At 34.2% G+C, this 57,671-nt stretch carries 43 protein-coding genes (2 of these 43 cut by a window edge); 18 read left to right on the forward strand and 25 right to left on the reverse strand.

The features are described from left to right. Positions 1-1,363 carry the 3' portion of a M14 family zinc carboxypeptidase gene (locus Q1W72_RS14615; RefSeq protein WP_099715008.1) on the forward strand. The gene continues 1,145 nt to the left of window position 1, outside the view, so only the last 1,363 of its 2,508 coding nucleotides appear in the window; its start codon lies beyond the left edge, outside the window; it ends in the stop codon at positions 1,361-1,363. Positions 1,364-1,435: 72 nt separating this feature from the next. Here Q1W72_RS14615 and Q1W72_RS14620 read toward each other — a convergent pair whose 3' ends face one another. The 5 genes from Q1W72_RS14620 to Q1W72_RS14640 form a co-directional block, all read right to left on the reverse strand. Further along, positions 1,436-3,730, reverse strand: a complete 2,295-nt coding sequence (locus Q1W72_RS14620; RefSeq protein ID WP_099715010.1) for a BamA/TamA family outer membrane protein — start codon at positions 3,728-3,730, stop codon at positions 1,436-1,438. 102 nt (positions 3,731-3,832) lie between these two features. Beyond that, a complete protein-coding gene (locus Q1W72_RS14625) occupies positions 3,833-8,809 on the reverse strand; it encodes a translocation/assembly module TamB (RefSeq protein ID WP_099715012.1) in 4,977 nt (1,658 codons plus the stop codon). A gap of 167 nt (positions 8,810-8,976) precedes the next feature. Continuing rightward, positions 8,977-10,659: a Na/Pi cotransporter family protein gene (locus tag Q1W72_RS14630; RefSeq protein WP_302136035.1), complete on the reverse strand. Its 1,683-nt coding sequence runs from the start codon at positions 10,657-10,659 to the stop codon at positions 8,977-8,979. Positions 10,660-10,829: 170 nt separating this feature from the next. Beyond that, positions 10,830-11,630: an NIPSNAP family protein gene (locus tag Q1W72_RS14635; protein ID WP_099715016.1), complete on the reverse strand. Its 801-nt coding sequence runs from the start codon at positions 11,628-11,630 to the stop codon at positions 10,830-10,832. 55 nt (positions 11,631-11,685) lie between these two features. After that, positions 11,686-12,375: an aspartate/glutamate racemase family protein gene (locus Q1W72_RS14640; RefSeq protein WP_302136036.1), complete on the reverse strand. Its 690-nt coding sequence runs from the start codon at positions 12,373-12,375 to the stop codon at positions 11,686-11,688. 213 nt (positions 12,376-12,588) lie between these two features. On the opposite strand from Q1W72_RS14640, the gene Q1W72_RS14645 reads away from it, so the two are divergent. Continuing rightward, positions 12,589-13,434: a transglutaminase family protein gene (locus Q1W72_RS14645; RefSeq protein WP_302136037.1), complete on the forward strand. Its 846-nt coding sequence runs from the start codon at positions 12,589-12,591 to the stop codon at positions 13,432-13,434. Positions 13,435-13,447: 13 nt separating this feature from the next. Here the strand turns inward: Q1W72_RS14645 and Q1W72_RS14650 are convergent, their stop codons facing one another. From Q1W72_RS14650 to Q1W72_RS14670, 5 genes are all read right to left on the reverse strand, one after another. Further along, entirely contained in the window at positions 13,448-14,005 is a 558-nt protein-coding gene (locus Q1W72_RS14650) for a hypothetical protein (RefSeq protein ID WP_099715022.1), read from the reverse strand. A gap of 88 nt (positions 14,006-14,093) precedes the next feature. Continuing rightward, positions 14,094-15,014, reverse strand: coding sequence for an AraC family transcriptional regulator (locus Q1W72_RS14655; protein WP_099715024.1), 921 nt, complete (start codon positions 15,012-15,014; stop codon positions 14,094-14,096). A gap of 69 nt (positions 15,015-15,083) precedes the next feature. Next, entirely contained in the window at positions 15,084-16,094 is a 1,011-nt protein-coding gene (locus Q1W72_RS14660; protein ID WP_099715026.1) for an aldo/keto reductase, read from the reverse strand. 187 nt (positions 16,095-16,281) lie between these two features. Next, positions 16,282-16,629 carry a nuclear transport factor 2 family protein gene (locus Q1W72_RS14665; protein ID WP_039110543.1) on the reverse strand — a complete coding sequence of 116 codons (348 nt, stop codon included), beginning with the start codon at positions 16,627-16,629 and terminating at the stop codon, positions 16,282-16,284. A 34-nt stretch (positions 16,630-16,663) separates the two neighbouring features. After that, positions 16,664-17,101: a thioesterase family protein gene (locus Q1W72_RS14670; RefSeq protein ID WP_099715028.1), complete on the reverse strand. Its 438-nt coding sequence runs from the start codon at positions 17,099-17,101 to the stop codon at positions 16,664-16,666. A gap of 255 nt (positions 17,102-17,356) precedes the next feature. Here Q1W72_RS14670 and Q1W72_RS14675 point away from each other — a divergent pair, with 255 nt between their 5' ends. Beyond that, positions 17,357-17,743 (forward strand): hypothetical protein, encoded by a 387-nt coding sequence (locus Q1W72_RS14675; RefSeq protein WP_143394888.1) that lies wholly within the window; start codon positions 17,357-17,359, stop codon positions 17,741-17,743. 49 nt (positions 17,744-17,792) lie between these two features. On the opposite strand, the gene Q1W72_RS14680 is transcribed toward Q1W72_RS14675, so the two are convergent. The 6 genes from Q1W72_RS14680 to Q1W72_RS14705 all read right to left on the reverse strand — a co-directional run bounded on the left by Q1W72_RS14680 (position 17,793) and on the right by Q1W72_RS14705 (position 24,319). Continuing rightward, positions 17,793-18,476 carry a 2'-5' RNA ligase family protein gene (locus tag Q1W72_RS14680; RefSeq protein WP_099715032.1) on the reverse strand — a complete coding sequence of 228 codons (684 nt, stop codon included), beginning with the start codon at positions 18,474-18,476 and terminating at the stop codon, positions 17,793-17,795. A gap of 14 nt (positions 18,477-18,490) precedes the next feature. Further along, entirely contained in the window at positions 18,491-19,051 is a 561-nt protein-coding gene (locus Q1W72_RS14685) for a TetR/AcrR family transcriptional regulator (protein ID WP_099715034.1), read from the reverse strand. A 57-nt stretch (positions 19,052-19,108) separates the two neighbouring features. Next, entirely contained in the window at positions 19,109-20,170 is a 1,062-nt protein-coding gene (locus tag Q1W72_RS14690; protein ID WP_302136038.1) for an MBL fold metallo-hydrolase, read from the reverse strand. A gap of 178 nt (positions 20,171-20,348) precedes the next feature. Next, entirely contained in the window at positions 20,349-21,821 is a 1,473-nt protein-coding gene (locus Q1W72_RS14695) for a serine hydrolase (protein WP_302136039.1), read from the reverse strand. 80 nt (positions 21,822-21,901) lie between these two features. After that, positions 21,902-22,972, reverse strand: coding sequence for a two-component regulator propeller domain-containing protein (locus Q1W72_RS14700; RefSeq protein WP_302136040.1), 1,071 nt, complete (start codon positions 22,970-22,972; stop codon positions 21,902-21,904). A gap of 207 nt (positions 22,973-23,179) precedes the next feature. After that, on the reverse strand, positions 23,180-24,319 hold the full coding sequence (locus tag Q1W72_RS14705) for a hypothetical protein (protein ID WP_302136041.1): 1,140 nt from the start codon (positions 24,317-24,319) through the stop codon (positions 23,180-23,182). A gap of 414 nt (positions 24,320-24,733) precedes the next feature. Here Q1W72_RS14705 and dnaK point away from each other — a divergent pair, with 414 nt between their 5' ends. Further along, on the forward strand, positions 24,734-26,620 hold the full coding sequence (gene dnaK / locus Q1W72_RS14710; RefSeq protein ID WP_099715044.1) for a molecular chaperone DnaK: 1,887 nt from the start codon (positions 24,734-24,736) through the stop codon (positions 26,618-26,620). A 365-nt stretch (positions 26,621-26,985) separates the two neighbouring features. Here the strand turns inward: dnaK and Q1W72_RS14715 are convergent, their stop codons facing one another. Next, a complete protein-coding gene (locus Q1W72_RS14715) occupies positions 26,986-29,559 on the reverse strand; it encodes a zinc-dependent metalloprotease (protein WP_099715045.1) in 2,574 nt (857 codons plus the stop codon). 344 nt (positions 29,560-29,903) lie between these two features. On the opposite strand from Q1W72_RS14715, the gene corA reads away from it, so the two are divergent. From corA to Q1W72_RS14770, 11 genes are all read left to right on the forward strand, one after another. Next, the gene (gene corA, locus Q1W72_RS14720) at positions 29,904-30,974 is read left to right on the forward strand and encodes a magnesium/cobalt transporter CorA (RefSeq protein ID WP_302136042.1); all 1,071 of its coding nucleotides are present in this window, start codon (positions 29,904-29,906) and stop codon (positions 30,972-30,974) included. A gap of 54 nt (positions 30,975-31,028) precedes the next feature. Continuing rightward, complete coding sequence (pta, locus tag Q1W72_RS14725; protein WP_302136043.1) at positions 31,029-33,122, forward strand: phosphate acetyltransferase; 2,094 nt, start codon at positions 31,029-31,031, stop codon at positions 33,120-33,122. Position 33,123: 1 nt separating this feature from the next. Continuing rightward, complete coding sequence (locus Q1W72_RS14730) at positions 33,124-34,323, forward strand: acetate/propionate family kinase (RefSeq protein ID WP_302136044.1); 1,200 nt, start codon at positions 33,124-33,126, stop codon at positions 34,321-34,323. 98 nt (positions 34,324-34,421) lie between these two features. After that, positions 34,422-37,172, forward strand: coding sequence for a histidine kinase (locus Q1W72_RS14735; protein WP_302136046.1), 2,751 nt, complete (start codon positions 34,422-34,424; stop codon positions 37,170-37,172). 242 nt (positions 37,173-37,414) lie between these two features. Beyond that, positions 37,415-40,423, forward strand: coding sequence for a SusC/RagA family TonB-linked outer membrane protein (locus tag Q1W72_RS14740; protein WP_302136047.1), 3,009 nt, complete (start codon positions 37,415-37,417; stop codon positions 40,421-40,423). Positions 40,424-40,427: 4 nt separating this feature from the next. Next, on the forward strand, positions 40,428-41,882 hold the full coding sequence (locus Q1W72_RS14745; protein ID WP_302136049.1) for a RagB/SusD family nutrient uptake outer membrane protein: 1,455 nt from the start codon (positions 40,428-40,430) through the stop codon (positions 41,880-41,882). A gap of 17 nt (positions 41,883-41,899) precedes the next feature. Next, positions 41,900-42,802, forward strand: coding sequence for a LamG-like jellyroll fold domain-containing protein (locus Q1W72_RS14750; protein ID WP_302136051.1), 903 nt, complete (start codon positions 41,900-41,902; stop codon positions 42,800-42,802). Positions 42,803-42,875: 73 nt separating this feature from the next. After that, positions 42,876-44,261: a glucoamylase family protein gene (locus Q1W72_RS14755; RefSeq protein WP_099715053.1), complete on the forward strand. Its 1,386-nt coding sequence runs from the start codon at positions 42,876-42,878 to the stop codon at positions 44,259-44,261. Between the two features lie 13 nt (positions 44,262-44,274). Next, positions 44,275-44,988 (forward strand): prolyl oligopeptidase family serine peptidase, encoded by a 714-nt coding sequence (locus tag Q1W72_RS14760; RefSeq protein ID WP_099715054.1) that lies wholly within the window; start codon positions 44,275-44,277, stop codon positions 44,986-44,988. Then, positions 44,978-47,278 (forward strand): beta-glucosidase BglX, encoded by a 2,301-nt coding sequence (bglX, locus tag Q1W72_RS14765; RefSeq protein ID WP_099716307.1) that lies wholly within the window; start codon positions 44,978-44,980, stop codon positions 47,276-47,278. Before Q1W72_RS14760 ends, bglX begins: the two co-directional genes overlap by 11 nt. Before the next feature lie 238 nt (positions 47,279-47,516). After that, positions 47,517-48,896, forward strand: coding sequence for a M28 family peptidase (locus tag Q1W72_RS14770; RefSeq protein ID WP_121342377.1), 1,380 nt, complete (start codon positions 47,517-47,519; stop codon positions 48,894-48,896). A gap of 38 nt (positions 48,897-48,934) precedes the next feature. On the opposite strand, the gene Q1W72_RS14775 is transcribed toward Q1W72_RS14770, so the two are convergent. From Q1W72_RS14775 to Q1W72_RS14790, 4 genes are all read right to left on the reverse strand, one after another. Beyond that, positions 48,935-50,026, reverse strand: a complete 1,092-nt coding sequence (locus Q1W72_RS14775; RefSeq protein ID WP_099715056.1) for a PAS domain-containing sensor histidine kinase — start codon at positions 50,024-50,026, stop codon at positions 48,935-48,937. Between the two features lie 248 nt (positions 50,027-50,274). Then, entirely contained in the window at positions 50,275-51,120 is an 846-nt protein-coding gene (locus Q1W72_RS14780; RefSeq protein WP_099715058.1) for a hypothetical protein, read from the reverse strand. 18 nt (positions 51,121-51,138) lie between these two features. Continuing rightward, a complete protein-coding gene (kdsA, locus tag Q1W72_RS14785) occupies positions 51,139-51,957 on the reverse strand; it encodes a 3-deoxy-8-phosphooctulonate synthase (protein WP_099715060.1) in 819 nt (272 codons plus the stop codon). Positions 51,958-52,168: 211 nt separating this feature from the next. Then, a complete protein-coding gene (locus Q1W72_RS14790; RefSeq protein WP_099715062.1) occupies positions 52,169-52,618 on the reverse strand; it encodes a 2-dehydro-3-deoxyphosphooctonate aldolase in 450 nt (149 codons plus the stop codon). A 194-nt stretch (positions 52,619-52,812) separates the two neighbouring features. Here Q1W72_RS14790 and Q1W72_RS14795 point away from each other — a divergent pair, with 194 nt between their 5' ends. Both Q1W72_RS14795 and Q1W72_RS14800 read left to right on the forward strand, forming a co-directional pair. Continuing rightward, on the forward strand, positions 52,813-53,373 hold the full coding sequence (locus tag Q1W72_RS14795; RefSeq protein ID WP_099715064.1) for a YeeE/YedE family protein: 561 nt from the start codon (positions 52,813-52,815) through the stop codon (positions 53,371-53,373). Between the two features lie 44 nt (positions 53,374-53,417). Then, on the forward strand, positions 53,418-53,834 hold the full coding sequence (locus Q1W72_RS14800) for a DUF6691 family protein (RefSeq protein ID WP_099715066.1): 417 nt from the start codon (positions 53,418-53,420) through the stop codon (positions 53,832-53,834). Between the two features lie 44 nt (positions 53,835-53,878). On the opposite strand, the gene Q1W72_RS14805 is transcribed toward Q1W72_RS14800, so the two are convergent. From Q1W72_RS14805 to prmA, 4 genes are all read right to left on the reverse strand, one after another. Beyond that, positions 53,879-54,550 (reverse strand): lysoplasmalogenase, encoded by a 672-nt coding sequence (locus Q1W72_RS14805; protein ID WP_099715068.1) that lies wholly within the window; start codon positions 54,548-54,550, stop codon positions 53,879-53,881. Positions 54,551-54,559: 9 nt separating this feature from the next. Then, on the reverse strand, positions 54,560-55,831 hold the full coding sequence (locus Q1W72_RS14810; protein ID WP_099715070.1) for a sterol desaturase family protein: 1,272 nt from the start codon (positions 55,829-55,831) through the stop codon (positions 54,560-54,562). A 93-nt stretch (positions 55,832-55,924) separates the two neighbouring features. After that, positions 55,925-56,200 carry an ATP-dependent Clp protease adaptor ClpS gene (locus tag Q1W72_RS14815; RefSeq protein WP_099715072.1) on the reverse strand — a complete coding sequence of 92 codons (276 nt, stop codon included), beginning with the start codon at positions 56,198-56,200 and terminating at the stop codon, positions 55,925-55,927. 46 nt (positions 56,201-56,246) lie between these two features. Then, on the reverse strand, positions 56,247-57,107 hold the full coding sequence (gene prmA, locus Q1W72_RS14820; RefSeq protein ID WP_099715074.1) for a 50S ribosomal protein L11 methyltransferase: 861 nt from the start codon (positions 57,105-57,107) through the stop codon (positions 56,247-56,249). A gap of 95 nt (positions 57,108-57,202) precedes the next feature. On the opposite strand from prmA, the gene Q1W72_RS14825 reads away from it, so the two are divergent. Further along, positions 57,203-57,671 carry the 5' end (the start) of a porin gene (locus Q1W72_RS14825; RefSeq protein WP_099715076.1) on the forward strand. The gene runs 755 nt beyond the window's last position, so the window shows 469 of its 1,224 coding nt (coding positions 1-469); the start codon lies at positions 57,203-57,205; its stop codon lies beyond the right edge, outside the window.

The raw sequence follows: 57,671 nt of genomic DNA on the forward strand, positions 1-57,671 counted from the left end.
TCCGAAATTAATTCAAATGGCGGATTTGTTGAAAAAAAATAATGTAGAATTCAGTTATGCCGATGCTAGTCAAAAAGCTTCGGGATTCAATTACAACACTAAGTCAGAGAAAGGTTTTACGATTGAACCGAATGATTTGATTGTAAAAGTAGACCAACAAAAAGCCGTTTTTGCACAAGTGCTTTTTGAACCGAACCAAAAACTAAATGACAGTTTATCGTATGACATTACCTCTTGGGCATTGCCTTTGGCGTATGGAGTTGAAGGATATGCGGTAAAAAATAGTTTAGCCATTAAAACAAAAGCGTCAATTGAAGCGCTGGAAAAAACGATTCCTAAAAATGTATATGCATTTCATATTCCGTGGAATAACAGAATCTCAGCTCAGGTTTTATCTTTGTTGCACCAAAATAATATCAAGGTGCGATCAGCGATGAAAAAAGCGATTTTTGGGGATACAACTGTTGAGCCGGGAGGTTTACTGGTTACGAAAACTGACAATCCTAATGTTGTTGACTTTGAAAAAACGATTACTGATCTTGTGAAAATAAAAACAGATTTTAATTACATCTTAACTGGTTTTTCTTCGAATTCTAAAGATGTTGGTGGTGAAAATTTCAATTTATTAAAAGCTCCAAAAATTGTTTTATTGTCAGGCAAAGGAGTTGGTTCTACTGAATTTGGTTCTGTTTGGTATTATCTGGAAGAAACGGTGGGTTATCCGGTAAGTGTTGTGGATGCGGATAATTTTAAAAGAATAAAATTATACAATTACAACACATTGATATTGCCTGATGGCTATTACAATTTCTCTGAAGAACAACAGAAACAAATTGCAGAATGGGTTAAAAATGGTGGAAAAGTGATTGCCATGAATAGTGCCCTTAGTTTATTTGAAGGAAAAGAAGGATATGCTTTGAGTCCTTTTGCTACGGATGAAGACAAACTTAGCTCTGAAAAAGAAGACTCTGAAAATGAATTAAAAGAACGATTCTTAGATTTCCAAGATACTGAACGCAGGTATATTTCTAAATCGATTCCTGGGGCTATCATTGAGAATCTTTTGAATAAAACACATCCAATGTCTTTTGGTTTAGGAGATAAATATTTCAGCTTAAAAACGGATGACAGACATTATTCATTATTGAAAAAGGCAACAAATGTTGTTTACGTGCCTAAAGATTATAAGAGTTACGGTTTTGTTGGTAATGAAATCAAAAAGAAATTGAATAATACAGTAAGCTTTGCTGTCGATAAGAAAGAAAATGGCGAAGTAATTTATATGGTTGATAATCCATTGTTTAGAGGTTTCTGGGAAAACGGAAATTTATTGTTCAGTAATGCATTATTCTTGGTGGACTAAAATTTGAATATTTATCATACAAAAAGAGCACGATAATTATCGTGCTCTTTTTTTTATCCAGATTGTATTGTTTTAAAAAGGGTAGCCAATAGCCAAGTTGAAAATTAAATTTTCTTTTCGCCAAGCGCCACTTCCAAAGTTGATTTGATCCAAAACCCAACGATCGCCATCAGGCAAATATGGTTTCCGAATAGGGAAGGCGAGGTCTGTTCTAAGAATCAAAAACGAGAAATCGAAACGCAATCCGGCTCCGGCTCCAACGGCTATTTCGTTCAGGAATTTTTTTGAAAATTTGGCTCCTGGTTTATCAGGATTTTCATTCAATAGCCAGATGTTCCCAGCATCTAAGAACAAAGCACCTTTCACCAATCCGTAAATTTTAGCACGGTATTCGGTATTAAATTCCAATTTTATATCACCGGATTGATCGGGCAAAAAAGTATTGGTGTTGGTTGATGCGCCATCAAAACTTCCCGGACCAATGGAACGTGCTCTAAAGGCTCGTAGACTATTGGTTCCACCAATGAAAAACTGTTTGATAAAAGGCATTTCACGGGAGTTTCCGTAAGCAAATCCAGCACCTGCAATTATTCGGCTGGCTATTTGAGAATCTGGGCCTAATTTATAGTAATGTCTAAAATCATTTTCTATTTTGACAAATTGACTAAACGGAACATCAAATAATTTAATGGTATCGCCTTTTCGAACATTTGCTCCCGAAACAATTCCTGCCACATTTCCTGCTAAGTCGATACTCCCTTTGTAGTAAAAGGTATTTTTCTTTCTTTTTTGAAGTGTATTGGTGTAGGTATAGGAATAAGTTGGCCCAAAAATCAATTGCTTTTCAATTACTTTTCCCAAAGATTCATTTTTCAGAATTTGTTCTTGGTATAAAGCAGTAACGTTTTCCGGACTGGCGTATGTAATCTCAGTAACATTGAATAAATGTTCTTTTCGTTCGTTTTCTTTCCATAAATAGCCAAAAGAACCTTTGAAGGTTTGCAGGGAATATAATTTGGTTCTGTTTTGGAATTCATATCCTAATGTTGCCTTCGTCTTTGGAACAAAACCACTTGGAGAATTTAGTTTAAAAGGCGCTACTAATCGTGGCCAAACTAAATTTGCTTCGGTTCCAATACGGTATACATTAAACCCATTGTTTTGCCCGGAAACTTGTACTTCAACACCACCAAAAGCAGAAATGGTAAGCAATTCAGCACCTCTAAACGTATTTCGATTACTCCAGTTTAAATTGAGTTCCGTTCCGGTATAATTAGCGGAGTTTGTTTTGGCTAATAATTCCAGTCGGATTGATTTTTTAGGTAATGGCGTCAGATAATAATACGCATCCAGATAATTTCCTGTGGTATCAGAAACTCTGAATTGATTTTTCACAAATTTGAAAGTCCCCAGATTTACTAATCGATTCAAGGATAAATTATGGTCGGTACGGTTGTATAAATCATTTTTTTTGAAATACAATGCTCTGTCAAAAATGCGGGGTTTGAATAAATTCTCCGGATCAATAATAGTTAAATCATTGTATTTTTTGATAGAATCCATATTGTTTTTTACACTGTCAGAACCAATGGAATAGTTTGGATAAACAATAATTTTATTGATTTTGTATGGTGTCTCTGCTCGTTTTGGAGCTTCGTCTTTTACTTTTACAATAAGATCCACCTGATGGTCTGCAACAGTTGTATCTACTTGCACTTTAAGATAATCAGGATTAAAATAGAAGAATCCTTTTTCTTTTAGTCTGGCATCAATGCGAATTCTTTCTTCTTTGATGGCGTCAAGACTGTAACCTTCTTCTTTTTTTAACAAACTTCTTCGTCTGGTATTGCGAACTGCAGTCGAAATTATGGAAGAATCCGTGGGGAATTTTACTTCTTTAATTTTATATTGTTTTCCGGGTTTTACAATGTATTCTGCGGTTGCTTTTTTACCATGTCGGGTTGAATCTGCCGAAGTTCTTGTATTGAAATAGCCACTGTTTTCGGCAAAGTTTTGCAAAACACTTTTGTTGTATTCTAAATCTACTTGGCTGTATAAAACAGGAGCTTCGCCCACTTTGGTTCTCAACCAGTAGCGCCATCCTTTTTCTTTCTTTGGCGTCCCAGCCAAATTATAGATGTATAGTTTCGGTCTTAATCCCAAAATCGAAGAATTTGGTTTTGGTCTAAGAACTTCTTTTAATGCCGTTTTTAATGCTTTTTTTTCTTTTTTAGACATTTCCTTTTCTTCAACGGTTACTTTTGCACCCGTATACAATAGTTCTCCTTCGGGCAGAAATCTCGTATTGCTACACGATGAAGCGAACAATGCTAAAAAAAGAAAATATAGTATATGGCTCTTGTTCATCAATTTATTATTTATTAAAAAAATTAAACCATTAAGGAATTAAGTTTCATTAAGGAAAATCAATTGGTTTGTTTTCTTAATTTCTTAATGGTGCAAAAACTTTTATTTATTTTTCCGCTTTGCTTTTTTTGCCTCACTTTTGCGAAATAATTCACTGAATTTATTGTAATCCATAGTGATGATAAAAGCAATTCCTGTCTCCACAACTTCCCCTTGAAGCGCCACTTGGTATTTATTAATTCGGTACGCTCGTATTTTATATCTACCGTCTTTTGAAAGTTGATAATCAATCGATACATCACCGGCAATATTATTGGCGTTTTGATTTACTTGTTGTGGCCCTTCAATTCCAAAGCTGCTTCCTACCGTAACTTTCAATCGGTCATTCAATAATTTCTTCGAAATTCCTACGCTCAAATCGGTTTTATTTTCTCGTTGACCCGTTGTATAATCATCAGAAGTATTTAAATCGAAATTAAGTTCTACACCTTCAATCAAATCGCCCGCCAAATTATTAAGTTGTTGTGACAAAATTTTACTGGCACTTTCTCTTGCTAGTGACGAAACGCTCGTGCCTCCGGTTTCACTGGCAAAAGGGTTTTCTCCAATAAAACGATTCAGCAGTAGTAAGGCAAAAACCTGTTTGTTTAATTCATCCGGTTGCTGACGCAATTGCGTCAATTTAGCTTGTGTCGCATTGATAATTTCTGTTGAAACGCTATTGTTTCCATCAGGTAGAATGATGTCAAAAGAAATGTTTGGCTTCATCAATTCGCCATTCATTTTCAATTCGGTTTCAAAAGGAATTTTTTGTTTGTAGGTATTTCTCACTTCGGCGGTGACATCTCCTAATTGATCATTTATCAAATCAATTGGAGCAGCTTCAGTTTTATAAACCGCAGTGATATTGATGTCAGCCGTTGTAGGTTCACCAGTCCACAGGATATAACTTCCTTTTTTAATGTCGAATTTTCTTTTGATAGCGTTAAAATTCATTTCATAACTACCTTCAGATAATTCATATCTTCCTGTCAAAGTTGTTTTTCCGGATGGATCAATTCCGCCGTTCAATTGCGCTTCTCCTTTTAATTTTAGGAAATCCCCGTTTGCTTTATCAATAACCAACGACAATTCAGCATCTTTATCAATCTCAATATTTACCGAAGCGTTGATTCCTTTTATGTCCATTTCACTGTCCAATTCATCCATAACAATGGTCTCGACTAATTTCGGATTGTCTTGGTCAATGAATTCTACAATTCCTTCTCTGTCGGCAATTGACGGATCTGATTGTGGTAAAACAATAGTGAATTTAGTGTCTTTGTTAATTTTGATATTGCCCTCAACAACAGGATTGTCTAGATTTCCGGATAGTTTCAAATGATTGTCCAAGTACAATTCACCATAATACATATCATTGTCTTTTGCTTTAGAATTGACGGCTTTGAAATTATCAGCATCGATGGCTAAATCAAAACCAAAATTGCTGAAATTTTCACTGTCAATCTTTCCGTTGATGGCTAAATCATTGTTCTTTTCATCCTTAATTATAAAATTGTCAAAAAGAATAGCATTAGGTGTAAAAACAATTTTATCGTTTAAAGACTTGAATTTTGCATTAAGCTGCTTCACTTTGAAACCAATTTCATTGAACTGTAATTCGCCAACTACTTTGGGTTGGGTAGTATTTCCTGTTATTTTAAAATTCCCTGTCAAGAATCCCGTACTTTCAGTAATATTATCCAAAGTGAAACCCTGAATACTTTTTAAGTTCAATTTATCAATATCAAGATTCATGTCAAAACTGCTGTCACTCGTTTTGTAATTTCCTTCTAAATTGACTTGATTTCCCTGACCTGTAATGGCAATTGTAGCATCGTATTGGTTAGCAATTGCATTATTCACTTTGATACTGATGTTTCCGATTGTATCTTTTTTGAAAGTAAAATTTTCAATGTTTAAGTCTGAAGTAAAAAGCGGTGTGGTACTTATATTTTTGACCAATGCGTTTCCATTGATTTTACCGCTCATTTGCAAATCATCTTTCTCAACGATACTGGTAATGGTTTTTATGTCAAAATCTTTAAAATTAATTGCGATTGGTGCATTTGCTTGCTGCGACTGTGATTGTATCAGGATTTTGCTTCCATCTTTACTCAATTCAAAATTATCTGCATAGATTCCTTTTTTGCCAAAGCGAATTAAATTGTCTTGCGTTATTTTCCAAGATTCATAGTTCAGCAATAAATTATTTGGATCAAGATTGATGTCATTATTGCCGTTCGCAGCTTTTAATGTACCTGCAATTAAGTATCTTTCTTTGTCTTTTGAATCTTTTAATTGCAACGTATAATCCACAATGTTGTTTTGCACTTTGCCTGAAATACTGGTATGTGGCAATTGAATTTGTTTGTTTTGAATGTCATCCACAATAAAACTGTAAACAAGCGAATTATCTTTGGTATCTACTTTAAGGACAGCATTTGTAATGGTGTTTTCGCCATAAATTAATTTCGGAATTGTACCATTCAAAACTATAGAGTCGTTGACAGAGTTGTATCTTCCTTGTATATTAATGGGTTCCAGACTTTTCAATTCAGGAATTAGTTTTAATAGAATTGGACTGTCTTTTACGCCAATTTTAAAAACAAATTCTTGTTTTTCCACAGCTGTTTTTCTGGAACTTGGTTTGCTGTCATAATACTTTGCAATAGAATTTGATAAAGCAGTCCCTATTTTTGACAACTTGTATTTTCCGTTGGCGTCCACATCCAAAAACGGTGATTTCAATACGAATGTATTTTTCTCTGAGGTGGAGGTTGCCACTGCGCTAATGGAATCAATTACAAATTCTTCTTTGGCATTGACTATGGTAATGTTGTGCGCATGTACCGTTCCGTTGAGGTAATCAAGATTTACCGATTGAATATCAGCATCTACAACGCCTCTTATTTTCAATGGGCCAGCGTGCAGATTCAGTTTTTCCAAATCAGCGATATCCACATTCAGTTTTAGTTTTCCGGTAGGATATTTGTCTTTAAAACTTCCGCTGCTTACCAAATCAAAAGTTAGATTAGGGTCTTTTGCGAAAGCAGTTGCATTGAAATTTCCGTTGCGAATATTTCCTTTTACAGCTACATTTTGGTAGGTATATTTATTATAATATGCTTTTAGAATATTCCCGTTTAAAGATGCTGTTGCCGTTTTTGGATCAAATCCTGTTCCTTTTATACTGGCTTTTAAAGTTACTTTTTCAATGGAGTCGTTTTTGATAAATTTCCCTAAATCAAAATTAGTAAGTTCGGTTTGGGCATCGTATTTCTCGTAATTTTTTCTGCTTTGATCGAATGTAGCTTTGATTTTTGCATTTCCAAAACTACTTACGATATTCATATTGGTATTGAAATTAGCAATAGTTCCCTTAAAAATTCCTTTGGCGCTGAATTTTGCCGGCAACTGAATCGAATTTGGAATGGTTCCTTTTGGTAAAAAGCCAACAAAATCTTTCGAACCGGATTGCAAGTCTTTAATATTCAAATCAAAATAGGCTTTGTTTACATCTGGTAAGCCTATGATTCTCCCGCTTGCCGCTACTTTTGTAGTTCCAATGCCACTGATTTCTATACTTGGAAATTCAATGTTTTTTAGTTTTCCTTTTACGGTTCCATTAATCAGCAATATCGCATTGGGATTGCTCATAAACGGATTCGTATTATTCAAAGTTGGTGCAAAAAGTAAAATATCTTTAATCCCCAACTTGCTCTTTTTTAAATTGGCAATAAGACCTAATTCTCCCGGGTTTTTAGCTAAAGATTCAATAGAAGGGTAGCCAATTCTAATTTCATCTTTCAGTTCCGTTTGTGGGGTTTTTAAATATAATTTTTTAAGGAAAGCATTCTTTTTACCGTAGAAAAATTCCGCATTAAAGGATTGAATATTTAAACCGCTTTTGTCTTTAACAGTTAATGAATTGGCAAGTCCGGAAATATTTTCGGAATTGTAATTCAGTTCGTCTACCTGTAAGTTTAGATTGGTAAGATTCAAATGGTTGTAATCAATTCCTTTTTGAACTGGAGTCTCATTATTATTGTCGTAACGGAAATTCACCCGTTTGAATTCCGTTTTCTTTATTTTGACGTCCCAATTGTTAGATTCGGTATTTGTAGCTTCGCTTTTAGGTTTGATTACATCTAATCTATCAAAAGTCAAAGCGCCTTCTACGCCAGTTAAATCAAGACTTTCTATAATTGCGAATTGATTGTTAAGGTCAATTTTGTCAATTTTAGCAAGTAGCTTTTTCAAATAAAAATTTGTGGATAACTTGGTTTCTTCGCTTTCATAATCGAAATCAATTTTTGCAAAATCAATTTCGCCTAATTTTAATTTTAAAATGGATTCCGATTCGTTTTTTATTGCTGCTGCTTTGGTCGCATTGGATATCTGAACCAAACCTTGCTTTAATTTGAACTTCAATCCATTGATTTTAGCTTTCGGGATTTCAAAGTTCATTTCGTTCAAATCGAAAGTTTTAATTCTCGTTTCAAAATGCTTTAGATTAGCGTAAAGATCATTTTTTGTGACGGCATCAGTATATTTAAACTTGATGCGGTCGAGCTTAATTTCTTCTACAGAAAACTGCATGGGTGGCGAATCACTCTTTTGTTTCTCTGGCGAAGCAAATGCTTTTATGATGTAATCAAAATTGAAAACAGCTTTAGAATCTCTATTTAAATGTGCCGAAATCCCCACTAATTCTAAGGAATTGATTTCGACTTTATTGTTTATCAATTGAAACAGACTGATATCGGCAGCTAACTTTTCTCCCGCAAAAAGAGTGTCTTTTTTTTGGTCTTCAAAATAAACGCCTTTAAGAATTACTTTTTTTGGGAATTCAACTTCAAGACTATCAACCCTTACTTTGGTTTTGATTTTTCCTTCCAGGTACGTTACTGCTTTATCTTTGGCATAATTCTGAACAGAAGGAATTTGAATAGCAACAAAAAGAATTAAGAACAACAGGATTATAATTCCTATTATCCAAAGGAAAATTTTTAAACTTTTCTTTACGTATGTTTTCAAATGAGGTGTATTTTTTGGTTAAAATTAACCAATTTAAATAAGAATTGCAATCTTGTCTGCAAATGGGATTGCGTACAAAGATTAAAAAATGAAAACGAAATACATTATAAAATTCAAAAAGAATGTTGCAAAATTACTAGATTACATAACAAGGCAAAGCGCAATTTTTATGTTTTGTAGATGGGAATTTCATTAAAATTTTGAGCTTGTTTTTCATCTAATAAAATGTCTTTTACAGCCATTAACATTGCCTTGTTTGAGGTAAAAAGTTCTCTGTTGAAGTTTATTACGGTTGTAATGTCAATATCTTCAATAGGTGCAAGTTGCGCCTCAGTATAAAACGTGTTGAGTGCTGAGGTGTAATTTTTTTGAATGGTGTCAAATTGAGTTTTCAGTTCTTCAAAACCCGACTTTTTATCCGTATTCAAAAATGTATTTAATTTCATGTAGAGTTCTTGAGTTTCTTTTTTATGATGCAGAAAAAATTGATATTTAATCTCTTTTGATGAGCTGCTGAGATTCGTAATGTTGCTTCCAATATCCTTTATGCTTTTTACCGCATGCATGGAACTTCGCACTGCCGAAATTAATTGGTTCAATTCTGAATTTTCATCACTATTTAATTTGGCTCTTAATTTCAAATAAAAAGCTTGTAACTCGCCTTGCAACTGTTTTAGGAATTCATATTTTTCTTCAGTAGTTTTTGCATCAAAATTTCTTTTATCATTGATTTCCGTGTAATTAATTTCTTGGTCAAGTTCATGGGTTTGGATTTTAAATAATTCCAAATTGAAAAGCATCGAGTTATGGATGAAATATCGAGTCTCTCTTCTGAATAAATCCAAAGCGGTTTCTGGTTCTGCAATTGATGCGTGGTTTATAAATGCTGCTGTCGAACCATCGGTATTTTTGAAAAAACGTTCCAAAAATGAGGTGAATAAATCCAAAACAGGAAGAAATAATACAATAGCCAACAGATTTATTAAACTCGAAAAAGTAACCAACCCAATGAGTGGATCTTTGATTTTTATAATATCGGTTATCAGTAAAAGAATAGGTCTAAGTAATATAAAAGCAATGGCAGTAATGAAAATATTAAATAATAAATTACCCAATGCCACTCGTTTTTTGGAAGCATTTCCGCCAATAGCGCTCAATACTATTTTAATGATGGTGCCCGTTTCACTACCCAGAACGATTGCCGCTGCCATGGGAAACCCTATTGCTCCTGCGTTAAGTGCGCTCAATGTAAGCGCCATAGTTACGGAGCTAGATTGAACAACCAGCGTAATCAAAAAACCAATTATCAAAAAAATTACTAATGGCTTCGAGGCATATTGTGAAAAATCAAAATAGTGAACCTGCGTTTCCATAGCCGTTTTCATGAACGAAAGCCCGATAAACATCAAACCAAATCCCAGAAGAAAATAGGAAACATATTTTATGGTTTTACGATTCCCAAGGAGGATTAGGAGAAAACCTCCTAAACAAACTGCCGGATAAGCAATCACTTCTATATTGGTTTTAAAACCTAGTGTTGCCACCAGCCAACTGGCAAGTGTTGTACCCAGATTTGCTCCCAGAATAATAGCCATTGCATTTTTCATTGTAAAAACTCCGGCGCCCACAAATGCCAATACCATCAACGAAACCATAGAACTGCTCTGTAGAATACCAGTTACTATTGTTCCGCCTGCCACGGCGCCAATGTTGTTTTTTGTGATTCGCTGCAGAAACAGTTTGAAATTTCTACCCGAAAGATTTTTTAAGGATTCCTCCACAAGATACATGGCGAAAAGGAACAGTCCCACGCCGGCGGAAAGTTTTAATATTATATTGAGGGTTTCCATAGTTAAAAATAGAACTAAAGATACTTAAAATTAATGATTTAATCTTTTCTTAATGAGGTATTTGTGCTTGTTTTGGTTCGGAAAAAAAAATAAAAATTTTAGGTTTTTAAATAAAAAAACTACAACTGTTTAAGGGTTGTAGTTTAGGATTGAAATTATGATTTGTAAAACTAATAATCAGAATAATCAGTTGGGTACAAAAAAGTAATGTCTATATGGGAAATATTGTTTTTGTATTTTTCCATAGCTATTAATCCTTTCCATTCCGGCGAATCTACAAAGGCTTTCCAATGCGAATCTCTACTTTCCTGATCTGCAAAAGTGGTCATGTACATTAAGTTTGGCATTTTGGCTCCCGAAATAACTTCGCCATAAAAAACCGCATTAAAGGCAAGGCGGTCAAAGAGTTTTACTTCACCACCAGCATTAAACATATCGACTTTGTTTTTATAAATCGCCTCGGTTGCTGATTCGTAGCTTCTCAATTCATACACTCGATTTGCTCTTGGACTGTTCAAAACGGGAGTTGACAAAAATGGATGATCTGAAAAAGCTTTCAATAAAATAGATTCGATACGCAAATATGGCGCTTGTTTATAGGAAGCGTTTAAATAAGCTGCTCCTGCAGCCAAATAGGTTTTGTCTTTGGCCAATTTATCTTCCAATCCTAGAAATTGAGTCATAGATGAAAATGGAATCACCAGCATTACTTTTTTTATCGTGTCGGTAGCGTTTGGTCTTGGTTTGAACACACCAATATTTTTAATTCCAAGTTTTTTCAAACCCGGAAGAAATGCTTCTTTCAAATACTTTTCAGTGGTTTCAACTTGTTGTTCCGTTTTGAAAATATAGGTTTTTATTTGGTAGAATTCTCTTGATGGCGCTGCGTTTTTAGAATCAGACGTTATTGTTTTAAAGCTGGTAATGGCTAAGGCGATAACCACTAGGAATAGTAATTTTCCTGTTTTCATATTTTATTTGATTTATATTTAATTCTGGTTTAGTTAAAAATTATAGCAATATATTTTAGCTTACAGCAAATGCCACTGCAGCTGCCGAATGAATTATGGCGGTATCGAAAATAGGAACGGCAATATCCTCTTGTTGAATTAATAATGGAATTTCAGTGCAACCCAGAATAATTCCTTCAGCACCATTTTCTATTAATTTATTGATGATACTGATGTAACGCTGTTTCGTATCGGGGTTAATGATTCCTTTTCCCAGTTCATGGTAAATAGTATCTTGAATAAAATCTCTGTCTTCCGACTCCGGTATACACGTTTCAATATTTTCATTGCTAAGTTTAGAGGTAAAAAAATCCAGCTCCATTGTGAATTTAGTTCCTAAAAGCCCTACTTTGGATAGATTCAATTTTTTTATTTCTTTTGTAGTTTCGGTAGCAATATGAATTACGGGTATCGTCATTTTTTCCTCAATTCTATCGGCTAAAAGATGCATTGTATTAGCACATAAAACAATAGCTTCGGCACCACTTTGTTGCAGGTTTTCACAGGCTTCTGAGAGCATAATAAATGTTGAGTCCCAATCATTGTTGTTATTGTTTCTTATAATATCTGCATAATTGAAAGAATGGATTATGCATTTAGCAAAATTGATGCCTCCCAGTTTCTCGTTTACTCCTTCATTAATAAGTTTATAATAATCAGCAGTAGAAACCCAGCTAATCCCACCAATAAGTCCCAATGTTTTCATCTTTTATTATTTTTGGATGTCGATTTAGAATCCTTTTTTCAAAACCGATCGTAATTTTTGTTGTGTTTATAAAAGTATAAAAAAAAGTATCACTTTTTTGGAATTGCATAAATAGATTCTATCCGATTTAAGAATTTGATAAAAGGGGAAATTAGCCAATAATAAATCTAATAATTTCATTTAGTGCTAATTGTAAAACTATATATTTACAAAATGAGATTTAAAGTATACAGTGAATTATCATACGAAGTTTTTTCTCCAACTACCTTTATTTTTAATATTCAGGCAGCTAAATCTTCGAGCCAAAAAATCATTTCAGAAACACTCATTGTTACACCTTCCATAAAATTTGAAGAATTTACTTTGAAAAATTCAGATACACGGTTTGTAAAAATGGAAGTGGAACAAGGCGTGTTTTTTACTGTAATTTACGAAGCAGAGGTAGAGGTCAGTTATACCGTTTATGATGAAAAAGTACTTTTGCAATCCATACCAATTATAAATCTGGATCACGAAGTATTGCCTTTTATTTCTCCAAGCAGACATTGTGAATCGGATAAATTATTGGAATTTGCCACGAATGAATTTGGATATTTGCCCAATGAATATGCTAAAGCAAAAGCCATAAAGGAATGGATTTTCAATACTGTCGAATACAAAACCGGCGTTACTAATTCCAGTACTTCAGCCTGCGATACATTACTTGATAGAGTAGGAGTTTGTAAAGACTTTGCTCATTTAGGGATTGCATTATGTCGAGCGTTAGACATACCGGCACGCTATTTTACCGGCTATGCGTATAATCTTAATCCACCGGATTTCCATGCTTGTTTTGAAGCGTATATTGGTGGACAATGGCTGTTTTTTGACCCCACTAAATTAGCTGTTGCAAATGGATTAGTAAAAATAGCGAATGGTAAAGATGCATCAGAAGTGGCGGTAGCCAGTTATTTCGGGGATGTTACTTGTACGTTCATGAAAATTCAATGTAATCCTGTTGTATCCGATTTTATACTTTTCAATTCTGAACTTGATACCAAAGCGATTTCTTATGAATGAAATTAAGAATTTTTTAATCTAAAATTTTTCTAACTGTGATTCGGTTGTCGTCTCCCATTTTCCAGATTTCTCCAAACAAAGTAACCTTTTCTCCCGTTTTAAATGCACGGTATTTTTCGGGGCTTCCAAGATTTGGAATACTGATTACAGCAAAATAAATTACGCCTTCAGTTGTTTTTATTTTGGCAGTATAGCCATCTTTTCCTTTTTCGATAGATTGAACTATTCCGGTAATTTTAGCTTCTGCAATGGTCTTCTTTTTTAGTTCCAATATTTCTCTGACAGTAATTTGTTTTTCTTTTCCCATTTTCCAAACTTCTCCTTTCACGGTAATTGTATCTCCAATTTCCGCCTGTTTGAATAACTGGGGATTATTATTCATATTAGGAATACTAATTGTTCCAAAATAAGTGCGTCCTTTTGTGTTTTCAATTGTCGCGGTGTAGCCATCTTTCCCTTTTTGAATAGCCGAAACTTTCCCACTAACGGTAGCTGTTTTTCCTGATGAGCATGATACGAAGCTTAAAATAATCAGACTTAAAAGACTGTTCTTTAGTATGGAATTTTTCATGTTTTTTGTTTTCGTGCTATGTAATAATCGCTAAATGTATCATTCCTTTTTACAAATACAATGCGTTATCAATAATACATTTTTAGGCTTAATTGAATGAGCTTCTAAATTCTAAAGGCGAAACATTGGTTTTACTTTTGAATAATTTGCTAAAAGACTGTGGGTATTCAAAGCCCAATTGGTAGGCTATTTCACTAACGGATAAAGAAGTTGTGGTCAAAATTTCTTTGGCTTTTTCAATTAACTTATCGTGAATGTGCTGCTGCGTACTTTGTCCGGTGAGTGATCGGAGCATGTCACTTAAATAATTTGGCGAGACATTCAATTGCTCTGAAATGTAGAGAACAGTTGGAAGACCAAGTTCCTGAACTTTGTTGCCATTAAAATAATCCAAAAGCAATTTTTCTAAATTACTCAACAAATCATTACTGGCATTTTTACGGGTAATAAACTGTCGGTTATAAAATCTGTTGGAATAATTGAGCAATAATTCAATGTGTGAGAGTATAACATCCTGACTAAAACCGTCTATTACAGAACAATATTCGGCATCAATATTTTGCATAATGTCCGTAATCATTGCTTCTTCTTTATCCGAAAGATGTAATGCTTCATTTACAGCATAGGAGAAAAATCCATAGTCTTTGATGCTTTTTGCCAAAGCATAATTTTGGATAAAATCAGGGTGAACGACTAACCATATCCCTGAAAGTGCTATATCTTCATCAACAACAGTCGAAATTACCTGACCCGGTGAAAAAAAAGTCATAATGCCTTCGTCAAAATCATAATAGTTTTGTCCATATTTCAATTTACCTTTAAAATCCTTTTTGGTACAAATCGAATAAAAATTATAAACGAAACTTTTTATGCTTTCATCAAAATGACATTTTATTTCATTCAGATTAATGACACTAACCAATGGGTGTTTTGGTTTAGGTAATTGCAATAAACGATGCAACTCAGAAATGGAATTGATACTATACGGAGAATGGGTCTCTTTTTTCATGATGCGAATTATAAATTCAGTAGGAAAAGTGAATAGTAAAGATAGCTTTTCCTACTGAATAATGTTATTTTATTGATCGATAGCGCCCATATTGGCAGCATCATAACGAGCACCAGTAATCGTTCCTAATGGGATAATGGTTTCTAAACGGTTTAGGTCTTCAATGCTTAATTTAATTTCGGCAGCAGCATTATTTTCTTCGATATATTTCACACGTTTTGTTCCCGGAATTGGTAAAATACCTTTTGAAACAATCCAGGCAATGGCTAATTGTGAAGGTGTTATTTCTTTTTCGGTAGCCAATGTTTTTATTTCATTTACCAAGGTAATATTTTTGTAAAATTGTTCGCCTTGAAAACGGGGTAAACTTTTTCTAAAATCAGTTTCAGGAAAATCATCAGGGCTTTTGATATCGCCAGAAATAAATCCTCGACCTAATGGAGAGTAAGCCACAAATCCGATTCCAAGATCTTGAAGTGTTTTTAAAATTCCTGTTTCTTCTACGCCACGTTCAAACAAAGAATATTCTGTTTGCACCGCAGTCAAAGGGTGAATAGTATGGGCTTTTTTTATGGTCTGCGATGAAACTTCTGAAAGTCCAATGTGACCAATTTTTCCTTCTTTTACCAATTCAGCCATTGCCGCAACAGTTTCTTCAATAGGCGTCTTTGGGTCTAAACGATGCAGGTAATACAAGTCAATATAATCAGTTCCCAAGTTTTTAAGTGAACGCTCCACTGCTTTTTTTACATAATCTTTTGTACCGTTGAATTGCCAAGTCAGTTGTTCCTTGTCATCAATTTCATAACCAAATTTTGTGGCAATGGTATATTGATTTCTGTTTCCTTTAATGGCTTTGGCGACAAGCCTTTCATTTAGTAAAGGGCCGTATAAATCTGCAGTGTCCAGGAAGTTGTATCCTAGTTCCAATGAACGGTGGATAGTAGCGATAGATTCGGTTTCATCTGCTTTTCCATAAACATCCATTCCTGCAATTTGGGTCATTCCCATACAACCCAATCCTACTTTTGGAACAAAAAGTCCTTGACTTCCCAGTTCGATTTTTTTATTAGTATTCATACTTTTTTATTTAATTGTAGATTTAAATTAACAATGCAAATGTCAGTATGATACTAAATTTAAAAGTAACCCAATCTCTTATAGTTGTATCCAAAATGAGGTAAGTTGATTTTAAAAACGATATCAGTCGCAAAACAAACCTTATTTAAATGAGATTGTGTGATGAGTTATATATTGTAGTTAAGTTTCATTTATTCATTAAATAGGATGTTAAATGTTTTATTTTCTCGCTTTGCATATGGAAAACATCGCAAAATACAGCGTCCAGTAAATCGCCATTTTTCATTTTAGATTGGACCGCACCTTCTACGATTACAATATTATTTTCTTCAATCATTCTAATAATTTGTATGGTTGGACTACCAATAAAATTGTCGTTTTCTATCTCCTTATCAAATGCTTCTTTCCCAGATAAACGAAACATTCCAGGTACTTCCCAGGTAACATCTTCAGTTAAGCAGGATAAAATTTTTTCATGGTCACTAGCCATAAAGGCTTCCATATATTTTTGTACAGTTTGCTTATTTTTTGTCATGGTTTCCAGCGTAATTTAAAGGATTGTCTTTTATTTAAAGGCTTACAAAATCGTCACTTTTAGGGAAAATACTCAGGGCTTCAATTGCAATTTCAGGAGTTGGAGAGGCTAGTTTTCGTAGTTTGGTATCCATCCAAGCACCATCAACAGTTATGGTTGCACAAAGTTTGTTGTCTTCATTCAAAAACTCATGTACAATAGACCAACGAGAAGCATCAGCATTTACTTTTGAGGTTTTGGTATGCATAAAAATTTTGTCAGAAAGTTTTATTTCTTTTCTAAAAACACATTCTTCCCTAAAAAGAATAGGTCCAAAACTTTGTGCTTGCATGACTTTCATCGTTAAACCTAAATTTTCCAGAATTTCGATACGGTGCTGTGCTCCAAAGTCATAATAAGCACTATGTCGGACATGAAAATTAGGGTCGAGATCAGACCAACGGAAGGATAATTCTTTGCTAAATGAAGTCATTGTTGTTTTATTTTAAAATTATTTTTAGGGCACTTTCAGGATTGTATTTCAATGAAAGCAGGTAGGTTTTAGAAAATCGAAAATACAAATAAAAACGGAATTTGATTACGGTAAACATTGCTTTTTAAGGCTTTTTTATGATAAGCAAGTAAATGTAAAAGAACTATTTGGGGATTATTTTATCTCAAAAAATATTGTGGCGTGTCTTTTGTATAACAAAAAAAGATTGTCTAATTCCGGATAACAGAAATAACCATGTGTATGAAAAAAATAATTGTATTGTTGTTGCTAACGAGTGGTATGTATGCTCAAGAACAAGTGTTTAACGTGCAGCGGTATTGCATAGATGAGCAGCCTTTTAAGCAAGGCGAATGTAATATTACTGGAAATGAATACTCTTTTGTGTTCTTAGACACTCAAAAGCGCGATGTAGTTTTCTTCCTCACGGCTACGAAAATGAAATATAAAATTGTTGACTCCGGTATTTTACCTCAGGATAGGAATTACACGTTTTATACTTTAGAAAATGAAAATGAACAAGTAGAAATGAGAGTAAACCAGCAGCATACAAAAATTGAATTTCTGTATCCTGATAATCACATTTATTTGACGGTAGGAAAATCTACTAAGGCAGTAAATTAATGGATTGTGTACAAACGTAACTTGCAGCAAACTTTTGTTTGCTGCTTTTTTAAATGGATTGAAATTCGTGCAATTCTTTGACAAATTCTTTCCGTTGGTACCAATCATTATAAACTAAATGGTATTTTTTAACTTTGAATTTTCCGAAATCAAAATTTCGATACTTTTCTAAAACTGCAATCAACTTTTCTGTATGACTTATTTCTTTTCGAAATCGTGCTACAGTCGAATGAGCTGTATTAATGGAATAGCGTTTGTCGATACTTTCCTCTAATCCAGAATTCGTGAAATTTGTTCTTAAGTTGTTTCTTAAATTATCTAAGGAATTAGAATTGGTAAAACCCTGAAGCATTATTGCCGATGGGGAAGCAGTAATGCCCTGAAAATTGATTACTATATTCTGTATTCCAACAAGACTTTTTTCGATAATTGCAATATAATCGGGAATCGAAATTGTTTCCAAATCAAGACCATCGTAACAAGAAATAATTGATAATACAGTGATGTGAATATCCGAACTGGGATAATAATATTGCTCCGGATCAATTTGCTTTAGTTCGTCTAAAAAGTTCTGTATGTTTTTTTTGGTTTGACTATCAGGTCGAATTAATAAAGTAATGCCAAATCTGCGATCTGAAAGCGAATCGATTTGATTGTCAATTTGATAGGTGTTCGTCACAATCTTTTCAATAGATTCGTTGTATAGCGCAGTATAATGCTGTTTTAAATCCATTTGTTAGCTTGTTTTTATGTTATCATGTCCCAAAGCAAGTCAAAAGTGTTATTAATAACGGTGTCTTGTTCGGGTTTTGAAAAGTCTTTAGCAACTAAATATTGATTGACGCTAAAAGTGTGTCCGCAGATGAGTGTAAAAATGAGTTCAACATCCATCAGCTTTATGATTTTGTCCTTTACTCCATTTTCTAAAATAACCATAATTGGTTTAATGTATTTCTGAGTTTCTTCTTCTGCAATTTGTTTTAAGTAAGGCGAAGAGTTAAATTGTTCCATGAAACGGAATTCCGTCTTGTGTTTTTGTGCCCAATGAAGTGTTGCAGAATAATAAATTTTCAAGATTCCCTGCAACGATTTTTCGTCTTTAATTATCTCCGAAATGTGTTCATTCAGACGGCTTTTAATGTCAATGTACAAAGCTTTGACTAATTCGTCTTTTGTTGGGAAAAAGTAAAATAAAGTGCCACTGGCAATGCCTGCTTCTTTTGCAATTTTACTCGTGGGTGTATCGTGAAAGCCAAACTCAACAAATAGTTTGAGCGCCGCCGCCAGTAATTTTTCTCTCTTGTCCATTATTCAGATTTTATTTTGTCAAGGGTAAATCGTAATATTCACTACTAATTGATGGGATTATTTTACACCTTTCCACCATTGGGAAAATTGTTGTGTGGTATCTTTTAAATTTACCTGTTCACCAATCATTGGTGTGATAAGGTTTAGGTTTTCTTGTTTGTTATTTTCGGTTATCAATTCCAGAGGTTCGTACCAAGGATGATTCCCGAGCGCAAATTTTGAAGAATGGACGGGGAAAATTCGTTTGGCGTTTAAGTCTTTTGCTGCTTGCAAAATTTCATCTGGCATCAGGTGAATGTATTTCCAACTCTTATCGTACTGACCGTTTTCTAAAATGGCTAAATCAAATTCACCAAACGTTTTCCCTATTTCAGCAAAATGTTTGTCGTAGCCACTATCACCACCAAGAAAAATTTGCATGGTTGGTGTTTGTAAAACATACGAGGTCCAAAGCGCTTTGTTTCTAGTTAGTCCACGACCCGAAAAATGTCTTGAAGGAACCGTATGTGCCGTAAAACCTTTGTCCAAAACTATTTTCTCGTTCCAGTCTTTTTCAATGATTTTAGTGGTGTCAAAGCCCCAATACTCAAAGTGTTCACCGGTGCCAAGACCGCAGATAATTTTTTTGATTTTGGGCTTTAGTTTTAAAATGGTTTTGTAATCCAAATGATCCCAATGGTCGTGCGAAATAAAAAGGTAGTCAATTTCGGGAATATCATCCGTTGTATAACGATCCGTTCCTTTGAAAGCTTTTGTTGAAAATGAAAATGGAGACGCAACACCACTTAAAACTGGATCAACTAAAATTCGTTTTCCATCAATTTGAATGTAGTAGGAGGAATGCCCAAACCAAACCAAAATATTTTCGTTTAGGTCTACATTCAAAAGGTCTGTTTTTTTGGTTGGAATTTCGTCAACTGGTGTAACATTTTTATGCTGCCCGAAAAAGAACTCTTTACCAACGGTATAATAGCTTGCTCCTTCCGTCAGGTCAGGTGTGATGCTTTGGTTTTGAAAAGAACCGTTTTTATAATTTGGTGATTGTTTAATTCTTTCCAATCTTTTGCCTGCAGGCAGTTTACCAAATTTTACTTGTTTTAAATAGGATAATGCACTCATTACGAATAAAGAAATTAAATAAACATACATCTATTACTGACTAATCAGTCAGTAAATGTAAATCTATTTTTTCAATTGGCAATAGTTTTTATAAAGTAGCTGGTTTTATACAATCGTGTTAGTGTCTTATTGTAGTCCTTTACCACAGGGAGTAAAGGACTTTACAATGTTCAATAATTTAAGATTTTGAAATTTCTTCCAATACTTTTTTTCCGTTTTCATTGTTTGGATCCAGTTCTACGGATTTTTTATAATTTAGTATAGCAAGCTTTTTATCTCCGTTTTTCAAATAGGCTTCTCCTAAACTGTCATAAGCATTTCCTGATTGCGGAAACGCTTCAACATTTAGTTTGAAAACTTCTATTGCTTCTTTTACTTTTCCGGTTTGTAATAATTGATATCCTGCGCTATTCATTTCATTTTCATTGATAGCATAGGTATTTGAATTTTTATTTTCTTTAAAATAAGTTAATCCAGATGCAATTCCTTTTTCCATAATTACGTCTACGAAAGCAGTAGCCAATGATTTTTTAGGCAAACTATACGGTTTATTATAAAGGATATTTCTAATCGCTTTATTCATCTCGTTTAAGTTGGTACCGCCCGTATTATTTAATAAAACCACCAGATTTTTGTCAGACGGAATACGGGAAAGCAAGGTGTTGAATCCATTTATTCCACCGCCATGCTCAATGACCATAATACTTTCATTTTTTTCTCCATTGAAAGCCTTATTGATGAACAATCCGTAACCATAATGTCCCGGTCCTGCAGGGATATAGGAATTAAATAAAAGTTCTTTATTTTTTTTCGAAAGTAACTGTTCGGTGTAAAGTGCCTGATCCCATAAATACAAATCATCTACAGTGGAATACAAGGAACCAGCAGCGTAAGGAATAGATAAATCAAGATAACTGGCATTGCTGAAGTTTTTACCGTTTTTCTCATAACCTGAAGCTCTGTTTTTCAGAATCGTTTCATGATGATCGAATCCGGTATTATTCATTTTTAGTGGGTTAAGAATATTGTCTTGTAAAAACTGCTCATAGGTTTTACCGGAAGCTTTCTCTATGATGTAACCCAATAAAAAATAACCGGAATTGCTGTACGCAAATTTTTCGCCTGGTGTAAACTCGAGTGGTAGGTCAGCGAATTTTTTCACAAATGCTTCCGGGCTGTACGGATTGATACTTAAATCTTTCACAAAATTAGGAAACGAAGTATAATTAGGAATTCCAGCGGTATGCGTCAGTAAATGATGAATGGTGATTTTATCGCCCAATGCTTTAGGATAATCAGGAAGATAGGTTGAGATAGGAGCATCCAACTTTAATTTTCCCTGCTCAACTAATTGCAGAATCAACATGGCGGTAAATTGTTTGGTAACAGAACCCAATCGGTGTTTGGTATCCGGTTGGTTCGGAATATTCCATTCCATGTTTGCCATTCCAAATCCCTTTTTATAAATGACTTTCCCTGCGTCAGCGACAAGAATGGAGCCGTTAAACTGCCCGTATTCTGAATACAGGTTCATTAACTTATCGATTTGTTCTGTTTTGGTTTGCCCAAAGGAAACCGGTATTGTAATTAGCTGGATGAATAGACCAATTAGGATTGTCTTTACTGCAAAATGCTTGGAACGTTGTTTCATGATGATTGTTGGTTTTAGTGATTGATGTTTTTTTTGTTCATTTTTATCTGTTGTTGCAAATTTTGTTTATCCGTTACAAGCTAGTGTTTATATTCCGAATAATTAATAAATGTTTTTCCATCGTAAAGGTAGAGACCTGTTTCTCTCGTACCCACCCAAAGATTTCCTGTTTTATCTTCCAAAATTGTCCAAATCCCCTGATTAATTAGTCCATCTTTTGTTGTAAAACAAGTGAAAGATTTTCCATCGTAACGGCAAATGCCACCACCGCCACCAAACCAAATATTTCCGTTTTTGTCTTCTATAATTCGCATAACCGAATCACTTAGCAAGCCATTGCTTTTTGTAAAACTTGTAAATGATTTTCCATCATAACGGTAAGCACCGCTCCAATTGCTGAACCAAATATTTCCGTTCTTGTCTTGCAATGCGGGCCAAGCCCAATTGTCGCCATTTGGTTTAAGATTGGTTATAGATTTTCCATCGTAACGAAACACACCTTTATTACCCCGTCCACCAAACCAAATGTTACCTGCTTTATCTTCTAAAATATATTCAGCATTATTGTTACTGCTCATATAGCCAACTCCACCTTCATCAATTATAAACGGAGTAAAAGATTTGCCATCGTAGATGTAAACTCCCTCAATTGTTGCGAACCATAGTTTTCCGTTTCTGTCCTGCATGATACTGAATACCTCCTGCGTTTTTTTAAACTTATTGGGAGGCAGTTTTTTTCGTAAAGGAATCTGGATTTTAGCAAATGTTTTACCATCGTAAAGACAAACTCCTGCTGGAGTACCTATCCAAATTTTACCATCTTTATCTTCCAAAATGGCATTAATATTATTACTGTTTAGACCATCGGTCACTAAAAATTGGGTAAAGGATTTTCCGTCATATTTATAAAGACCATTTTCTGTGGTGCCAAACCAAAGATTACCGGCTTTGTCCTGCAGCGCAGATTGTACATTGCCATATTTAGGCGAGCCTATGGTTTTTATAAGTTTAGGATGTGCAACAGATAGTATGTTTGATTCACTTCCTTTTTCTTTTGGTACGTCTTTTTTAGCGGGTCCGTTGCAGGCAGTGCCAAAAAGTAATAGTATCAGAAAACTAAAAACTCGCGTTTGTGAGAAATATTTTTTCATTGTTCAAATTGGCATTGAAGTTTTGTATCTATTTGTTGGTTTGGGTGTCGTTCTGCATTGGTCGCTAACGTTTTGCGGCATGTAGCAGTTGCAATGATTTATCACTGACCATTCCAAGTACAAAACTCCTTTTTGAATTTTCGAAAAAAATTCCGGAGAAGCCCAAACCTTGCAATTGCTACAAACGTGTGTTAGCTGTAGTGATTTTTAGTAATATTCAATCTCTCTTATCCATTTATATAACTTAACGCCATCAACTGTTTTTATTATTTCTGTCCAATTTTTGTTGTCATCATATTTGTATGAATATGAAATATTATACTTTACCATTTTTTTTGTTTCAAAAGACTCTTCTTCATAAGTTAAGTCACTAATTATATCAGTTTTATATTTGTATTTTTGAATGATTTTTGCATTTGCAATATCTTTTTCACAACAATATTTAGCAATTAATTGATTAGATTTGTTATATCTAAAATTATAATACGTTTGATAATCATTTTTATTACTTGTAAATCTGGTTATAAGATTATCTCCTTCATAAATATTAATTGTTTGACCACTTTCAATTACATCATTGCTATATTTATCAGAGTCTAAATCAAAAGTACGAGTTTTGACTAACCGATTTCTTATATCATATTCATTTATTAGATTTTTGTAAGTCACACCAATTGAATCTTGAACTCCATAAGAATGACTATTTCCTTCTAGTTTTTTCCAAGTATTTGGGTTTTTATAAATTATATAATCTAATTTTCCAAATTCGTTATAATGATTAATGTTTTCACTTATTGTTCCGTTATCATCAAAGTTTTTTGTTCTGATGACTTTCCCATTTTTATATTTTTTATAGTTATGTGAAAAAATATTAAGTTCTAAATTCTCGTAGATAATATTTTCATCAACATAATCTCCATATTCTTCAAAATAATGATTTCTAGTATCTATGGAATATTCTGAAGAATCAATGGTGCTAATTAAGCGTTCTTTTTTATCATAGACATATCTATATGAATTCATAAAATCATCTCTTTTTCCATACCAGTATTCTTTAATTATTTTTCTATTAGGATTAAAGAATCTTTCATAATTCAAATAATAACAAAAATTTGAAGAATACCAAGTGTCATGAAACCTTGATATTGTTGATTCTGGTCCCATAAATCCAGAATGACCATAATCATCATAATATAGTAATTGGAGATTTTCTATTTCGGTTAAGAAAATTACTTTTTCTCTAATTCTTTTGACATTTCCATAAAGTGAGTCTTTAGGAAAAGTTTGTGATTTAGCTATTGAAGTAACAAAAAGAAATATAAAAATTAAAATGATTTTTTTTTTCATTTATAGGCGAATTTTTTAGGGCATTACAGCTAACTTGTACATTCTCGCTACAAATAGCATTCTATATGTTCTGCTAATGTAGTTTATTTATTACGAATTATTGATATTGAAATTCTAAAGTAATCGAATAGAAACAAATGAACTTAGGAATCAGATTTCCTAGCCCTGATAGTAGCGGCATCCTTTATGTTCTTTCTTTAAGAACATAAAGATACAGCGGAGAGCGGGAATCAGCTCCAGATTCCGACTTCCGCCAGAATGACAAACCCTCTGAAATGTCATCTTGTCAGATTTTTTTACGCCAATTTTAACATAAACTGACAATTTAATAGTTGGTTTTGTATTGGCACAAAGATTGACTTATCGACTTCGAGTCATTAAAACAAGTATACAATAAAATTAAATATATTAAAAATGGGTAAAATAATCGGAATTGATTTAGGTACGACCAACTCTTGTGTTTCTGTAATGGAAGGTAATGAAGCAGTTGTTATTCCTAATGCAGAAGGAAAAAGAACAACACCATCTATCATCGCTTTTGTTGAAGGTGGAGAAATTAAAGTAGGAGATCCTGCTAAAAGACAAGCGGTAACTAATCCAACTAAGACTATTGCTTCTATCAAACGTTTTATGGGTCACTCTTTTTCAGAAATTACAGCTGAAGCAAAAAGAGTTTCTTATTCAGTAGTAAAAGGGGACAACAATACGCCACGTGTGGATATTGATGGTCGTTTGTACACTGCTCAAGAATTGTCAGCTATGACACTTCAAAAAATGAAAAAAACAGCTGAAGACTATTTAGGTCAAACTGTTACTGAAGCAGTTATCACTGTTCCAGCTTACTTTAATGATGCACAACGTCAAGCTACAAAAGAAGCGGGTGAAATTGCAGGTCTTAAAGTAATGCGTATTATCAACGAACCAACTGCAGCTGCACTTGCTTACGGTTTAGATAAAAAAGGTAAAGATCAAAAAATTGCTGTTTACGATTTAGGTGGAGGTACATTTGATATTTCTGTTCTTGAATTAGGAGACGGAGTTTTCGAAGTATTGTCTACGAACGGAGATACTCACTTAGGTGGAGATGATTTTGACCACGAAATTATTGACTGGTTAGCTGACGAATTTAAAGCTGAAGAAGGTATTGACTTACGTCTTGATCCAATGTCATTGCAACGTTTGAAAGAAGCTGCTGAGAAAGCAAAAATTGAATTGTCTTCTTCTGCTGAAACTGAAATCAACTTGCCATACGTAACTGCTACGGCTTCAGGACCAAAACACTTAGTTAAAAAATTAACTAGAGCTCAATTTGAAAAATTAACTGACGCTTTAGTAAAACGTTCTATGGCACCAGTTGCTAAAGCGTTGAAAGATGCAGGTTTATCTGTTTCTGATATTGACGAAGTTATCTTAGTAGGTGGTTCTACTCGTATGCCAAGAATTGCTGAAGAAGTTGAAAAATTCTTTGGTAAAAAAGCGTCTAAAGGAGTTAACCCTGATGAGGTTGTTGCAATTGGAGCAGCTATTCAAGGTGGAGTTCTTTCTGGAGATGTAAAAGATGTATTGTTACTTGACGTTACACCTTTATCTTTAGGTATCGAAACTATGGGTGGTGTTTTGACTAAATTAATTGAGTCTAACACAACTATTCCAACTAAAAAATCTCAAGTTTTCTCTACAGCTGCAGATTCTCAACCAACAGTTGAAATCCACGTTTTACAAGGAGACAGAGCTATGGCAGTTGACAACAAAACTATCGGTCGTTTCCATTTAGATGGTATTCCACCAGCTCCAAGAGGTGTTCCACAAATTGAAGTAACTTTTGATATTGATGCTAATGGTATCATCAAAGTTTCTGCAACTGACAAAGGAACTGGAAAATCTCACGATATTCGTATCGAAGCTTCTTCTGGATTAACAGCTGAAGAAATCGAAAGAATGAAAAAAGATGCAGAAGCTAATGCTGATTCTGACAAACTTTTAAGAGAAAGAGCAGAAAAATTGAACGAAGCGGACGGAATGATCTTCCAAACTGAAACTCAATTGAAAGAATTAGGTTCTAAATTATCTGATGAAAACAAAGTTGCTGTAGAATATGCATTAACTGAATTGAGAATGGCACACCAATCTCAAGACATTCCTGCAATTCAAACTGCTCTTGACAACATCAACGCTGCTTGGAAAAAAGCAACTGAAGCGATGTATGCTCAAGGAGAACAAGGTCAAGGTGAAGCACAACCTCAAGGGGATGCTGCTCAAGGAGACAATGTTGAAGACGTTGAATTCGAAGAAGTAAAATAATAATTTCCCGTAGAGATGCACTGCGGTGTATCTCTACTATTGAATTAGAAAACCGTTCGCCATTGGTGAACGGTTTTTTTTATGGGTTAAATAAAAAACCCGACCTGTTTTAGAAACGGGTCGGGTTTTGTTATTCTATTATTATTATTATTTATGTAGAGACGCATTGTAGAGACGCACTGCAGTGCGTCTCTACCGTGTGTATTTTTCAATGTGCATTTATGCAATCTTCGTTTATAAAATTCGCATCGATACGGTGCGTCTCTACGATGCATTTATACAATGCGTCTCTACAATATAATAACATCAAATACAACATAAAAAAAAGGGAAAATGTTGTTGAACATTTTCCCTTTTTTAATTCATTATTTAGGATCTAAAGCTTGTCCTATTCTAGAAATTAAATCTTGTAAGTGATATCTACTCATTCGATCAGTCATTCTTGATGAGGCTAACTTCATCTCGTTTTTCAAACTATTCAATTGACCTCTTGCAATAGAAGGTAAATCAGTTTGAGCAAGATTTACTCTTCTTGTCGTGAAACCGTAAGTAACTCCTACAGGAACCGATCTAACCATGGCTGTACCTGGTTTAAGTAATTCGATCATTTTGTCAACATACAATTTTTGAATGTTTCTGCGATACACATCAATGGAACCGCTTCCTTTCAATTCAGAGAAGATTCCATTTTTTAAGTCGCTTACTAATTCATCAGCGGTATAGTTGTTTTTACTCATAGAAGAAGTTTCTATAAGGCGAACAATTCTATCTCCAGCCAATAAACTTGATAAGGTAGCATCTTGCATTCCTTTGATTGCTTCAACACCGCTTTCTGGGTTTATTTTCGAAAGGATATTTTGATCCAATAACCATTTTGGAGTGGTGAACAATTGAGTGTTCAAGAATAATACAGCATCTTTTTGTATAGCTCTTGGAACTACTTCAAATTGATTTCCTGTCATGTCATACGTTTTTGGAGAATCATAGATTCCACCTACGTTTTTAGTAACATGGCCCATATATCTTCTGAATTGTCCTGTAAGTGCACCGTAAAGTTCGTCTAGTTCAGCATAGCTTTCCCCGTTTTCTTTAGTCCACTCTAATAAATTAGGCAAAATTCTTTTTAGGTTTTTGATTCCGTACTCAGAAGCTCTCATCGCATTATCTCCAATATCCTCTGTTTGGTATCTTGGGTCATAAGGACTGCTTTCAGTACCAAACCATAAACGGTTATTTTTGTATGCTTCTTTAGTCATTTCATTCAACTTCGCTTTTTCCTCAGTTTCAGTTTTAGCTCCGTCAAAATAAGAATACCCCCATTTAATAGCCCATTTGTCATAATCCCCAATTCTTGGGAATAAGGCTGTAACACCATCTTCTGGTTGTGCCACATAATTAAAACGTGCATAATCCATAATAGAAGAAGTATGTCCGTTTTTATCTTGGTACGCTTTATCTCTTAGTTTTTCAACCGGAGTGGCAGAACTTGCTCCCATGTTGTGACGTAATCCTAAAGTGTGTCCTACTTCATGAGAAGAAACGAAACGGATTAATTCTCCCATTAATTTATCATCAAACTTTTTTGTTCTTGCTGCAGGATCTACAGCCGCAGTTTGAATCAAGTACCAGTTTCTTAAAAGACTCATGATATTATGGTACCAACCAATGTGGCTTTCCAAAATTTCACCACTTCTAGGATCATGTACATTTGGTCCGTATGCATTTTGAATTTCAGCAGCAAAATATCTCAATACTGAAAAACGGGCATCTTCCAAACTCATTGTTGGATCGTTTTCTGGCCAATATTCGCCACGAATAGCATTTTTCCATCCTGCAGCTTCAAAGGCAACTTGCCAATCATCAATACCTTGTTTAATGAATTTTTTCCATTTGTCAGGTGTAGCTGGATCAATGTAGTATACAATTGGTTTTAGTGGCTCAATTAATTCCCCTTTTTTTTGCTTTGCAGCATCTTCGGCAGATTTTGGCTCTAAGCGCCATCTTACAGCAAAAGTTTTAGTGTCTGATTTTTGAGATTCTTCTTCAAAAACTCCGTATTCGTTTGCAAAATATCCTACACGTGCATCAAATTCTCTTTTGCGCATAGGTGTTTTTGGCAATAAAATCATCGAAGTATTCATCTCAACCGTTACTACTCCTGCATCTAAAGCAGAAGGTAAATTAACTCCAATTTGTGGTGTTGGAGTAATTGAAATACGCGGTGGAGTAGTTGTAAATGTTTTTACAGTTCTAATCTCAGTATTTATTGGATAACTGCTTATTTTTGAGATGAATGATTTATCCTTTTGAAAAGCTACAATGTTTAACAATTGTTTTTTAATTGGATCTAATGAAAAAGTCTGAATATCACCATCGAAAGTACTCGTTAAATCGATTACATATCCAGCATTATTTTTACCGGTTGAATCTTTTTTGAATGCCAAGATATCATAGTTTCCAATAATTGGATCCGAAGTTGAATTCTTAACCGCTTGAGCCATTGGTTTGTCACCGTCCGGAGACATGATAACGTAAGTAACTGATCTAAGAAGGATGTTGTTGTTCAGCCCTTTTTCCCAACGAACCACTTGTCTGTTGATTTCTTCTCCTCCAAAAATTCCTCCTCCGGCTGGAGTTTTAGAATATCTGGTAATTGTCATTATTTCACTTCCTAAAAGGGAGTCTGGAATTTCAAAAAGATATTTGTCATTAATTTTATGAATGTCAATTAATCCTTTTTGTGTTACTGCGGTTGAGTCAATAACTTTTTTGTACGGTTTAGGTTCTTTCTTACCGTCTTTAGATTCGGGTGCTTTTGCTTCTACTTTAGCAGGGGCATTTTTGTCTGCTCTTTTCTTTTTTTTACTTTGTGCAAATGTGCCTTGCGCAAAACAAAATAACAGACATGTAATAATTAGGGTTAGTTTTTTTTTCACCATTTAGTTAATGTATTAATAAAGTTTATAATTGGTTATGGTCTATAAGTCGTATTTTATTGTGTTTTGTTACGACTAAAGTTCAAATTTATTGATATATTTTTTATAAAAAGACCATTTTGAGGTGCGATTTTAAATAATTAACAATAATTAACAATCGTTTATTAATTGCTTTTTCCATGTCATAACATGATTTTTCTCATGTAAGGAATTATTATTTCGAGGTATCTTTGCTTTTTTAAATATTAAATTAAACCTGTTTTTTTCATTTTTAGGAATGTCAAAAGTGCCAAAAAACGATTTTTTTGTAAAAGTTTTTTGTAATATTACTACTTAAATCAGCTGGAATGAGAAAAATTAAGTACAAGAGAGGAAAGAAAACACAACCTTATAATTTAGAATATACTGGTATTCATAAAAGTAAGGAATCAGAGCTGCAGTTGTTTGTTTATGATGATTTGGATCTTACCGAGTATGAGGATTTTAAGGTTTCGGATTTAGATAAATATATTGAGGGACAAAAAACAAACTGGATTAATATTCACGGTTTAAATAATGTGGAGTGGCTAAAATCGATTGGAAATTATTTTAAAATCGATAATTTTATGTTGGCTGATATTTTAAATACCACCCGAAGAACAAAACTGGAAGAGTCTCATGATTTTCTATTTTTCAACATAAAATCACTTTTACCCACAGGACATTCGGATAACATAAGTGTCGAACAAATTAGCTTTTTGTTAAAAGACGGGATTCTGATTTCTTTTCAGGAAAAGCGAAGTGATTTCTTCACCCACATTCGAGAACGCATTAGAACCCATTCGGGAATTGTAAGAACTAAGAAAGCGGATTATTTGTTGTACATCCTTCTGGATGCCATCATGGAAAATTTCTACATCACTTTAGAAAGCGAGGAAGATAAAATAGAGGAATTGATCAATCTTACCAAGGAAAGTGTGGATCCCATAATTTTAGAAAAAATAGAGAAACACAGGGATAATTTAAATTTTTTAAAACGTTCTATCATTCCGCTTAGGGATTCGTTGTATGATATAAAAAGCATAAAAGACGATAACATATTTAATGTTATGGAAGCAGATACTTTTAGCTTTTTTGCCCGATTGCATCAAAAGAGTTTAGAGCTTTTGGAACAAATTGAATCTGATATGAGTTCTTTGGAAAGTGCATCTAATTTCTTTTTCTCGGCACAAACGCATAAGATGAATGAGATTATGAAAACCCTGACCATTGTATCGGCTATATTTATTCCGCTGACTTTTATTGTGGGGGTTTACGGGATGAATTTTGAATATATGCCAGAACTGAAACGTCATTATGGCTATCATACCGTTATGGGTGCTATGTCTTTAATAGTGGTTGGAATGATTATTTATTTTAAAAAACGCCGTTGGTTTTAGGGATAAAAAAGGATTACATCCAATTCATTTGGAATTAAATTTAAAAATAAAAAAATGAACAAGGCCATATACATTGCAACAAGCGAACAAAATAGTGGGAAATCGATTATTACGTTGGGATTGATGAGTATGCTTATTGGTAAGATGGCCAAAGTAGGTTATTTTAGACCCATTGTGGAAGATTTTGAAGAAGGAGGATTTGACAATCACATTGAAACCGTGATTGGTCATTTTGGGATGGATATTGAATTTGAAGATGCGTATGCCATTACAAAAAGTAAATTAATCAAAAAGAAGAACAAGGGGAAAATAGGAGAGGTTCTCGATTTGATTATTGAAAAATACAAGAAATTAGAAGAACGTTTCGATTTTGTCTTGGTTGAAGGAACCAGTTTTACAGGGGAAGGAACTGTCATCGAATTGGACATGAATGTTCTGATTGCTAAAAATCTGGGTATTCCAACAATTATCGTGGGTTCCGGAGTTGGAAAAACATTAGAGGAATTAATTGATAGTCTTTACTTGGCATACGATTCATTCAAAGTTAAAGATGTCGAAGTTTTGGCTGTAATCGCCAATAAAGTGCAGCCAGAGAATATTGAATTGGTTACTAACGGTCTAAAGAAAAGTTTACCCAAAAGTATATTGGTGAACTCCATTCCTTTGATTCATAAATTGAATAATCCAACCGTACAGGAAATTGTAAATGAGTTGGATGCCAAAGTTTTATTTGGCTCGGCACACTTGAACAATCAAACTGGAAATTTTAGCGTTGGCGCCATGCAATTGTGCAATTATTTGTTGCATTTAAAAGAGAATAGTCTGGTGATAACGCCCGGAGACCGTGCCGATATTATTCTAGGAGCATTGCAGGCCAATGAATCCGTAAATTATCCAACCATTTCGGGAATTGTTTTGACAGGAAATATTTTGCCTGAAATCAGTATTTTGAAATTGATAGAAGGACTTTCTACCATTGTTCCAATTATTGCGGTGGAAGAAGGAACGTATTATATTACCAATAAAATAGGTTCCATTAAATCCAAAATTTACGCAAACAACAAGCAGAAGATTGAAATTTCTATTACTACTTTCGAAAAATATGTCGACTTAGATAACTTGGCTGAAAAGCTAATCACTTTTGAAGCGGATGGAATGACACCAAAAATGTTTCAATATAATTTAGTAAAAAGAGCCAGACAGCATAGAAAACACATTGTTTTACCGGAAGGAAATGACGAACGAATCATTATTGCAGCCTCACAATTATTGACGATGGATGTGGTTGATATTTCGATTATTGGCAACAAAAAACAAATTGAAAATAAAGTGGCGGAGTTGGGACTTCCTTTCGATTTTTCTAAAATAGAAATCATTAATCCGATAGAATCAGAGCATTATGATGATTATGTAAATACGTATTATGAGTTGCGAAAAGCAAAAAATGTAACCATAGGAATGGCTAAGGATTTAATGGAAGATGTTTCGTATTTTGGAACTATGATGGTGTATAAAGGGCACGCGGACGGAATGGTTTCCGGAGCGGCACATACCACGCAACATACTATTTTGCCGGCTTTACAATTCATTAAAACGAAACCCAATTCCTCTGTGGTTTCCTCGATATTTTTCATGTGTTTAGAGGACAGAGTTTCTGTTTTTGGAGATTGTGCCATTAATCCAAATCCTACTGCGGAACAATTGGCAGAAATTGCCATTTCCTCTGCCGATTCTAGTTTGGCTTTTGGTATTGAACCAAAAATTGCCATGCTTTCATACTCATCAGGTTCATCCGGAAAAGGAGATGAAGTAGATAAAGTAAGAGCGGCAACTGAAATAGTGAGAAGAAAACGCCCCGATTTAAAAATTGAAGGCCCTATTCAATACGATGCAGCCGTTGATATGGCTGTTGGGAAAAGTAAAATGCCAAATTCAGAAGTGGCAGGGCAAGCCAGCGTTCTGATTTTTCCGGATTTAAATACAGGAAATAATACGTATAAAGCGGTTCAAAGAGAAACAGGAGCATTAGCAATAGGTCCGATGTTACAAGGGTTGAATAAACCGGTAAATGATTTAAGCCGTGGTTGTACGGTAGATGATATTATAAATACAGTCGTGATTACGGCGATTCAAGCACAAGGATTATAAAATGAAAATAGTAATTATAAACTCAGGAAGTTCCTCCATAAAATACCAATTGATTAACATGCCGGTAAATGAAGTTATTTGTTCGGGGATGATCGACAGAATAGGACTGGAAACTTCAAACCTAACGTATGTAACGGATACGACTAAATTAGAAGAAACGTTGCCTATTGCAAACCATAAAATTGGTTTAGAAAAAATTGCCAAATTACTGATGGATGAAAAAGTAGGGGTGATTAAAAGTACGGATGAAATAGAAGCTGTTGGGCATCGTGTGGTGCATGGCGGAAGCGCTTTTTCGAATACGGTAATCATTACCAGTGAAGTAAAAGATAAAATCAGACAGCTTTTTGATTTGGCACCTTTGCACAATCCTGCAAATTTAGAAGGAATAAATGTTGCCGAGGAAATTTTTAATTCAGCACAACAAGTGGCTGTTTTTGACACGGCATTCCATCAAACGATTCCTGTTGTAGCGCACAAATATGCGGTACCAAATTACCTTTTGACGGAAAATAAAATACGTGTTTACGGTTTTCACGGGACGAGTCACAAATATGTTTCGGAAAATGCAATTCATTATTTGAAGCAGAATTCTCAGAATAAAGGGGCAAAAATCATAACGATACATTTAGGAAACGGTTGTAGTATGACCGCTATAAAAGACGGAAAAAGTATTGATCATACGTTGGGTTTTGGTCCAATGAACGGATTAATTATGGGAACCCGAAGCGGAGATGTGGATCAATCTGTGATTTTTTATCTGGTAAATTCGTTGGGTTATTCGCTTGAAGCGGTGAATACGATGTTGCAAAAACAAAGTGGAATGCTGGGGCTTACTGGTTACAGCGATTTGAGGGACATAGAAGCGAATGCGGAGAATGGAAATGAAGATTGTCAATTGGCTTTAGCGATGAATGCGTATCGAATAAAGAAATATATTGGTTCGTATACGGCTGTTTTAAATGGGCTCGATGCCATTATTTTTACGGCTGGGATTGGAGAAAATTCTTCGTACATCCGAAAATTAGTGTGTACGGATATGGATTATTTCGGAATAGCATTGGATGCATCCAAAAATGAAATTCGTTCGAAAGAAATTAGAGAAATAAACACACCAGATTCAAAGACTAAAATATTAGTCATTCCTACCAATGAAGAAATTGAAATTGCCAATCAGGTATTTGAATTACTGACGAATTAAGAAAATAACCAACTCAAAAAAAGCTTCTGTAAACAGAGGCTTTTTTTATGCCTTTTATTTGATAAATCTAATTATATTTGGATATAAAATACCACATTTTGAAAGCAAGAATTACATCAATAATCCTACTCTATTTTATCTCATTCCAACTTTATTCACAGGAATTACTCCCTTTTGTAGAGAATTACAGCAAATCAAATTATCAAGGTGATAATCAGATTTGGAGTGTAGCACAAGGAAATGATAACGCCATGTATTTTGCCAATAATTATTATTTATTGCGCTATGACGGCGTAAAGTGGGAGAAAAACAGCTTGCCAAACAAAACAATCATTCGCTCCGTAATGGTTGACGGTGACCGCATTTATACCGGTTCTTATAAAGAATTTGGGTATTGGTTCCGAAAAGAAGGAAAGATGCATTACGTTTCTATTTCTAACTCCAATAAAACTAAAGTTTTTGACGACAGTGATAATGAAGAAATTTGGAAGATATTTAAATTCAATAATAAAATCTACTTTCAGTCTTTTAATGGGCTTTTCCAGTTTGACGGAAAAGTAATTAAAGAAAGTAAATTTGATTTTCTGGTTTCCTATTGCTTTCCGGTTGGTAATGAATTATTGGTTGCTTCGGTGGAAAAAGGAATTTATAAAATGAAGAATTCCAAGTTTGAAAAGATAGAAGGTTGGTCCGTTTTAGAGAATAACGTCATCCATGCTATTGAAAAACACCAAAACAAAACGTATTTTTTTACTAAAAAAAATGGGGTTTATGTGGAAGAAAATGGTATTCTGAGCACTTGGAAAAGTGCATTAAATGATATTTTGAAAGCAGCAAATATCAACGTTGCCAAATTCATTAAAAATAATAAATTAATCATAGGAACGGCTAATAAAGGGGTTTATATTTTTGATTTGAATTCTGGCTCGTATAAAAACATCAATCGAAATAATGTATTGATGAACAATTCTATTTTGAGTATTGGCCTGGACAAAGAAAATGATTTGTGGTTGGGGTTAGACAACGGAATTGCTCATATCGAGGTTAATTCTCCTATTTCTATTTTTTATGATAATTCAGGGATTTTAGGTTCCGTTTATTCCGTGGCAAGTACTCCAAAAGGCTATTTGATGGCTTCCAATCATGGCGTTTTTAAATATGAAGACAAAGTGCTTTCGTTAATTCCTAATACGCAAGGGCAAGCTTGGAACATCAGTAAAATAAATAATAAATACCTCATAGGTCATAACGAAGGCACTTTTATATACGAGAATGGGTTGTTTTCTAAATTAAGTACTATAAACGGAGGTTGGAATTTAGTCAAAAGCAGTATTAATAATTCCTATTTACAAGCAACATACAGCGGTGTAATCATTTATAATGACAGTAATGATTTGAATCAAAAGATAGTTATAAAAGGAATATTGAAACCTATCAAATATGTTGCGCAAAACCGAAAAAACGAAATTTGGGCTGCCGATAACAATAGAGGTTTGTATCGAATTCTGTATAACGATGCATACGAAACAACTGATATCAAGAATGTCACCCAGCACAGCAAAATAAGCAATGATTTTGGAGTGAAAATATTTGAGTTCAGAAATGAAATTTTGTTTTTAATCAATAAATCGTGGTACACCTATAATTCAATTACCAATCAATTAGAAGAAAATGAATTGTTTAATACTAATTTTAAAAATGTATCAAACATCGTTTCTATTGATGAAAATCACTTTCTGATACTGCAAGAAGGGCTTTTATATCATATTTATGCGCATGACAATAAATTCATCCGCACTATTATTCAAGAGAAATATTACAAGGGAAAAATCATTAATGACAATGTAAAAGTTTTCAAAAACAAAGATAATTACCTGTTGAATCTGGATGATGGTTTTATCTCGTTGCAATTAAAATATGCAAACAAGAAAGCATCAAATATAAGTGTTGAAGCCTTTGTAAATAATGATTTGGTTAAAAATAACTCAAAGATTCCATACAATTCGGAGCTTCGCATACATGTAATATCAGGTGTTTTTGGAGCAACAAGACCTAATTTATTTTATAAAATAAATGGTGCCAAAGAATTTATTCCTGTAAATGAAGGTTTGATTGTTTTGAATAATTTAAATAGCGGTTCCAATGAGATTACGGTTTACCTTCACGACGGATTGAATTATGATAAAATTTCCAACTTTCAATTTATTGTGGCTAAACCATGGTATTTTTCTATTTGGATGATTTTATTATATCTGATAGTGATTGGAGGCATATTGTATCTGTATTACAAATGGAATAAAATGCGATACATTCAGAAACTGGAGTTGCGTGATGAAGAATTAAAACATCAAAAGAAAATTCTGGAGATGGAATTAAAGGCCGAAAACGAATTGAATATTCAAGAATATGAAAAACATATTCTAGAACTGGAATTGCAATCGAAGTCTTCAGAGGTTGCTGGAAAATCACTTTCGATTGCGAAACAAAGTGAAATGATTGAGAATATTCAAAGTATTCTGGATTCAGATATGGATTTTAATAAACTAAAAAGTGAAATCAAAAAAGCCATAAAAATCAATGCTGTTAACAAACATGAATGGGAAACGTTTGAAACAAATTTGAATCAAATTCACAATGAATTTATAATTAACCTTTCAAAAAAATATCCAAACCTAACTTCGAAGGATATTAAGCTCTGTATTTACTTAAAAATGAATCTTTCGTCCAAGGAAATTGCACCCATGATGAATATTTCTTTTAGAGGTGTAGAACTTCATCGCTACCGCTTAAGAAAGAAATTAAACCTTGTTCAGGACGAAAATCTCTCTAAATTTTTATTAACTGTATAAATAAGCTTTATTTTTTATAGATAATATATTATTTCAGTGTATTTATTACGGAATTACAACACATCATTACTACATCATATAGATGTAGTGTAGTATCTCATAACCGCTCTTATAGGCAGTAATACATAGATTTATGATCTTGTTTTGCTGTTTTGATGTATTCGTGTAGTATCGCCGTTTTGCTTACTATAACGTTGTAATTATTTACTTTGGCTCCACTAACTTTAACAAATCATTATTATATGAGAAATATTATTTTTAGCTTTTTAGCACTCATTTTACTACCGGCATACATGTCTGGACAAGTAATTAAGGGAAAAGTATTAGATAAGGATGGAATTGGGATTCCTGGAGCCATGATAGTTGCGGCTGATTCTAAAACTTCAACTGATACCGATTTTGACGGTAATTTTAATATCAATGCCAAAGTAGGTGAGGTATTAAAAATTAGCATGGTAGGTTTTGATGCATTATCAGTTCCTGCAACAGCTGCACCCATGAGCATACAATTGCAAGAATCCAAAGACACTGAATTAAAAGAAGTGGTTATCATTGGGTATGGAACCAGAAAAAAAATTGATAATACTACGGCAATTACTTCATTAAAAGCAGAGGAAATATCTAAAACTAAAGTATTGAATGCTTCGCAAGCCATACAAGGTAAAGCGGCGGGTGTTCAGGTAATTTCGTCAGACTTACCAGGAAGTACTCCTTCAGTAATTATTAGAGGTTTGGGTACCGCTTTAGGTGGACGAACTCCTTTATATATTGTAGATGGTATGCCTACGGAGAATATCAATAACGTTAATACGAATGATATTACTTCGTACGAAATTTTGAAAGATGCATCTGCATTAGCAATTTATGGAACCAGAGCTGCCAATGGTGTAATCATTATTACAACTAAAAAAGGTAAAGGAGACAAAGTTTCTGTAGAATTTGAAAGTTTTGCAGGTTTTAGAGCGCCTTTGAAAAAAGTAAAAATGGCAGGAAGTAATAAGTACTCACATTATTCGAATTCTGCTTTACAAACCACAACTTTTTCACAGGATCAACCTGTTAACACAGATTGGTTTGATGCCATTACCAGAACAGGTTCATATACTCAAAATAACGTTTCAGTTTCTGGAGCATCGGAGAATATTAAATACTTCTTCAGTTTAGGAAATTATCAAGAGAAAGCAATTCTTAACGGATTGGATTACAGTCGTACTACTTTTAGAAGCAATAACGAATTCAAAATTTCTAAAAAACTGACTTTAAATCAAAATTTCAGTTTTGGTTCAGCAAATTCAACACCAAAACCATTAAGCGCTTTTACTAACGCTTACAAACAATCTCCAATTGTTCCTGTTCGTTTTTCAAATGGACAATACGGTGTTTCTTACGTTGGTGCTGACGGTTTTGCTGGCACTTCAGGTTCTTCTTTTAACAATGTTGGAAATCCTGTAGCACAATTGGATTATTTTGATGAAGAGCAAAGAAGCATAACACTACAAGGTGGTTTGAAATTAGATTATGATATTTTAAAATCATTAAAATTCACCTCACAGTTTAACGGGGAATATTATTCTTGGAAAAATTACAATTTCGAAGACACTAAAACAATTTGGCAGTCGAACAATAATCCGGGGCAGTTAAGCAGTATTATTTATCCAGCGGATAAAAATATTAATTTATTGACAAAAGGCAGAAATCAATATTTCAATTGGAACCTATCTAATTACCTGACTTACAATAAAGTTTTTGCTGATATTCATGATATTGAATTAACAGCAGGTATCGAAACTTCAGTTAGAGGCGCTAGAGAACAATTGACTGTTGCCAGAAAAAATGTAAATGCAGATTCAAATTACTGGTCATTAGCAGGTGTTGATTATGTAGGAACGGTTGTTAATTACAGAGATGAGGTTTTTAATGAAAATAAAATAGCTTCTTATTTTGGTCGTTTCCAATACAAATTAATGGACCGATACTTATTTACAGGTACAATCAGACGTGATGGTTCATCAAATTTTGGTAAAGATTATCGTTGGGGAACTTTTCCGGCCTTTGGTTTAGGATGGGTCATCACCAAAGAAGAGTTTATGGCTAACGCAAAAGGAATAGACTTATTGAAATTAAGAGGAGGCTGGGGTAAATTAGGAAACCAAAATGTTCCTCTTAATAACCAAGCATATAGTTCTGGTCTTACGTATTATTTAGGAGGTTCTATATTGAATGAAGGTACTACTATCAATTCTCAAGTAGATCCAAGTTTATCATGGGAAATTACCGAGGAAACGTCTGCAGGTTTAGATTTTGAATTATTGAACAACAGATTGAAAGGATCATTTGATGTGTATGATAAAACAACAACAAATGTTATTTTAAACACAAGACCATACATAACTTCCGGTATAAGTAATTCTTCACCGGCACATGTTGGAGAAGTGTCTAATAAAGGATATGAGATTGCTTTGCGTTGGGACGATAAATTAACCGATAATTTAAGTTACTGGGTTGGAGGGAATTTCTCTAACAACAAAAATGAATTGACAGGTTTGAAAGATGCTACGCTTGCGCCAATTACAGGTGGAGATTTAGGAAATGGACAATGGACAAAATTATTAGATAATACTTCTGTTGGGAAACCATTAGGTAGTTTCTATATGTATGAGTATGCTGGTTTTGATGCTACAAATGGGAAAATGTTGTACTATACTGCAACAGGAGCCAAAGTAACTCAAGATGCTTTAGATGCGAATGCTGATAAAAAATACGTTGGTTCTATTTTACCAAATTCAACGTATGGTGTTACTTTAGGGATGAACTATAAAAACTTTGATTTCTCAGTGGACGGATACGGTACTTCTGGTGCTAAAGTGTACAATGGTAAAAAAGCACAACGTTTTACAGGAGAAAATATTGAAGATTCATTAGCAACAGATTTTTGGACAGTAAACAATACAACTGCTTCAAAACCTGGTCCGTTTAATCAAGTTCCTGTAGCATCTACTTACTATTTAGAATCTGGGGATTTCTTTAGAATCAACAATATTACTTTAGGATATAAAATTCCTTTGAAAGGAGAATTTTTAAATTCTTGCAGAATATATGTAAATGCTATAAATCCATTTATCACTCAAAAATTCTCAGGTTTCTCTCCGGAACTAAATGGTAATGGAGATCCTTATGGAACACAAGGTATTGAGTTGGATGCATACCCAACATTAAGATCAGTTGTTATTGGTGCTAATTTAAAATTTTAATACAATGAAAAAGATATATATATCAATTTTTGCGCTATCCGCATACTTTTTCTCGGGATGTTCAAACGACTATTTAGATGTGGATCAAACAGAATCTATTTCTACAAAAGACATTGAATTATTCAATAATGATGCAGGAGCAGCCACTTTTGTAACAGCAATCTACAGTAAGTTTTTAGATTGGAACATGACTTCATTTTCTTGGATTGGGTTGTCAAGTATTGCTTCTGATGATGCTGACAAAGGATCGTCTCCAGGAGATACAGGTTCCGATAAAGATTTAATGGACGCCTTAACCTATAACGCTTCAACGCCATCTACAAGTGAGATTTTTGCAGCTAATTACGAAGGAATTAACAGATGCAATCAAGCATTAAGTATTATCCCGCAATTAGATAAAGCAGATCCTGCTTTACGAGCAAGATTATTGGGAGAAGCTAAGTTTTTGAGAGCTTTTATGTATTTCACTTTGGTGAAAACCTATGGTGGCGTTCCAATTATCGATCATTTACCAAATCCTTCTTCAGAAGAAGATAGAGTTATGCAATTAACACGTAAATCAAGTGACGAAGTATATGCTTATATCGAAAGTGATTTGAATGATGCTATTGCGGTATTGCCAAACAAATCAGAATATGCGGCTTCTGAAAAAGGAAGAGCTTCAAAAGGAGCTGCCTACGCTTTATTGGCAAAAATAAATTTATACCAAAAGAACTGGCAGAAAGTAGTGGACAACTGTAACCTGGTTACAGGATATGCTATCGTTTCTGATTATGCTTCTATGTATAAATTGGCAGGAGAGAATGATGCCGAATCGATTTTTGAAATCCAAGGTACAGGTTCAGTGCCAGCCAAAGGAATTTCTGGATATTCTAATACACAAGGTGCTCGTGGTGCCGGTGGTTGGGGTTGGGGTTTCAACACACCATCTCAAAGTTTAGTAAATGCTTATGAAGCTGGTGATGTCAGAAAAAATGCAACAATCATTTTTGCAGGAACTACATTATACGATGGTAGAGTAGTACCATTGACTGTTGAAAATCCAAGATACAACTATAAAGCGTATTCATCTGCTTTCACAGATGGTTGGGAAACCGATGTGAATATCAAATATTTGAGATATGCTGAGGTATTATTAATGAAAGCCGAAGCGCTTAATGAATTGAATCAAACTCCTGCTGCGATTCTTTTGTTGAACCAAATCAGAACAAGAGCTGGATTAGGGAACACAACTGCTGTTTCTCAAGGCGATGTAAAAACTGCAATTTGGAAAGAAAGAAGAGTAGAAATGGCATTTGAGCATGATAGATTCTTTGATTTAGTTCGTACAGGACAAGCTGTAGCTGCTTTTGCTATTGATGGAAAAACATTTGTTGCAGGCAAACATGAATTGTTTCCATTGCCACAAGCTTTCATTACACAAGCAGGTGGATTGTCAACACAAAATCCTGGGTATTAATTTAAAAAAACAGTAAAATGAAAAAAAATAAATATATTTTCTTATTTGCTTCTGTTTTAGCTTCACAGTTTTTTGTGAGCTGTAACGAGGATAGTATAGATAAAGTTAATGCCCCAATTGCTTATGAAGCAATTGGCGGGTATGAAAGTTCAGATGACGTTGCTGCCGCTAATTTAGTTACTAAATTTAGTTTTGAGAACAGTATTGCAGATTCAAAAAATGGAATAACTGGTGGGGTAGGTACAAATGTAACTTATGGAAACGGAATCAAAGGAATGGCTTATAAAGGATCTTCAAGTTCTTTTATTGCTTACAATGCAGTAGCGAGTTCTTTGGTTGATGTAAAAAGCATTACCGTTTCTATGTGGATCAATACAAATCCACACACAGGAGGAGCACAGTCATTATTTATGTTGCCAAAAACAACTGATTTCTGGGGGAATATTTTCTCATTAATTGAAGGTACAGGTCCAGCAACAACAATGTTAGTGAAAAATCACGTTCAAAAAGATGTAATGCCAAGTATTGCATGGTCTGGTCAGTTTATTGAGCATGGTGGTACAAATGTTTTAACGAATATGTTTGGAAAATGGAAACATGTTGTGTGGACTTATAGTGGAGCTAGTTCTACTTACAGCATGTACATTGATGGACAAAAGCTTGATTTACCCGCTTCAATCTCGAAGAGATATGCAAGTGATCCTCTTACCGGAGGTGTTGGTTATGGGGATCTTGCCAATTCGAATGTTTCAAAATTCATTATTGGAGGATTTCAACAACATTTAGGTACTCCATGGGGTGCTCCGGATGGTTGGATGTTGAATTATACCGGTATGATGGATGAATTCAGAATATACAATGCAGCTCTTTCTGATAATGAAGTTGTCGCTTTATTTAAATTAGAAAAAGACAACAGATAAAAAGCACTCTTATACACCTAGTTTTCCATAGACTAGGTGTTTTTTGAATTATTAATACTTTTATTTTATAAAAATGAAAAAGTACTTATACGGACTAATTTTTTTAAATCTTTTTATTTCTTGTTCCTCATCATCTCCTGAAGGAAAAGGTGGCGGAACTCCATTGCCAACGAGTCCGACAGTGCCCACAGTTCCTTTAACTGATACGGAAGCGATGGATCAAGTCCAAAAAGATGCTATCAAATATTTTTGGGAATATGCCGAAACCAATTCAAAATTGGCACGGGAACGTTACCTTACTGAAGATCCCAGTTTTGAAGCTAATATTATTACAACTGGAGGTTCAGGATTTGGTTTAATGACACTTATTGTAGGTGTGGAACGAGGTTTTGTACCAAGAGCCGAAGCCGTTTCCCGACTTACAACAGCAATGACTTTTTTGGAAAATGCGGAACGTTTTCATGGTGCATGGCCGCATTGGATAAACGGAACAACAGGAAAAGTAATCCCTTTTGGAACAAAAGATAATGGTGGGGATATTGTTGAAACTTCTTTTTTATGCCAAGGATTGTTAACCGTTAGAGAATATTTTAAAAACGGAAATACCGCAGAAAAAGTGCTTGCTGCCAAAGCAGATAATTTGTGGAAAGGTGTAGAGTGGGATTGGTACACAAAAGGTGAAAATGCCATGTATTGGCACTGGTCTCCTAATTATGGTTGGGAAATGAATTTCAAATTAGAAGGTTACAACGAATGTTTGATTACTTATGTTATGGGTGCAGCTTCTCCAACACATCCAATTCCAGCAGCAGCGTATCATCAAGCTTGGGCTCGTAACGGTGCAATTGCAAACGGAAGTTCTCAATATGGAATACCGGTAATTTTTAATTATAACGGGGCTACAGGAAATGTTGGGCCTTTGTTTTGGGCACAATATTCTTATTTGGGAATGGATCCTCGAGGACTAACGGATGCGTATGCAAATTATTGGACAGTGACACAGAACCATTCTAAAATCATCAATCAATATTGTATTGCTAATCCAAAACAATGGGCGGGTTATTCCGATAAATGTTGGGGATTAACAGCTAGTTACACCAGAAATCCCGATGGTTCTACAGGATATACGGCACATCAACCGTTGAATGATACGGGAGTAATTTCGCCTACGGCAGCTTTATCTTCATTCCCCTTTACACCAGCGGAAAGCATGAAATTTTTGCATTATTTGTATGATGAAAAAAAGAGCTCTTTAGTTGGGGTTGCAGGGCCTTATGATGCCTTTTCGCCTCATTATAATTGGGTGACTCCACGTTATTTAGCCATTGATCAAGGTACAATTGTTCCCATGATTGAAAATCATCGTACGGGATTGATTTGGAAATTATTTATGCAGGCACCTGAGGTAAAAGTGGGTTTGAAAACATTAGGTTTTTCGTCCACTCAATATGGATTTTAAAATAAACTTTTAGATGAAATGTAAATTAGCAATAGTCACGTTATTATTTTCCATTGTTTCTCTTGCTCAAAGGGATGAAATTGGTTCAATAAAAACCGAAATCGTGCAAAAACGCGAATTAACTTTTGCTTTGCATATTCCAAAGAATACTAAAGAAAAAAAGCCGCTGATTATTTTTCTTCATGGTTCTGGTGAAAAAGGAACCGATATCGGAAAAGTAAAAGCGCATGGGCCATTCAAGTATTTGAAAAGTCACGACTTAGATGCGTATGTTCTGGCACCGCAATGTCCTGAGAATGAATATTGGAATGAAGAAGTGCTCTATCGTTTGATTTTAAAAATTCAAAAAGAGAACAATATCGATAGCAACAGAATTTATCTTACAGGTCTTAGTATGGGTGCTTGGGGCGCTTGGAATCTAGTTTTTGCACATCCTGAAACCTTTGCTGCATTTGTTCCTATTGCAGGATATGTGGATAGAATTCCGATGATAGAGAATTGTAAAATCGCAGCCATTCCAACTCGGATTTTCCATGGTTTACTGGATGATGTCGTGAATGTAGAGTATTCGATTGCGATGTATAAAAAATTGAAAACCTGTAATACAAATGTGGCACTAACGATTTTTGATGATGCAAATCACGATAGTTGGACAAGAGTATATGACAACCAAGAAATTTATGATTGGATGTTCAAACAAACAAAAAACAGACAAAATGAAAATTAAACTTATTATATTCCTTATTGGCTTTTCACTTTTTGGCTACAGCCAAAAAAAGACAACTAAAAAGGCAGTTAAAATTAAACCCAAAACAGAATTCGTAGCTGAGTTACTTTCGAAAATGACTTTGGAAGAGAAAATTGGCCAATTGAATTTGCCGACCTCTGGTGATATTACAACTGGTGCTGCCAGTAGTTCTAATGTGGCGAAGAATATCGAAGAAGGTAAAGTTGGCGGTTTATTCAACATCAAATCAGTTCAGAAAATAAAAGAAGTACAGAAAATTGCTGTCGAAAAAAGCCGATTGAAGATTCCGTTGCTTTTTGGAATGGATGTGATTCACGGATATGAAACTACTTTTCCTATTCCGCTGGGATTGTCTTGTACTTGGGATATGAAATTGATTGAAAGAAGTGCTCAAATTGCAGCCCAGGAAGCCAGTGCCGATGGAATCAACTGGACTTTTTCGCCTATGGTTGATATTTCTCGTGATCCACGCTGGGGAAGAGTTTCTGAAGGTTCGGGTGAAGATCCATTTTTGGGAAGCCAAATTGCAAAAGCAATGGTCAATGGATATCAACAAAATGATTTGTCGAAGAACAATACCATTTTATCATGTGTGAAACATTTTGCTTTGTATGGCGCGCCAGATGCAGGACGTGATTATAACACGGTTGATATGAGCCGAATAAAAATGTACAACGATTATTTTCCTCCTTACAAAGCCGCTATTGATGCCGGAGTTGGTTCGGTTATGGCGTCTTTCAATGAAATTGATGGGATTCCCGCTACCGGAAACAAATGGTTAATGACTGATGTGTTGAGAAAACAATGGGGTTTCAATGGTTTTGTAGTGACTGATTTTACAGGAATTCCTGAAATGATAGAACACGGAATGGGGGATTTACAAACGGTATCAGCTTTGGCATTAAATGCCGGAATTGAAATGGATATGGTGGGTGAAGGTTTCCTTACTACTTTGAAGAAATCATTGGAGGAAGGAAAAGTGAGTATCGAACAAATTGATAATGCGGCTCGCCTTATTTTGAATGCCAAATATGATTTGGGATTGTTCCATGATCCGTATAAATATTGTGATGAAAAAAGAGCTAAAACAGAAGTTTTTACAAAAAACCACAGAGCAGAAGCTAGAGCTATTTCAGCGCAATCTTTGGTTTTATTGAAAAACAACAATCAATTGCTTCCGCTCAAAAAATCAGGAACAGTTGCTGTTATTGGACCATTGGCTGATGCCAAAGAAAATATGGCGGGGACTTGGAGTGTGGCTACTAATATGGATAAATCCATTTCATTAATAGCAGGAATCAAAGAAGTTGCCGGTGATGCTACAAAAGTGCTTTACGCCAAAGGAAGCAATTTAGATTATGATGCTGCTTTCGAAGAAAAAGCAACTATGTTCGGAAAAACATTGCACCGTGATAGCAGAACTACCGAGGAATTATTGGCGGAAGCCTTGAAAATAGCCAATCAATCAGATGTAATTGTTGCGGCTTTAGGGGAATCAGCAGAAATGTCAGGAGAAAGCAGCAGTCGAACTAATTTGGAGATTCCACAAGCTCAAAAAGACTTATTACAAGCATTGTTGAAAACAGGAAAACCAGTTGTTTTGGTTTTGTTTACAGGCCGTCCATTGGTATTGGTTCAGGAACATAAAACTGTTCCAGCAATATTGAATACTTGGTTTGCAGGAAGCGAAGCAGGAGCTTCAATCGCTGACGTTTTGTTTGGAAATGAAAATCCTTCCGGAAAATTAACAGCTACATTTCCAAGAAGCGTAGGACAAGTGCCGATTTATTACAATCAAAAAAATACCGGAAGACCTCTTGCAAACAAGGAAGGGAAATTTGAAAAATTCAGATCGAATTATATTGACGAAAGAAATGAACCTTTATATCCTTTTGGTTTTGGATTGAGTTATACCACTTTTGGCTATTCAAACTTGAAAATTTCATCTGATAAAATGAACTTCAACGAAAAAGTAATGGTTAGCGTTGACGTTACAAATACTGGAAATTTTGACGGGAAAGAAGTAGTTCAATTGTACATAAGAGATTTAGTAGGATCGGTTACAAGACCTTTAAAAGAATTGAAAGGATTCCAAAAAGTATCCATTAAAAAAGGAGAAAAACGAACAGTAACTTTCGAAATTTCTGTTGAAGAATTAAAATTCTATAATTCTGATTTACAATTTATTGCTGAACCGGGTGCTTTTCAAGTTTTTGTAGGCACGGATTCCAGCACTGACAATAAAGTTGATTTTGTGTTGATTAAGTAAATGTTTGGTTTGTTTATTTATGATCAGCCCTTCGGTATTTATATCGAAGGGTTTTTTTTTATAAAAAAGTGTGTTTATAAAAACGTCACGAAGATTAATGGCTTTATTTGTTTTTTATAAATTCAGAAAAAATAATTTTCAAGATTTTTTTTGAATGTGGTATCAAATATTCGTTAAGAATCACGAAATTGCCGTTCCTATTGAAGCCAAAAAATTCAAACCATCACCGAATTAAATTATGAGAAAATCAATTTTATGTGTTGCACTATTCCTTAACGGAATTGTTCTTTTTGCACAAACTAAAGAAGAACAAACCTTGAAGGAAATTTATAAATCATCCTTAACGAATGCCAAATGTTATCCTTGGCTAGAACATTTATCCAATAAAATTGGCTCTCGATTATCGGGTACAACCGGAGCCGAAAAAGCAGTTTTGTATACCAAAGCGCAATTAGAAACACTTGGATTAGATAAAGTATATCTTCAGGAAGTGATGGTTCCAAAATGGGTTAGAGGCGAAAAAGAAATTGCGTATTTACAATTTGGAAATCAAAAAATCAGTTTTCCAATATGCGCGCTCGGCGGCTCTGTTGCCACTCCCAAAAAAGGAGTACAAGCGACTGTAATTGAAGTAAAAAGTATAGAGGAATTAACAGCATTAGGGGAAGAAAAAGTAAAAGGGAAAATAATCTTTTTTAACAGACCTATGAACCCTGAATTTATTGAAACTTTCAAAGCATACGGCAGTTGTGTCGACCAAAGATCATCAGGAGCAAGAGAAGCGGGAAAACTGGGTGCATTAGCCGTAATTGTGAGATCGATGAATTTACGATTGGATGATTTGCCACATACTGGAGGAACCAATTATGGAGAAATTTCAAAAGAACAACGAATTCCGGCTGCTGCTATTAGTACAAATGGGGCTGAACTTTTAAGTAAAAGTTTAAAAGAAAAACCAAACGCTCCATTCTATTTAAAACAATCGTGTCAGACATTTGATGATGTTTTGTCTTATAATGTTGTGGGAGAAATAACGGGTTCTGAACATCCAGATAGAATAATGGTCGTTGGAGGACATCTTGATTCCTGGGATTTAGGGGACGGATCTCATGACGATGGCGCTGGATGTGTGCAAAGTATGGAAGTATTGAATATCTTTAAAAATATAGGATATAAACCTAAAAATACACTTCGTGTGGTATTGTTCATGAATGAAGAAAACGGTGTTCGCGGCGGAAAAGAATATGAAGATCAATCCAACAAAAACAAAGAGAACCATATTTTTGCTTTAGAAAGTGATTCAGGAGGATTTTCACCAAGAGGTTTTTCAATTGATGCTGATGAAGCAAATTTCAATAAAATCAGTAGTTGGGCAACTTTATTCGAACCGTATTTAGTTCATAAATTTGTAAAAGGACATTCTGGTGTTGACATTGGTCCATTGAAATCAAATCATATCGTAAAAGCTGGATTACAACCAGATTCACAACGTTATTTTGATTACCATCATGCTGCAAATGATACTTTTGATGCTATCAATAAAAGAGAATTAGAATTAGGAGCGGCAACTATGGCTTCACTGATGTATTTGATAGATCAGAATGGAATTGTAAAATAAAACACCCTAATTTGTGAAGGTGCTACATGCTATTTTTTTCAATATTTGAAGGAAATAGTGAATGTAGCACCTTCATTTATTTTGCTCTCTACCGCTATTCGGCCACCTAAACTTGTGATGTGATTGTAAACCAGATACAATCCTATACCGTTACTGTCAACGTTACTGTGAAATTTTTCATATAAACCAAAAATCTTGTCTTTCACTTTATCCATATCAAAACCTAACCCATTATCAGAAAAAATTAATTGGTTCACGCCATTATTTTTTCTAGATTGAATAGTAATTACTGGTACTTGATGTGGTTTTGAATATTTAATGGAATTGGTTAGTAAATTCAGAAAAATACTTTTAATGTAGGCCTTGTTGAAAGTAACATTCTCAAAAGCTGAAAAGTCAACATTAATAATTGCTTTTGAATCGCTTACCAAGGAATTTATGGATGCAAGGACTTCAGCAAGTGATTCGGTTAAATTTATTTCTTCAATTTGAGTATTTATATTCTCATTTTCTACCAATTCATCGATAGATTCGTTTAATGTTTCTTTTAAATTTTCACTGGTTAATTTAAGAATATTAATCAATTCCAGTGTTTCCGGATCATTGATTTTAGAAACATCAATAAGACTAAAAACCGAAAGCATATTATTGATAGGTGATTTTAAATCATGGGAAGTTTTGTGTGATAAAACAGTAAGTTCCTTGTTGATTTGTGTAAGATTTGCAAGAAGTAAATTGCGCTCTTCTTCTACTTTCTTTTTGTGAGTGATGTTCTTGGCAATTGCATACACTAATTTTTCGGATTCAACTGGCATAGATGTCCAAGATAGCCAAACAATCTCTCCGCTTTTCGTTAAATACCGATTTTCGAAATTTAAAAGGGGCTTGTTTTTATATACTTGCTCTCTGGTTTCGATTGTGATTTTAAGGTCTGGAGTATAAACAAAACTACTTATAGGTCTAGCATATAATTCCTCTTCAGAAAAGCCTAATAATTTTGAAACAGCGGGATTTATTCTCTTGAAAAAGCCGTCAAATCCTGCAATACAAATAAAATCAGCGGAGATATTAAAAAAATTATCAAAGTGATAGATCCCTTCTGAATCAGGATTACTTTTTTTTACAGTCATTGATTTTAGAGGTTACTTATCATTAGGATTTTGGGCAAATACAAATTTTATGAATTCTTTACTTTTGTTCTTTTGGAAAAAACTTAATATTCAAATTTAGCTAATAAATACTTATAATAAAAGCGATGCAAGAAACAAATTTATAATTAAAATTGAAGCATCTGATTCATTAAAATAAAAAATTAGATTAAACAAAACGAGGCTGTCAATTTACAGGCAGCCTCGTTTTTATTATTATTTGTGTGCTATTATATTTTGAATATTCCTCCCACAGCAATAATTCTTTGAAAGAAGAAAAAGTCCTGTGAAGCAGTATCTTCGGAGCTTGTTGTAGTTCGTATATCCTGCATATTGATATAACCGCCTTTAAGTTCTCCTTGAAGGTAAAAATGCTTGAAAAAAGTGATGTTCAAACCTGCTTTCAAAGAAGTTCCATAACCGGAAACATGAAAATCATCATGACGTTCTTTTCCTAATAATGTTGTATTAGTTTTTGGATACAAAAGACCAAAACCTACTCCTTCAGTTAGATTAACTTGAATTTTGTCTGTATTTTTAATTTTGAAAATAGAAGAAATATCATCGTGTCTTGAAAATTCAGTGTGTACATAATTTAAACCATCGGTATGCTCAAAAGTTAAAAATTCTTCCGTCAAAAGCACCTGATCGTTAGGTAACAACTCATCATATGATCCCGGATTAGGATAAAAACCATCAATATTTACGGCCTTATCTTGTGTCATCACATATTTCATGTGGTCAACGCCTATTGCTACACTATAATGATCATTTATAAAATACCCCAATTTTAAATTAGTTTGGGGAATAGTCATCCTTGCTGGATTGAGATAATCAACATGCCATCCTTTTGGTTTGTCATGCGCTTGTACATTATCCAGAGTAAAGTTATAGTCTTTTCCACTAAAAGTGATGTCAGATTTAGTATAACTATCTCTGTTTCCTCCCCATGAAATAAAAAATTTCCCTTTATTATGGCTGGTGTATCGATCTTGTATTACTGTTTTTTCCTGTGCAATTGTAGTATTAGTAAATAGTATAATTAGGAATGCTGAAAATAAAAAAAAATGTTTCAATGAATTTGGGGCCTAAATTTAAAATGTATTTATTGTTTTTCTGATGGCAACTAACTTGGTCATTAATGATTCAAAGTAATCTAAATGCAACATATTTGCTCCATCGCTTTTTGCATTAGCAGGATCAAAATGAGTTTCTATAAAAATTCCATCCACACCTACAGCAATACCAGCTTTGGCAATGGTTTCAATCATATCTGGTCTTCCTCCAGTCACACCAGCGGTTTGGTTGGGTTGTTGCAATGAGTGTGTAACATCAAGAACAGTTGTAGCGTATTGTTGCATAGTAGGAATTCCTCTAAAATCAACAATCATGTCTTGGTAGCCAAACATCGTTCCTCTATCCGTAACCATTACGTTTTCATTATTACAATCCAATACTTTTTGAACCGCATGTTTCATGCTTTCTGGACTCATAAATTGTCCTTTTTTCAAGTTTACCACTTTTCCGGTATTGGCAGCAGCCACTACTAAATCGGTTTGGCGCACTAAAAAAGCAGGGATTTGCAATACATCAACATATTGAGCAGCCATATCCGCATCTTCGTTCGTATGAATATCAGTAACAGTAGGAACTTTAAATGTTTCAGAAACTTTTCTAAGGATTTTTAATGCTTTTTCGTCACCAATTCCTGAAAAACTGTCAATTCTAGAACGGTTAGCTTTCTTGAATGATCCCTTAAAAACGAAAGGAATTTGTAAATTATCAGTAATACCAACTAGTTTTTCGGCAATTCGCATTGCCATTTCTTCACCTTCAATGGCACAAGGACCAGCTAGCAGAAAGAAATTACCACTGTCAGTATATTTAATTTGTGGAATATGTTGTAGGTTCATAATATGAATTTTTTAAAGATGCAAAGGTAGTTATGATTTGCGATTTACTATTTATGATTTGCAAATAATTTCTTGGATTAACGTTTTATTGGGAGCTTTTTCCCGCTGTACGTTGCAATCTCCCGAAAAAACGGGAGGATTTCTCCCGACGCTTCGGGACCATCAGGGCTAGGGGATTGGTTTGCAAGGATATTTTGGGATTCTAGAGCTATTATTTTTTCAATGAAAGTCCCACAGGAACCATCAATATTCCTTTTTCGTAAATGTTCACGTATAGCGTAACGGGTTTTTTCTGACCTTCCCACTTTACTTTATAAACATCCAAAAAACCGGCACCTAATTCGCTTCTTTTTGTTGGAAACGGACAACAGTTTTCTAATTTCGTATAGGTTATGGCTTCGCCATTCGGTCCGGCAAGAGCATTAAAAAAACGTTGCTGATTGATGGTTTCATTTTTGGTGTTGTTAAAGAAAATATTGATGGGATAATCTTTGTCATAGCCATATTTTTTGTCTTTACTGTACTCAGTAATCACAAAAGTATTGTCTTTTGAAAGGGTAAGGTTTGGCGCGTTATCATCGGTGTTTTTCAAAGTAGATTGTGTACTTGAGCAGGAAGCCATACCGATTAGTAAAGCAATAAAAAAGATTGATTTGTTCATGTTCAGTGTAAATTTATCAGGTGAAATTTATATAGCAATTACAATACCGTGTAATTTAAATAATACAAATATAAACAGAACTTTAGACCTTAATGCGAGTTCCCGTAATAATTTGGATTAGCACTTTTTAACCGAATGTCGCATTTCTTCCAAAATCTCATCAAATGCTTCTTATCTTTGCACAAAAAAACAATATGGATATTATTTTTCAAACATGGTCCTGGTATATTTCTGGGTTTTTGATTGGTATGATTATGCTTTCTTTGATTTATTTCGGGAAGTCTTTCGGGATGTCTTCTAATTTACGTTCATTGTGTTCTATGGCTGGTTTAGGAAAACGAGTAGCCTTTTTTGATTTTGATTGGAAAGCACAACGCTGGAATTTAGTAGTCGTTCTTGGAGCTATGTTAGGCGGTTTTGTTGCCGTTCATTTTATGGGAGATGCTTCAAATGTGGCTATTAATCCTAAAACAATTGCAGAATTAGCACAACTTGGTATTGAAGCTCCAAACGGAAAACTAATGCCAGATGCTCTTTTTGGGATATCTATTTTAGAATCTCCAAAAAGTATTTTTATACTGCTTATCGGTGGCGTTTTGATAGGTTTTGGTTCTCGTTATGCTGGTGGTTGCACTTCAGGACATGCTATTTCAGGTTTGAGTAATTTACAAATTCCTTCTTTGAAAGCGGTTATCGGGTTTTTCATTGGTGGATTGATAATGGCGCATTTTTTATTGCCATTAATTGTAAAATAAAATTGTAAGGCAACCAGAATAAACTTAACATTAAAAGCAAAAGCATGAAAAATATAATAAAATATCTGTTGGTTGGATTTGTTTTCGGAATTGTACTGACTAAATCTGAAGCAGTTTCTTGGTATCGCATTTATGAAATGTTTCAATTTCAGTCATTCCACATGTACGGAATTATTACTGTGGCTATCTTGACAGGAATTATTGGTATTCAAATCATAAAACGAAACAATATAAAAGACATCAAAGGAGAATCAATTGAAATTCCGGATAAAGAAAAAGGATCTGCTCGCTACTGGATTGGCGGTTTATTTTTTGGATTGGGTTGGGCATTGGTAGGTTCTTGCCCAGGTCCTATATTTATTTTGCTTGGAGCCGGTTTTTGGACCGTTCTGATAGTGCTTTTCGGAGCTCTTTTGGGAACTTATTTATATGGATTATTAAAAAATAAATTACCTCACTAATCGAAATACATCTGAAATCAAAGTAGCATTCTCTTATGAAAATGCTACTTTTTTTTGTTTAATTTTAAAATACCGGTAACAATCAAGTATTGTGCGGTTAAGTAGGTTGCCATAATCAGGAATGAGCTGTATTGCAATGGAGTATAGAATTTGTCAAACGCCAAAATACTATCTGAGGCTACAAAAATAATAGCGCCAATTAAAATATAGATGTTGGCAGGTTTTTGCCAGTTTAAAAAGCCTTTCAATGCAAATAACAGCATAATTGAAATAGTCAAGGCATAAACAAAAACAGGAATTTTTAAGTCTCCCAGACTTGGCAGTAAAATCAACATCATTACTATTAAATAAAAGGCAATTGCTGTAACTCCTACCCAGAAGATGATTTTACTTTTCTTTAAATAAATCTTTAATTGTTTGCTGAACAGTGTGATATAGGAAATGTGTGATAGAAGAAAAGCAATCAATCCTGCTATAAAATACAATTCTCCTTTGTCAGCAAACATCAAAATAATATCGCCTATCCATGACAAAGTCAAAGCCGCTAAAAGAATTTTTTTGGTAATAAACCTTTCATGAAAATAAACAGCGAGAATTAAAAATGGCAATAAATAGGGTTTCAAAAACCAAACTGTATTTTCATTCCCAAATAATAGAAACGAAAGATAAAAAAGACTAAACCCAATAAAACTCTTTAATATTATATCGCTTTTCATATGTTGTTTTTAAGATTGAGCTACAATCATTGTTTCTTTTTCAAAATTACTGCTGACAAAATAAAGGGTTACTATCAATGACAAAATGAGATAGCTTAGCATGACGTAACTCGCAAAAGGAAATAGCTGATTCATGCCAAACCAATCGCCAAAATAGAAAATTAGTCCAATTCCAAATGCAAAACGCATGCTTTCCCAGAATATAGAACTTTTACGGGTATCCATTAATTCTGTGTAACTATAAACGGTCAGGAAGATGAATGCGCCGTAAATAAATACATTTGGTAAACCTATCAGAGCAATAGAATTATAGAGGTAACTAATGAGTAGTAAGGTGATAATAGCTTGAAAAAGGGACCAATACATCAATTTTTTAGAATGTTGAATACCATATTTTTCAAAATCATAAACATTGGTAATTTTGGTTACGGGATATTTTTCTTCAAAATTTTCTGGACGCCAGCCTGTTGGTTTAAACCAAATTGTGAATTTGTCTTTCCAGTTTTCAGCGCGCCAAGCATCTGTAATCAATAACCATAAATGCTGAAAATTAATCCGAATGGGATTCCAGGTTCTCGCTGGTCTTGTGATTCCAAAAACGGGTGGGACAGTTTCTAATTCTGCTTGAAAAGTACCAAACAATTTATCCCAAATGATGAATATTTGAGAATGGTTTTTGTCCATGTATTCTGGGTTGATGGCATGATGCACTCTATGATGTGATGGCGAAACCAGTATGTTCTCCAGAAAACCAATTTTCTTAATATGCTTCGTATGATACCAAAATTGAAGAAATAAATGAATAGGAAGCGTTATTGCAATCACTTTGGAAGGAACTCCTAAAAGAGCGGCCGGTATCAATAAAAAGGTAAACAGATTCACAAAACTGGATATCGGTTGGCGAAGTGCGCAGGCCAGATTAAATTCTTCACTACTGTGATGAATGGCATGTTTGTTCCATAAAAAATTAATTTGATGAGACAAACGATGACTCCAATAGCCATAAAAATCAATAGCTATAAATCCAATAAAATAAGTTAGAAAGCTTGCTTGAAGATCAAATAAAGCTATTTTAGAGACAATCCAGTCGTAAGAAACCAGTGTTATGCTGAGTCCTAAAACATCTTTTAAGGAATTAACCATTCCAGAACTTACGCTCGAAACAGAATCCATGTTTGGCGCAGTGTCTTCCCCTTTGTAATGCCCGTATATTTTTTCGATAATAATTAAAATCAAAAAAATAGGCATTACAAAAACTAAAATTTTACCATATTCTTCCATAAAAACACTTTTTTTTATTCAAATATAGAATAAAAGAGAATGTTTTTGAATTATTCACAGTAATTTATTTTTAAAAGGGAAGTTTAACTATTCTTAAATTATCTCCGCATTTAATCCTGCTTCTAATAATTGAGTGCATTGTGGTTTTAATTTTTCGTAAGGACCCGTTTTTACGGTACACTTCCCATTATAATGTACAATTAATGAACATTGTTCCGCTTGTTCCGGAGTGTGATCACAAACGCGAATCAATGTTTCAATAACGTGGTCAAAAGTATTTACATCATCATTGTAAACTACTATTTCATTATCTAAACTGATTGATTCCTTTACACTTACTCTTTCTCTTACTTTTTCTTTAGTACTCATTTTGTAGGTTTTTGTACTTTCGTAATTAATAAAAAAAATATTACTACTAATTTACATATTTTAAAGACACCCAATTGTTTCTTTCAAATTTTTTAACATACGTTAATCCTTTTTCAGTACAAGAAGCATCTATAAATGGTATGTCTTCCTGATAAAAACCGCTTAAAAGCAGTGTTCCATTAGGATTTAAACTGTTTACATAACTTTGCATATCGTTCAACAAAATATTTCTGTTGATATTGGCAATAATCAAATCGTATTTTTTGCCTTCCAGTAATGCTGCCTCACCTTCATAAACTGTAATGTGTTTACAATTATTGCGTTGTGCATTTTCTATAGAATTCAAATAACACCAGTTATCAATATCAATTGCGTCAATTGGTTGCGCACCTTTCATCTCGGCAAGTATTGCTAAAATGGCTGTTCCGCATCCCATATCAAGGGTTTTCATTCCGGTAACATCTATTTCTAATAAATGCTGAATCATCATGTGTGTCGTTTCATGGTGTCCAGTTCCAAAACTCATTTTTGGTTCGATTACAATATCAAATTCGGCATCCGTTTTTGGGTGAAAAGGCGCACGTACATGACAATTTCCATCAACATCTATTGCTTCAAAATTCTTTTCCCATTCCTTATTCCAGTTTACTTGCTCGATTTCTTCAAATGTATAATCGATTGTAAATTCCTCAGATTGTAAAATATGAATGTCATCAAGAATCATTTCATCCCATAAATCCTTTTGTACAAAAGCAGAAATACCCGTTTCAGTTTCTGTAAAACTCTCAAATGCTCTTTCTCCTAATTCTGCGATTAATATTTCAGAACCTAATTGCTTCGCCTGTTCGCTACTGCTCGAGTCTTTAGGCTCAATAGTAAAATGATACCCAATATAAATGTTTGACATACTTATTTTTTTTGCAAAGGTAGTAATCACTATTTAAACGGCATTTGTAAATCAAATTTTATTTTACATTTGCACAACAAACACATAACAACTACATGAAAAAGATTATTTTATTTTTTGTTATTCTTTCTGGTATTTTAGGGAATGCTCAAGAGAATATTAAACAAAGTAAACAGGATAATGACCTGAAATTATCAGCTCTTCCATATTATAGTTTTGGTAAAGGAATTGGAATTACTTCTCCAGATAGTTTATATCAGTTGAATATTCGTTTTCGAATGCAAAACAGGGTAACATATACCGAAAATGAAGGTGAAGATGGTGTTTACGACGGACAAATCAGACGTTTGCGCTTGCGATTTGATGGATATGTTGGAAGTCCAAAGTTTTTATATGCAGTTCAATTGTCATTTGCACCGGGCGATGTGGGCGAAATTCAAGAAGGAGAAAATATCAATATTATTCGTGATGCGGTAGTTTTTTACAGACCTAATAAACATTGGAATATCAGTTTTGGACAAACTAAATTGCCAGGAAATCGTCAGCGTGTGAATTCATCCGGAG

This window comes from Flavobacterium sp. ZE23DGlu08 (assembly GCF_030505335.1).
GTDB classification, from domain to species: Bacteria; Bacteroidota; Bacteroidia; order Flavobacteriales; family Flavobacteriaceae; genus Flavobacterium; species Flavobacterium algoritolerans.

What these genes read in the sequence shown, in the direction of transcription:
- Q1W72_RS14645 (WP_302136037.1), top strand. Translation starts at nt 12,589, where the DNA reads ATGAGATTTAAAGTATACAGTGAATTATCATACGAAGTTTTTTCTCCA.
- Q1W72_RS14730 (WP_302136044.1), top strand. Translation starts at nt 33,124, where the DNA reads ATGAAAATAGTAATTATAAACTCAGGAAGTTCCTCCATAAAATACCAA.
- Q1W72_RS14705 (WP_302136041.1), bottom strand. Translation starts at nt 24,319, where the DNA reads ATGAAAAAAAAAATCATTTTAATTTTTATATTTCTTTTTGTTACTTCA.
- Q1W72_RS14660 (WP_099715026.1), bottom strand. Translation starts at nt 16,094, where the DNA reads ATGAATACTAATAAAAAAATCGAACTGGGAAGTCAAGGACTTTTTGTT.
- Q1W72_RS14815 (WP_099715072.1), bottom strand. Translation starts at nt 56,200, where the DNA reads ATGAGTACTAAAGAAAAAGTAAGAGAAAGAGTAAGTGTAAAGGAATCA.
- Q1W72_RS14795 (WP_099715064.1), top strand. Translation starts at nt 52,813, where the DNA reads ATGGATATTATTTTTCAAACATGGTCCTGGTATATTTCTGGGTTTTTG.
- Q1W72_RS14670 (WP_099715028.1), bottom strand. Translation starts at nt 17,101, where the DNA reads ATGACTTCATTTAGCAAAGAATTATCCTTCCGTTGGTCTGATCTCGAC.
- Q1W72_RS14685 (WP_099715034.1), bottom strand. Translation starts at nt 19,051, where the DNA reads ATGGACAAGAGAGAAAAATTACTGGCGGCGGCGCTCAAACTATTTGTT.
- Q1W72_RS14675 (WP_143394888.1), top strand. Translation starts at nt 17,357, where the DNA reads ATGTGTATGAAAAAAATAATTGTATTGTTGTTGCTAACGAGTGGTATG.
- Q1W72_RS14630 (WP_302136035.1), bottom strand. Translation starts at nt 10,659, where the DNA reads ATGGAAACCCTCAATATAATATTAAAACTTTCCGCCGGCGTGGGACTG.
- Q1W72_RS14810 (WP_099715070.1), bottom strand. Translation starts at nt 55,831, where the DNA reads ATGGAAGAATATGGTAAAATTTTAGTTTTTGTAATGCCTATTTTTTTG.
- Q1W72_RS14620 (WP_099715010.1), bottom strand. Translation starts at nt 3,730, where the DNA reads ATGAACAAGAGCCATATACTATATTTTCTTTTTTTAGCATTGTTCGCT.
- Q1W72_RS14790 (WP_099715062.1), bottom strand. Translation starts at nt 52,618, where the DNA reads ATGAACAAATCAATCTTTTTTATTGCTTTACTAATCGGTATGGCTTCC.
- corA (WP_302136042.1), top strand. Translation starts at nt 29,904, where the DNA reads ATGAGAAAAATTAAGTACAAGAGAGGAAAGAAAACACAACCTTATAAT.
- Q1W72_RS14700 (WP_302136040.1), bottom strand. Translation starts at nt 22,972, where the DNA reads ATGAAAAAATATTTCTCACAAACGCGAGTTTTTAGTTTTCTGATACTA.
- Q1W72_RS14800 (WP_099715066.1), top strand. Translation starts at nt 53,418, where the DNA reads ATGAAAAATATAATAAAATATCTGTTGGTTGGATTTGTTTTCGGAATT.
- Q1W72_RS14665 (WP_039110543.1), bottom strand. Translation starts at nt 16,629, where the DNA reads ATGACAAAAAATAAGCAAACTGTACAAAAATATATGGAAGCCTTTATG.
- Q1W72_RS14770 (WP_121342377.1), top strand. Translation starts at nt 47,517, where the DNA reads ATGAGAAAATCAATTTTATGTGTTGCACTATTCCTTAACGGAATTGTT.
- Q1W72_RS14750 (WP_302136051.1), top strand. Translation starts at nt 41,900, where the DNA reads ATGAAAAAAAATAAATATATTTTCTTATTTGCTTCTGTTTTAGCTTCA.
- Q1W72_RS14650 (WP_099715022.1), bottom strand. Translation starts at nt 14,005, where the DNA reads ATGAAAAATTCCATACTAAAGAACAGTCTTTTAAGTCTGATTATTTTA.
- Q1W72_RS14745 (WP_302136049.1), top strand. Translation starts at nt 40,428, where the DNA reads ATGAAAAAGATATATATATCAATTTTTGCGCTATCCGCATACTTTTTC.
- Q1W72_RS14640 (WP_302136036.1), bottom strand. Translation starts at nt 12,375, where the DNA reads ATGAAAACATTGGGACTTATTGGTGGGATTAGCTGGGTTTCTACTGCT.
- Q1W72_RS14635 (WP_099715016.1), bottom strand. Translation starts at nt 11,630, where the DNA reads ATGAAAACAGGAAAATTACTATTCCTAGTGGTTATCGCCTTAGCCATT.
- Q1W72_RS14690 (WP_302136038.1), bottom strand. Translation starts at nt 20,170, where the DNA reads ATGAGTGCATTATCCTATTTAAAACAAGTAAAATTTGGTAAACTGCCT.
- Q1W72_RS14760 (WP_099715054.1), top strand. Translation starts at nt 44,275, where the DNA reads ATGAAATGTAAATTAGCAATAGTCACGTTATTATTTTCCATTGTTTCT.
- Q1W72_RS14695 (WP_302136039.1), bottom strand. Translation starts at nt 21,821, where the DNA reads ATGAAACAACGTTCCAAGCATTTTGCAGTAAAGACAATCCTAATTGGT.
- kdsA (WP_099715060.1), bottom strand. Translation starts at nt 51,957, where the DNA reads ATGAACCTACAACATATTCCACAAATTAAATATACTGACAGTGGTAAT.
- prmA (WP_099715074.1), bottom strand. Translation starts at nt 57,107, where the DNA reads ATGTCAAACATTTATATTGGGTATCATTTTACTATTGAGCCTAAAGAC.
- Q1W72_RS14740 (WP_302136047.1), top strand. Translation starts at nt 37,415, where the DNA reads ATGAGAAATATTATTTTTAGCTTTTTAGCACTCATTTTACTACCGGCA.
- dnaK (WP_099715044.1), top strand. Translation starts at nt 24,734, where the DNA reads ATGGGTAAAATAATCGGAATTGATTTAGGTACGACCAACTCTTGTGTT.
- pta (WP_302136043.1), top strand. Translation starts at nt 31,029, where the DNA reads ATGAACAAGGCCATATACATTGCAACAAGCGAACAAAATAGTGGGAAA.
- Q1W72_RS14680 (WP_099715032.1), bottom strand. Translation starts at nt 18,476, where the DNA reads ATGGATTTAAAACAGCATTATACTGCGCTATACAACGAATCTATTGAA.
- bglX (WP_099716307.1), top strand. Translation starts at nt 44,978, where the DNA reads ATGAAAATTAAACTTATTATATTCCTTATTGGCTTTTCACTTTTTGGC.
- Q1W72_RS14655 (WP_099715024.1), bottom strand. Translation starts at nt 15,014, where the DNA reads ATGAAAAAAGAGACCCATTCTCCGTATAGTATCAATTCCATTTCTGAG.
- Q1W72_RS14775 (WP_099715056.1), bottom strand. Translation starts at nt 50,026, where the DNA reads ATGACTGTAAAAAAAAGTAATCCTGATTCAGAAGGGATCTATCACTTT.
- Q1W72_RS14805 (WP_099715068.1), bottom strand. Translation starts at nt 54,550, where the DNA reads ATGAAAAGCGATATAATATTAAAGAGTTTTATTGGGTTTAGTCTTTTT.
- Q1W72_RS14755 (WP_099715053.1), top strand. Translation starts at nt 42,876, where the DNA reads ATGAAAAAGTACTTATACGGACTAATTTTTTTAAATCTTTTTATTTCT.
- Q1W72_RS14715 (WP_099715045.1), bottom strand. Translation starts at nt 29,559, where the DNA reads ATGGTGAAAAAAAAACTAACCCTAATTATTACATGTCTGTTATTTTGT.